The organism is Rhizobium sp. Root1203, from assembly GCF_001424945.1.
GTDB lineage: Bacteria > Pseudomonadota > Alphaproteobacteria > Rhizobiales > Rhizobiaceae > Rhizobium.
Genome location: NZ_LMCW01000025.1, coordinates 1 through 47,824, shown reverse-complemented (window position 1 = coordinate 47,824; position 47,824 = coordinate 1). Strand labels below are relative to the sequence as shown.

The 47,824-nt window shown below is 56.6% G+C and carries 44 protein-coding genes, 7 pseudogenes and 1 riboswitch; of the genes and pseudogenes, 29 read left to right on the top strand and 22 right to left on the bottom strand.

The features are described from left to right. The 7 genes from ASC97_RS22575 to ASC97_RS22545 all read right to left on the bottom strand — a co-directional run. Positions 1-512 (bottom strand): AMP-binding protein (locus tag ASC97_RS22575; protein ID WP_210171776.1); only part of this gene is annotated, 512 nt, incomplete at its 3' end. A gap of 209 nt (positions 513-721) precedes the next feature. Then, positions 722-1,684 carry a TauD/TfdA family dioxygenase gene (locus tag ASC97_RS22570; RefSeq protein ID WP_057470595.1) on the bottom strand — a complete coding sequence of 321 codons (963 nt, stop codon included), beginning with the start codon at positions 1,682-1,684 and terminating at the stop codon, positions 722-724. 100 nt (positions 1,685-1,784) lie between these two features. Beyond that, positions 1,785-3,272, bottom strand: a complete 1,488-nt coding sequence (locus ASC97_RS22565) for a peptide ligase PGM1-related protein (RefSeq protein WP_057470594.1) — start codon at positions 3,270-3,272, stop codon at positions 1,785-1,787. Beyond that, complete coding sequence (locus ASC97_RS22560) at positions 3,269-4,144, bottom strand: SDR family NAD(P)-dependent oxidoreductase (protein WP_057470593.1); 876 nt, start codon at positions 4,142-4,144, stop codon at positions 3,269-3,271. Before ASC97_RS22560 ends, ASC97_RS22565 begins: the two co-directional genes overlap by 4 nt. A gap of 52 nt (positions 4,145-4,196) precedes the next feature. Next, the gene (locus ASC97_RS22555) at positions 4,197-5,387 is read right to left on the bottom strand and encodes an SIS domain-containing protein (protein WP_057470592.1); all 1,191 of its coding nucleotides are present in this window, start codon (positions 5,385-5,387) and stop codon (positions 4,197-4,199) included. A 281-nt stretch (positions 5,388-5,668) separates the two neighbouring features. Further along, a riboswitch (TPP riboswitch) is annotated at positions 5,669-5,791 on the bottom strand. A 452-nt stretch (positions 5,792-6,243) separates the two neighbouring features. Beyond that, on the bottom strand, positions 6,244-6,846 hold the full coding sequence (locus ASC97_RS22550; protein WP_057470591.1) for a hypothetical protein: 603 nt from the start codon (positions 6,844-6,846) through the stop codon (positions 6,244-6,246). A 78-nt stretch (positions 6,847-6,924) separates the two neighbouring features. Continuing rightward, on the bottom strand, positions 6,925-9,900 hold the full coding sequence (locus tag ASC97_RS22545) for a Tn3 family transposase (RefSeq protein WP_057470590.1): 2,976 nt from the start codon (positions 9,898-9,900) through the stop codon (positions 6,925-6,927). Between the two features lie 154 nt (positions 9,901-10,054). Here ASC97_RS22545 and ASC97_RS22540 point away from each other — a divergent pair, with 154 nt between their 5' ends. Next, positions 10,055-10,648 carry a recombinase family protein gene (locus tag ASC97_RS22540; protein WP_057470589.1) on the top strand — a complete coding sequence of 198 codons (594 nt, stop codon included), beginning with the start codon at positions 10,055-10,057 and terminating at the stop codon, positions 10,646-10,648. A 105-nt stretch (positions 10,649-10,753) separates the two neighbouring features. Here ASC97_RS22540 and ASC97_RS22535 read toward each other — a convergent pair whose 3' ends face one another. Then, entirely contained in the window at positions 10,754-11,962 is a 1,209-nt protein-coding gene (locus ASC97_RS22535; protein ID WP_057470588.1) for an RHE_PE00001 family protein, read from the bottom strand. Between the two features lie 189 nt (positions 11,963-12,151). On the opposite strand from ASC97_RS22535, the gene ASC97_RS22530 reads away from it, so the two are divergent. Beyond that, a complete protein-coding gene (locus tag ASC97_RS22530) occupies positions 12,152-13,300 on the top strand; it encodes a tyrosine-type recombinase/integrase (RefSeq protein WP_057470587.1) in 1,149 nt (382 codons plus the stop codon). Positions 13,301-13,403: 103 nt separating this feature from the next. Here ASC97_RS22530 and ASC97_RS22525 read toward each other — a convergent pair whose 3' ends face one another. The 3 genes from ASC97_RS22525 to ASC97_RS22515 form a co-directional block, all read right to left on the bottom strand. Beyond that, the gene (locus ASC97_RS22525; RefSeq protein WP_057470586.1) at positions 13,404-14,525 is read right to left on the bottom strand and encodes a hypothetical protein; all 1,122 of its coding nucleotides are present in this window, start codon (positions 14,523-14,525) and stop codon (positions 13,404-13,406) included. A 62-nt stretch (positions 14,526-14,587) separates the two neighbouring features. After that, positions 14,588-16,459: a CHAT domain-containing protein gene (locus ASC97_RS22520; protein ID WP_057470585.1), complete on the bottom strand. Its 1,872-nt coding sequence runs from the start codon at positions 16,457-16,459 to the stop codon at positions 14,588-14,590. Between the two features lie 8 nt (positions 16,460-16,467). Further along, positions 16,468-16,938: a hypothetical protein gene (locus ASC97_RS22515; RefSeq protein WP_057470584.1), complete on the bottom strand. Its 471-nt coding sequence runs from the start codon at positions 16,936-16,938 to the stop codon at positions 16,468-16,470. Between the two features lie 165 nt (positions 16,939-17,103). Here ASC97_RS22515 and ASC97_RS22510 point away from each other — a divergent pair, with 165 nt between their 5' ends. Continuing rightward, on the top strand, positions 17,104-17,868 hold the full coding sequence (locus tag ASC97_RS22510) for a hypothetical protein (RefSeq protein ID WP_057470583.1): 765 nt from the start codon (positions 17,104-17,106) through the stop codon (positions 17,866-17,868). A gap of 488 nt (positions 17,869-18,356) precedes the next feature. Here the strand turns inward: ASC97_RS22510 and ASC97_RS35510 are convergent. From ASC97_RS35510 to repA, 5 genes and pseudogenes are all read right to left on the bottom strand, one after another. Beyond that, a pseudogene (locus ASC97_RS35510) lies at positions 18,357-18,620 on the bottom strand (molybdopterin cofactor-binding domain-containing protein); the annotation flags it as partial. Between the two features lie 59 nt (positions 18,621-18,679). Then, positions 18,680-19,027 (bottom strand): annotated as a pseudogene (locus tag ASC97_RS33260) ((2Fe-2S)-binding protein); the annotation flags it as partial. Positions 19,028-19,439: 412 nt separating this feature from the next. Continuing rightward, the gene (repC, locus tag ASC97_RS22495) at positions 19,440-20,654 is read right to left on the bottom strand and encodes a plasmid replication protein RepC (RefSeq protein ID WP_057470580.1); all 1,215 of its coding nucleotides are present in this window, start codon (positions 20,652-20,654) and stop codon (positions 19,440-19,442) included. A 157-nt stretch (positions 20,655-20,811) separates the two neighbouring features. Beyond that, on the bottom strand, positions 20,812-21,828 hold the full coding sequence (gene repB, locus ASC97_RS22490; protein ID WP_057470579.1) for a plasmid partitioning protein RepB: 1,017 nt from the start codon (positions 21,826-21,828) through the stop codon (positions 20,812-20,814). Then, positions 21,825-23,039 (bottom strand): plasmid partitioning protein RepA, encoded by a 1,215-nt coding sequence (gene repA / locus ASC97_RS22485; protein WP_057470578.1) that lies wholly within the window; start codon positions 23,037-23,039, stop codon positions 21,825-21,827. Before repA ends, repB begins: the two co-directional genes overlap by 4 nt. Positions 23,040-23,540: 501 nt before the next feature. Here repA and trbB point away from each other — a divergent pair. The 12 genes and pseudogenes from trbB to ASC97_RS33255 all read left to right on the top strand — a co-directional run. After that, positions 23,541-24,506 (top strand): P-type conjugative transfer ATPase TrbB, encoded by a 966-nt coding sequence (gene trbB / locus ASC97_RS22480; protein ID WP_057470577.1) that lies wholly within the window; start codon positions 23,541-23,543, stop codon positions 24,504-24,506. Next, complete coding sequence (locus ASC97_RS22475; RefSeq protein ID WP_057470576.1) at positions 24,496-24,891, top strand: TrbC/VirB2 family protein; 396 nt, start codon at positions 24,496-24,498, stop codon at positions 24,889-24,891. Before trbB ends, ASC97_RS22475 begins: the two co-directional genes overlap by 11 nt. After that, positions 24,884-25,183, top strand: a complete 300-nt coding sequence (locus tag ASC97_RS22470) for a conjugal transfer protein TrbD (protein WP_057470575.1) — start codon at positions 24,884-24,886, stop codon at positions 25,181-25,183. Before ASC97_RS22475 ends, ASC97_RS22470 begins: the two co-directional genes overlap by 8 nt. Positions 25,184-25,193: 10 nt before the next feature. Next, positions 25,194-27,629 (top strand): conjugal transfer protein TrbE, encoded by a 2,436-nt coding sequence (locus ASC97_RS22465; protein ID WP_057470574.1) that lies wholly within the window; start codon positions 25,194-25,196, stop codon positions 27,627-27,629. Then, positions 27,622-28,431, top strand: coding sequence for a P-type conjugative transfer protein TrbJ (trbJ, locus tag ASC97_RS22460; protein WP_057470573.1), 810 nt, complete (start codon positions 27,622-27,624; stop codon positions 28,429-28,431). Before ASC97_RS22465 ends, trbJ begins: the two co-directional genes overlap by 8 nt. Continuing rightward, entirely contained in the window at positions 28,428-28,631 is a 204-nt protein-coding gene (gene trbK / locus ASC97_RS22455) for an entry exclusion protein TrbK (protein ID WP_057470572.1), read from the top strand. Before trbJ ends, trbK begins: the two co-directional genes overlap by 4 nt. Continuing rightward, the gene (gene trbL / locus ASC97_RS22450) at positions 28,625-29,806 is read left to right on the top strand and encodes a P-type conjugative transfer protein TrbL (RefSeq protein WP_057470571.1); all 1,182 of its coding nucleotides are present in this window, start codon (positions 28,625-28,627) and stop codon (positions 29,804-29,806) included. Before trbK ends, trbL begins: the two co-directional genes overlap by 7 nt. Before the next feature lie 21 nt (positions 29,807-29,827). Continuing rightward, complete coding sequence (locus ASC97_RS22445) at positions 29,828-30,490, top strand: conjugal transfer protein TrbF (RefSeq protein ID WP_057470570.1); 663 nt, start codon at positions 29,828-29,830, stop codon at positions 30,488-30,490. A gap of 14 nt (positions 30,491-30,504) precedes the next feature. After that, positions 30,505-31,335, top strand: coding sequence for a P-type conjugative transfer protein TrbG (trbG, locus tag ASC97_RS22440; RefSeq protein WP_057470569.1), 831 nt, complete (start codon positions 30,505-30,507; stop codon positions 31,333-31,335). 3 nt (positions 31,336-31,338) lie between these two features. Continuing rightward, positions 31,339-31,785: a conjugal transfer protein TrbH gene (gene trbH, locus ASC97_RS22435; RefSeq protein ID WP_057470568.1), complete on the top strand. Its 447-nt coding sequence runs from the start codon at positions 31,339-31,341 to the stop codon at positions 31,783-31,785. A 15-nt stretch (positions 31,786-31,800) separates the two neighbouring features. After that, positions 31,801-33,099, top strand: a complete 1,299-nt coding sequence (trbI, locus tag ASC97_RS22430) for an IncP-type conjugal transfer protein TrbI (protein WP_057470567.1) — start codon at positions 31,801-31,803, stop codon at positions 33,097-33,099. 7 nt (positions 33,100-33,106) lie between these two features. Beyond that, positions 33,107-33,394, top strand: a pseudogene (locus ASC97_RS33255) (transposase); the annotation flags it as partial. 301 nt (positions 33,395-33,695) lie between these two features. Here the strand turns inward: ASC97_RS33255 and ASC97_RS22425 are convergent. Further along, positions 33,696-34,241, bottom strand: coding sequence for a hypothetical protein (locus ASC97_RS22425; RefSeq protein ID WP_057470566.1), 546 nt, complete (start codon positions 34,239-34,241; stop codon positions 33,696-33,698). 623 nt (positions 34,242-34,864) lie between these two features. Between ASC97_RS22425 and ASC97_RS22415 the strand changes: the two genes are divergently transcribed. Together ASC97_RS22415 and ASC97_RS22410 are read left to right on the top strand one after the other, a co-directional pair. Next, complete coding sequence (locus ASC97_RS22415) at positions 34,865-35,479, top strand: hypothetical protein (protein WP_057470564.1); 615 nt, start codon at positions 34,865-34,867, stop codon at positions 35,477-35,479. 260 nt (positions 35,480-35,739) lie between these two features. Next, positions 35,740-36,144 (top strand): hypothetical protein, encoded by a 405-nt coding sequence (locus ASC97_RS22410; protein WP_057470563.1) that lies wholly within the window; start codon positions 35,740-35,742, stop codon positions 36,142-36,144. 273 nt (positions 36,145-36,417) lie between these two features. On the opposite strand, the gene ASC97_RS22405 is transcribed toward ASC97_RS22410, so the two are convergent. Both ASC97_RS22405 and ASC97_RS22400 read right to left on the bottom strand, forming a co-directional pair. Further along, positions 36,418-37,275 (bottom strand): GNAT family N-acetyltransferase, encoded by an 858-nt coding sequence (locus tag ASC97_RS22405; RefSeq protein ID WP_057470562.1) that lies wholly within the window; start codon positions 37,273-37,275, stop codon positions 36,418-36,420. Between the two features lie 248 nt (positions 37,276-37,523). After that, the gene (locus tag ASC97_RS22400; RefSeq protein WP_057470561.1) at positions 37,524-38,264 is read right to left on the bottom strand and encodes a hypothetical protein; all 741 of its coding nucleotides are present in this window, start codon (positions 38,262-38,264) and stop codon (positions 37,524-37,526) included. 246 nt (positions 38,265-38,510) lie between these two features. On the opposite strand from ASC97_RS22400, the gene ASC97_RS22395 reads away from it, so the two are divergent. From ASC97_RS22395 to ASC97_RS36305, 9 genes and pseudogenes are all read left to right on the top strand, one after another. Beyond that, positions 38,511-38,780, top strand: coding sequence for a metalloregulator ArsR/SmtB family transcription factor (locus tag ASC97_RS22395; protein ID WP_200959525.1), 270 nt, complete (start codon positions 38,511-38,513; stop codon positions 38,778-38,780). Further along, a complete protein-coding gene (locus ASC97_RS22390) occupies positions 38,777-39,430 on the top strand; it encodes an SdpI family protein (RefSeq protein ID WP_057470560.1) in 654 nt (217 codons plus the stop codon). The genes ASC97_RS22395 and ASC97_RS22390 overlap by 4 nt, the downstream gene beginning before the upstream one ends. A 45-nt stretch (positions 39,431-39,475) precedes the next feature. After that, positions 39,476-39,619 (top strand): hypothetical protein, encoded by a 144-nt coding sequence (locus tag ASC97_RS34140; RefSeq protein ID WP_156390420.1) that lies wholly within the window; start codon positions 39,476-39,478, stop codon positions 39,617-39,619. A 145-nt stretch (positions 39,620-39,764) separates the two neighbouring features. Further along, positions 39,765-40,041 (top strand): annotated as a pseudogene (locus ASC97_RS34920) (formylglycine-generating enzyme family protein); the annotation flags it as partial. Position 40,042: 1 nt separating this feature from the next. Beyond that, positions 40,043-40,511, top strand: a 469-nt coding sequence (locus ASC97_RS34915) for a formylglycine-generating enzyme family protein (protein ID WP_274534164.1), incomplete at its 5' end; no start/stop codon positions are given. Between the two features lie 172 nt (positions 40,512-40,683). Then, on the top strand, positions 40,684-41,160 hold the full coding sequence (locus ASC97_RS22385; protein ID WP_244481544.1) for a GNAT family N-acetyltransferase: 477 nt from the start codon (positions 40,684-40,686) through the stop codon (positions 41,158-41,160). Positions 41,161-41,262: 102 nt separating this feature from the next. Further along, a complete protein-coding gene (locus ASC97_RS35505; protein WP_244481543.1) occupies positions 41,263-41,937 on the top strand; it encodes a hypothetical protein in 675 nt (224 codons plus the stop codon). Positions 41,938-42,370: 433 nt separating this feature from the next. Then, positions 42,371-42,595 (top strand): transposase, encoded by a 225-nt coding sequence (locus tag ASC97_RS35500; protein WP_244481542.1) that lies wholly within the window; start codon positions 42,371-42,373, stop codon positions 42,593-42,595. Between the two features lie 87 nt (positions 42,596-42,682). Continuing rightward, a pseudogene (locus ASC97_RS36305) lies at positions 42,683-42,901 on the top strand (IS3 family transposase); the annotation flags it as partial. Positions 42,902-43,017: 116 nt separating this feature from the next. On the opposite strand, the gene ASC97_RS33235 reads toward ASC97_RS36305, so the two are convergent. Further along, positions 43,018-44,214: an MFS transporter gene (locus tag ASC97_RS33235; RefSeq protein ID WP_244481546.1), complete on the bottom strand. Its 1,197-nt coding sequence runs from the start codon at positions 44,212-44,214 to the stop codon at positions 43,018-43,020. A 143-nt stretch (positions 44,215-44,357) separates the two neighbouring features. Here ASC97_RS33235 and ASC97_RS36300 point away from each other — a divergent pair. Next, positions 44,358-44,483: pseudogene (locus ASC97_RS36300) on the top strand (transposase); the annotation flags it as partial. A 287-nt stretch (positions 44,484-44,770) separates the two neighbouring features. Here ASC97_RS36300 and ASC97_RS36295 read toward each other — a convergent pair. Next, positions 44,771-44,827 (bottom strand): annotated as a pseudogene (locus ASC97_RS36295) (hypothetical protein); the annotation flags it as partial. A 236-nt stretch (positions 44,828-45,063) separates the two neighbouring features. Continuing rightward, positions 45,064-45,975, bottom strand: a complete 912-nt coding sequence (locus tag ASC97_RS22365; protein ID WP_057470557.1) for a LysR family transcriptional regulator — start codon at positions 45,973-45,975, stop codon at positions 45,064-45,066. Between the two features lie 116 nt (positions 45,976-46,091). Here ASC97_RS22365 and ASC97_RS22360 point away from each other — a divergent pair, with 116 nt between their 5' ends. Both ASC97_RS22360 and ASC97_RS22355 read left to right on the top strand, forming a co-directional pair. Beyond that, a complete protein-coding gene (locus ASC97_RS22360) occupies positions 46,092-46,544 on the top strand; it encodes a carboxymuconolactone decarboxylase family protein (RefSeq protein ID WP_057470556.1) in 453 nt (150 codons plus the stop codon). A 106-nt stretch (positions 46,545-46,650) separates the two neighbouring features. Further along, a complete protein-coding gene (locus ASC97_RS22355; RefSeq protein ID WP_057470555.1) occupies positions 46,651-47,679 on the top strand; it encodes an IS110 family transposase in 1,029 nt (342 codons plus the stop codon). The last annotated feature ends 145 nt before the right edge of the window (positions 47,680-47,824 follow it).

Sequence of the window (47,824 nt, the reverse complement as noted above, 5' to 3'; positions counted from 1 at the left end):
TTGCGCAAAGCGGCATGCTCGATCACGACGCCCTTGGGCCGTCCCGTCGAACCGGATGTATAGATGATATAAGCGGCATTCGCTGCTGTCAGCGGCGCCGTGCGGTCCTCGTCTGTCGGATCATCCTCGCGGCTCCCAGCCAGGTCGACCCTGTCGACTTCCAGCTTGCGGATGCCGGCGGGAAGACGGCCCGAGAGTGCGGCGGCGGTCAACACATGGCTCGGCTTGGCGTCGTCAAGCATGAAGGCGAGACGATCGGCGGGATAATCCGGATCGAGCGGCAGGTAGGCCGCTCCGCTCTTCAGGACCGCCAGAAGTGCGACGACCATCTCTATCGAACGCCCCAGGCACAGGCCAACAACGCTCTCCGGCCCCACTCCCTCATCGATCAGACGATGCGCCAGCCGATTGGCACGCCGGTTCAGATCGCCATAGCTCACCTGCGCATCGCCAAACCGCAAAGCCACAGCATCGGGCGTGCGGGCCGCCTGGGCTTCAAAGCGAGCCGGCAACAACGCCTCCGGCACAACATGGGATGTCGCGTTCCAGCCCTCAAGAACAGCATCTCGCTCGGCNGTGCGGGCCGCCTGGGCTTCAAAGCGAGCCGGCAACAACGCCTCCGGCACAACATGGGATGTCGCGTTCCAGCCCTCAAGAACAGCATCTCGCTCGGCGCTACGCGCAATATTAAGGTGATCCGCCATTGTCAGTGTCCCTCAAATTACTGTTGGGTCACGCCGGAAAAAGGCCGTCCCATGCTGACGAGGACACGCCGGGCTCCTGTAAAAGGCCTCCGACCATGAGCAAAGCGCATATTGTCGAGAAGGAGGACATCGTCTTTCAGCCAATTGAAAATTATCTTTTCCTGCTCAAAAGCATGAGTGACGTGAGCGATTACGTCGTCAGGTATGGCCTCGCCATTTCCGAAATAGGCATTCCGGGGCAATCCACGCACGCCAAATGTGTCTATCATGCTGGCGGCCATCTCAGGTCCAAGGCTGGACACGTGGAATAGTTGCGCCTGATTGAACCATAGTTCTTCGCCGTTCTCGGGATGGATCGCAGTGCCTTGGCAAACCTGTTGGGTCCTCAACCCCTCATCCGTCCATTCGAAAGCGATATCATTCTCGACGCAAAACTCCTCGACATCGCTTTTGCTGTCGGTCTGAAAAACGGTTTGCCATGGGAGGTCAACGAACTCCGAATAATTTCGGACGTACGACACTCCTCGCTCTCGGAAAACAGAGACAACTGCCGGATCGAGCCGGGCCGTAACATAGCTGACATTTGCGAGGGGAGTCTGCCCACCCGTGTCGGCCGGCGTGACACAATGAAAACCGATCCTGGTCGGCCAGTCTCGTTGGTAAGCATTCTCGTTGTGCATTGGTATTTCTTGGTTCTTCGGATACTCCGTGGCTGTGTAAACGCCATTCCCCACGTTTGTTCTTGGTGTTGAACGATACACATATGCCGATGGTGTGGACCAGAGCGACTCGAATAACGCGGCAAGCGTATTGTCGCCGTCCGCTTTGTAGCCGCGCAAAAGGACTGCTCCATGTTCTGCAATTTTTGATTCTATCTCTCTCGCATGGTCCGTGACGAAGTTCTGAAGGGTGTCAGCATTCCGAGACTTGATAATCAGCGGCGTTTCGGATTCGACGATTAATAAGGCGTTCTGCGTCATGAAAACGTTCCTTTGCTAGTGCTGATCCGCAGCGTAGTTTATGCCGCCCACACCAATGCATATGCCTTGGAGTGGCCAAAAACATGAGCCTGCAGTTGCCTCACTGCGGAAGAGGCGGGGCCAGGAGATATTGCACGTCTTTGATATGCCGCTCCGCCGTATCGTGATCCGTTGAAATCGAGGTCACGCCGATCTTCTGGTGCGTCATCGCACAGCTCAGCATGTGTACGATCACCCCGCTTCTCGTTTTGGGGTCGTATGCAAGTCGCGCCTGGTCGATGAGTTTCAAGACATCCGATCCGGACATCTCAGCGAGCAAAGGCGAGCTAATATATTCCGAAGATTGATATACGACCTCACGTCCATCCACCTCCAGCATGTCTGTTTGTGAATTGTATGAGGCACCCGTCAGGATTTTTGTCCAGAAATAGGGATGGGTGGTAGCTGCCTTTCGGGCGTTGATTTCGATTGCCCAAATTTTGAGATCGCGCTGGTTTTGCCTATTGCCCGTCACAAGGAAATCAACCGAGACAATCCCTCTCCATCCTCTTCGGGCACACTCTCGTCCGATTATTAGGGATGTTTCGCGAAGCCTTGTTCTGTAAGCGGAATCCGCGGGAAACCGGCATCCAAGATACATCGAATCACGAAGGATCTGATCATGCGTGGCGACGCAATGGACCTCGCCACTGTCGTCGATCCACATCTTCGCACTGGGCGACGCAATAATGTTCTCGGAAATCAACGTTTCGACAAGTGCACCTTGTTGGCGCATCTGTTCTTCGAATTCAGCGAGAACGATATAGGGCTTATCTACTTTGATGGCCGAACGTACCGCATCGACAGTATTGAATTGGCTTTCAGTGCGAAGGCGGGCGATTCCGTTGCCGCCCTCCTCGTGATTGAGTTTGAGGAGCAACGCCCCCGAGGACGGCAAATCACCGGCCTTAAGGTGACGGAACAAGCTGTCGGTATCGAAGAAAACACCAAAGTCCTGAGGAGTTCTTGAACCCACTTTCTTGAAGATGCTTTTCGCTTCAGCTTTGCTGTCTGCGCCGACCAGATCAGCTGGCATACCGATATGGGGTAGAGAGAATGCATTCGCTAAAGCAATCTCGTCGGGTCCGACTGTCCAAAAGTCAAATCCGGCAGTTCGCTCCCGAACCAAGTCGCGAAGTTGTTCAATTGCCTGCCGGCTATTAAGCACCGCCGCGCTTAGCGAGATGCCAGCTGGCTGGTGAACCTTCACGACATGAAGGTTCCGCAAGGCTTCGGCGGGAATATTGTGGGTGCGAAGCAACAGATCTGTATGGGCACGCAGCAGATCGTCTTGCATCGCTTCCGATAATACGAAAATAATTTGCTTTGCCGGATCGCTTAACGCGCGGATGAAATAGTAATTCCGCTCCTGAAAGAAATCCAGTCCGGTCAAATGTCTGCGGGTAAGTGGTCCCAAGGCGATGCTGGGTACATATATCAGCGTGTCCCAGGACCGAGGCAGCAATTCGATCCCCTCGTGCGCGGCGGCCGAGTTAGCCAGGAGCCCGCTTGTGGCAGAGTGATAGAACTCCTTAGTCGCGATCGTCATGCCAGCACCCTGCTTCCCACCGGATCAGCCGCGGCAGAGGGCAAGCCAAGCGCAGCAAGACGGCGATCGCGTTCGAGGTGGTATTCGATCGTTGAGTAGTAGTCGAATTCCCTTGCCTGATGATCCCCATGCCCACACGCCCACAGCACAAAGTCGGCGGCCATTTCAGGCGATATGGTCCGCATCGCACCTGAAGGGTCGATGCAATTCCAGTCACCCGATCTATATGGTGGAAGTCCCTCGGTCTTCAGCGCGAAACTCGGATCGACCACAGAGCTCGACCGCAATTCGGTTTGCATGCTTGTATCGACGATGCCGGGATGGACCCTCGCGACACGAACATAAGGACTTGTCAGAGCAAATTCTCGCGCCTGCACCATGGCAAGTCGGCTGATCGCTGCTTTGGTAGCGCTGTAGAGGCCAATTCCTGCAAAGGTTAAAGCCGGCTCTGCTCGAGCTAGTGACGAAGTCAGGTAGGTGACTTGGCTACCTTCTTCGGAAAACACGCATCTCCTCGATATTAAGCTCGTGATAAGAATCGTGCTGAAAACGTTAGTGCGAAAAATCGCTTCCAGATCGGCGAGCTGCGCGTGTTGAAGCGTACCAAGGGATAAATTGGCGGCATTCAAAACTAGGTTTACCACCCGATAATCCGGGTGCTCGTCCAACCAGCTGCCGATACGTATCTCAACATCGGCGGGTTCCCTAAGGTCGGCAACCAGTTCGTAGATCGGGAACTTTGTCTTCAGGTCGGACGTCGGCGTTTGGCCTCGGGAAATATTGAGGACGGGCATGACGTTGGAAAGTTCCTTGCACAGAAACTTTCCGACGCCGCGGCTCCCACCGGTCACGATCGAGATTAGCTGTTTCAACGTTTAATCCTCCTCGGAGGAGGCAACGCGCGCAAGCGCGTCGCCTCACGATTCAGGCGATCTCAATGCTTTGCTTGATGGTGTCGCTTAGGTCCCCGGGAATATCGACGCAACTTGGATGCTCGCTGATAGACTCTTTGCTCCACCAGGGGTTCTTCGCCGCAACCGAGATCAGGTCCCGGCCAGTGACATTCGCCATCTGGCCAAGATAAAACGCCACCTCGACCATAAAAAAATGCGTGAAGTAGAACTTTTTGAAGAAGTCATCCTGATCGATGTCGATCCGGACGAATTCGATGTTTTGATTTTGATAGAGGCTCTTGTCGGCGAAGAGGCGCTCCATCGTCGCCACTTTCTGGTGCGTGTATTCGTCGTCGTCACTATCGAGGAAGACGATCAGCGACTGCTTTTCGCTTGGTGCCGAGTAAGCGGCTACTTCGGTGTGGGAGAATTCATGCAGCAAGTTCCGATGTGTCGGGACCATAGCGATCTCGTTGAGGAACATAGTTGTCTGTTTCAGTAGCTGGACATACCACCGCGCGGTCGCGAGGAGGACGATGCGGCTGTTCTGAAGCTTTTTCGCGATGTCGAACGCGCGGCGCCGTGTCGCGTCATCGAACGTATTTTTCAGATAATCGACAGCCGCTCTCAGGTCGTTCTCATAACTCTCCGACGTGATTCCCAACTTGTAAAAGAGGTCGAGGAAAATCGAGAAGAACTGCTGGACATGGTAGAGGGGATACTCTCGGTCGGCATGCCGAAGTTTATACTGAATCATGGAGTTGCCGTCATCGACGGCCTGTTTGGCAATCTTTCCGCCGCCACTGAGTACGATGAGATTTTTGTTGCCGGTCAACTCGTTCATACGGTCGTAGAAAATACACGGCTCGACCGACCAACCGCTGTAGCAAACGATGAAGATCAGGGTATCGTCGCGCAAAAGAACGCCTTCGTCGATGAACCACTTGTAATCGTAGTCATTCACGACATCGACGTGGATTGGAATATTCTTCGTCAGAAAGAATCCTTTGACGATATCGGAAACAACTGAAGAGCAGCCCATGCCGTAAAAGACCATGCGTTTGAATTGCCCCTGCTTGATCCTCTCAGCCAGAGCATTGTTCAGGTGAGTGAGGTCGTATTCATGACCCCACAAGGTACTCTCGAAGAGTTTATCCCCAAGGAAGTCGCCCAATCTCTCAATTCGCGGCTGCATATATTGGTCTTTTACCTGAATATTCATCAGACAATCTCCTATATTTCTGATGGTACACTGGACAAGCGTCGTGACCTCGCGCGCCGACTGCGCAACGGCATCGCAACCGGTTTTAAGGACGGCAATAGCTGTTCACGCGGCATCTAAGCTGCGCGTTAGGTCGAAAGCAGTTGAAACGTTCGGTTAGATCGGCGTCGAGATGCAACTGCGAAATGCAGTGCGTTTACCCTAGACAGGCCAGCCGTAAGAGTTCGTTCGATTTGCTGCGGCGGAAGTCGAAAATTGATGCCGTCTTTTGAGGGAGTAATTCTTTTCCATAGCCACTCTTCCTACACCAGTATTAGCTGGATCAGGTTCAACGGGTTAACGCGATGCCTTAAAGGCGGTAGCGGTATCTCAGCCTCGTTTCCGGGGCGCCCCAGGTGTGATTTGAAAGCTATTGCAACCTGAAAATGTTGTCAAGCAGCAGTCGGCGGCGCGCCTTCTGTTCGGCGAGCTCGCGACAAACGAGAACCAGCAGGATATGGTCTGACCGACAATCCAAAATAAGCAATATTTTCAAGTAATTAGCGCGCCTGGTTGCATCCCCTGGTGGCAAGCGTGAGGCGCAGACTTGGTTTTGCGATTCCGTGGCCCGTAGTTGGATCTTGGGCGCCCTGAGGGCTATCGACTTACGCTTGCAACGCAGGGGTTTAGCTTTCGGCTGACCGCGACGTTGACGCAATCAATCACGTTTTATTACAGCGATCCGTGCCTAAGGCGTAAACATTCAGTCAGCACATCAAATTCGACCGGCTGCAATTTGGCGCTCTCGGATGCGCCCATCTGGGGGCAGAACAAGAGCAGCTAAAAATCCTGCGCTAAGACAGAACGGAGGAGGAACCTATTTGCCGGTACGGTGATATGCTGTTTCTGAAGGTTTTGATGGCGCTTTTTCAGGAGACGTGTTGGTCCATACGGTAGGAAACGCGCCGAAGCGGAGCTGATTCCCTTCGATCCAAACGGTATCAAAGAGGTGTGTCCCTTCCGCAGCGAAGCTGAATGGACCGCAGGTTTTTCCGGCCACCGAGAGTGCAGCGTTTTCTTCCCAGCCCTTCAACCCGCACCCTGCCTGATCAGGAGTATCTTTATTATAATGGTCGACAACGTCCTTGATGTTCGGTGTCGTAGTAATGGAACGCACGGCATATTCGATCCGTCCAAGATCGCCATCAGACTCCTCGTGGACAAGTTCTCCCTTAAAATTGACCTGCACCGTCGGTGTTTGGCACGAGTTTTTGGCGTAGATCTGCGAAGTCGCTGTCACTTCCTTGTCTTTGATCGTGATGCGCGTGATGTAGCCATGCCTGTCATTTTTCCCGATGGCGAGACAATCGGTCGTCCATTCGCCATTTAAATTCAAAGGCTTTTCCTGAGCAAAGGCGGTGGCCGGAGCAGCCAAGGCTAATAGATATGTTCCGGCGACAAGATAGCGAATCAAGGTCATCACAGTCTCTCTTGATGTTGACTTCGAACGATATAGATAAAGAAATCTCGGCCCAATTATGAAGGCCGCCCCCCCATGTTACGCGGCCCGTAGCATTCTGCCGGCAAGTCGCAATGGCCTGAAGCCTTCCGGCATCTGTTGCTCGGCATCCCAGGAATAGATGCCGGTGAGATTTATGTGTTCCCAACTGAGCGGCGAGATGTGCTTGAGAAGATCGTCGGGAACAATTCGTCCCTGCTGGCGCAGATGGGCCGTGGCGCGGCTGAGATAGACGGTGTTCCAATGCACGATCGCGCTCACGACCAGATTGAGGCCCGATGCCCGGAATGCCTGGCTATCGAAAGACCGGTCACGGATTTCGCCGCGCTCGTGGAAGAACACGGCACGCTTGAGCTTGTGCGCGGCTTCACCCTTGTTGAGACCGGCCTGACACCGGCGGCGCAGCGCCGGGCTGGAATACCATTCGATCATGAACAGGGTACGTTCGATGCGGCCAAGCTCGCGCAGCGCTTTGGCCAGGTCACTGGATTTCGATGAGGCGGACAACCTTTTGAGGATCGTCGACGGCGCAACCGTGCGCGTCGTGATCGACGCGGCCAGGCGCAAGAGATCGTCCCAATGCTCCAGAATGAGAGCGGTGTTGATGGGTGCTCCAATATGGTTGGCCAGCACCGGATAGGCATCAGCCCTCTCGAAAGTATGGAATTTCCGGTCCTTGATGTTGCGCAGCCTGGGCGCGAAGCGCTTGCCGATCAGGGAGAACAGGGCAAAGACATGATCGCTGGCGCCGCCGGTATCCGTAAACAGTTCCTCAATCTCCAAAATCGTGTCGTGGTCGAACAGGCCGTCGAGCACATAGACGGCCTCGCTCTCGGTCGGGCTGATCGGCAGAATGCTGAAGTAGCCGCATTGATCGGAAAGCCCGCTGTAGAATTTCGTCCCCGGCTCGCTGCCATAGTGCAGGTTTATGTCGCTGCGCTTGGCAGCGCGGTCGCTAGCCCGGAAGAACTGCCCGTCCGATGACGCTGTTGTCCCGTCTCCCCAGAGTTGGGAATGGGAATGGCGCGTATGAGCGTCGGTCACGCTGGCCTGCGCAGCGCGATAGGTTTCTGAGCGGGCGTGGAAGCTGCGCATCCAGCCGATTTGATGGGCGCTGATGCCTTTCGAGGCCCCTGCCATGCGTTTCGGGCCGAGATTCGTGGCATCTGCGAGCACGCCGGCCAGCATGGCGGATATGTTCTGCGGCGCGTCTCCCGTCCGGACATGAGTGAACTGATCAGCGAATCCGGTCCATTCATGCACCTCCCGGAGCAGATCAGGGACTTCGACGAGTGGGTACATTTCGCTGATTTCGGCATTGAGAGCTTCCGCCGCGGCGGGAACGTCGCTTACCCGGGGCGTCACGATCAGCGTTCCGTTCTCCATCCTCACGCCCTCGAGCTTTCCGTAGCGGACGCGCCATGCGAGCCGCTTCAGGTTGAAGTCCATCATCTGCCGGATTTCGGCCAGCCAAGCCGCACCGTCGCCCGGCACGCCGAGACCCAGTTTGTCTTCGTCCTTGAGTGCAACGAATGCTGGCTTCGGCATCAGATGTTCATCGATCGGCCGGAATGCGCGGCTGCCCTCGACCCAGACATCTCCCGAGCGCAGCCGATCACGCAATAGAGCCAGCGTCGCGATTTCATAAAGCCGCCGATCCGGCTTTTCGTCTTCGAAGATCAGTTCGCGTTCCGATTTTGCCAGATGGGAGACCGGAACGCGAACGGGTAACACGCGGCGTCCGTCCGCATAGAGCATTTTCAGGGTGGCGACGGCAGCAAGCAGCGGATCGTGCCGCCGCCGCGAGTGAAAGGTGAACGTCTGGAGAAAGGCGCCGGCATATTTGCGGACGGTCGCGTGTTGCTCGGCCGCCGTCATCAGCGCCGACACATCGTTGCTTTCCACCATGGCTTCGAGGCCGGGTTTGATCTGCAGCAGCCGATGCCAGCCAACTTGCCTATCCAACGTAGTCATAGGGTCTGCGTCGGCATCGTTGGCTGTCTGCAGAGCGACGATCGTGTCGAGGAACAGCCGCAATGCTTTGGTCGTTTCCAGGCGAGCGCCCATATGACGTTGCTTTTTGCGGTTATTGGCCTGGGAGAACAACCGGCCCATCTGCTTGATGAACATCATCACCGCATCGTTAGTGAGTTTCTGGCCGAGCTTGATGATCTGCGCCACGATCGTCGCCCGCCGGCGACTGGCATTGAAGTCGTTGGCGAGCCAAGCTGGTGTGGCATCGCCCTCCCGGACCATCTGGTCCCACCGTCCCGAAGCGATCCGGGCCTGCAAACGCGGGTCGATCCCGAGGGTGCGCAGGAATGCAATGCGCTCAGTCAATCCGACCAGGTTCAGCGCACCCGGAGCGTCCGGAGCCGACCGCAGCCAGTGAAAGCGTGTCTGGCCGATCGCCGGGTCGACCTCCAGCAGCCCATCCAGCATCTGCAGTGTTTCCGGAACAAGATCCGAGATCAGTGCCGCCTCGGCGCGACGGCGGGCAATGGCGCGGGCTGCCAAGCCCATGCGTTCGATCACGTTCGCTACCGGTAGCAGAACCCGGCGCTCTCGGAATGTGACGATGATGGTGTTCGCAATCGTCACACCCTTGTCGGTCGTTGAGGCAGTCTCAATTGCTGACAGCAGGACAGCGCGACGATCCTCCGCTGTAGGACTCCTCATTTCCAGATAGCCCAGCAAGTGAGCTACATGATTCATGCGCGTCTCTTCCCGGCGGGCGTACATATCAAATGAAGCTGGATCGGCTCCGATTTGTTCGGCAATATAGTTGAGCATCGCCTTGGGCGGCATCTCGTTTGCCATGAGCGTGCGGCCCGGATAACGCATCAGGCAGAGCTGCACCGCAAAGCCGAGCCGATTATGCTCCCGTCTGCGGACCTCGATTTCAAGCCGGTCGGCCGGTGACAGGGAATAGTGGCGGATCAGGCTATCCTCGTCGGTGGGAATATCGAAAAGCGCCGACCGGTCCTGAACTTTGAGAAGTTTCCGCTTGGCCATTTGCTACTCCCTACTTTTGCGCACCAATGACTGTGCCCTGTACGGAAAGGTCCGATTCCGTACAGGGACAAAACACTCTGTCCACAAATTACCTTGACATAATTACGAACAGTCCGAATATTTCGGACAGCCTATTCGGACGAATTGGAGCCTTATGCCGCGCACTTTCGCTTATGTCCGTGTCTCCACGACCGGACGGACCACCGAGAACCAAATTCAGGAAATCGAAGCCGCCGGCTTCCACGTCGAGCCTCGCCGTCTCGTCACCGAGACAGTTTCCGGCAGCACCGCCATTGCGCAGCGCCGCGGATTTTCCAAGCTGATGGATCGGCTGGAATCGGGGGACGTCCTGATCGTGACCAAACTCGACCGTCTCGGCCGTGACGCCATTGATGTCAGCACCACGGTCAAAACGCTGGCCGAAATGGGTGTGCGTGTCTATTGCCTCGCCCTCGGTGGCGCTGATCTCACCAGCTCGGCCGGCACGATGACCATGAATGTGCTCAACGCCGTCGCTCAGTTCGAACGGGATTTGCTGATCGAAAGGACGCAATCTGGCCTCAAGCGTGCAAAGGCAGATGGCAAAACGCTCGGCCGCCCCTCGACGCTCAGCGAAAAACAGAAGCAGGATGCCCGTGACGATCTGGAAGTGGGGATGAGTGTTTCGGCCATCGCGAGGAAATTCGCAACTTCCCGGCAGACGATCATGCGGCTACGAGGCGTAGGTTCACGCTCCGTTCGAACTTAGCGCAGGATTTTGAACTACTCTTGTCCTGACCCCAACAGGCAGGGCAAGGCGCATTCGGTTGTTTTCCACGCGGAACTGAGCCCGTCGCCGCCAGCCGATCGCTCCCTAAGTGACACCCCATGCCCGAAACCTCCCCCTCCCCGTCATCTCGCGCAGCCCGAGTTCCAAAACGATCCGCCGCGCCGCCTGCGGCGTGACCTCGAGCGTCTTGGCCACCATTTTTGCCGACACCAGCGGCTTTGCCATCACCAGTTCGACCAGCTCCGGCAATTTTGACGATGTCCTGCGTCCATCCAGCTTTCGTTCCATCATCGCTTTCGCCAACGTCAGCCGGTCATGTTCCTTCAGCCCGATCTCGGCGGTCGCCAAAAACCCGTGGGCGATGGACAGCAGCCGCGTCTCCCGGTCTCGATGGCGGCGCCGACCCACGGGAATGGTTTTCAAGCCAAGGTTGATGGCGGCAAGATGCGCGCCGCTAGTGATGCCGGCATGGCGCAGGATCGAGGCGGACAACAGCCGACCGAGCCAAGGCGCGTGCTGAAGCACGGAAAGCTCGTTCCAAGCATCGAGGGCAATCATCGCCTGCAGCACCGCCGGCAGGTCGTTTGCCTGCCGCAATACGCCGCGCCATTCGTCCAACCGCGCATCCTCGTCCCAGTCGAGATCATAGATCATCGGATCTTTGTCTTGGTCGCCGCCACGCCTGGGCCGCCTTGCGTTCTCGATCGCTGCTTCCGACCGCGCCAGCACCGCATCGATCGCGGTGTAGTCGACACCCGGGAGTTTCTCGACGTCATCGACGTCGTCCTCCTCCCCTTGCGGATCGACCATTTTGGCGAGCTCGGCGCTCGTCTCGTTCGCGGTGCGGTCAAGGCCGTCTGATGCTCCAGGCCACGCCTGGCGCAGCGTGCGAATGCCGCCGGCCGTCTCTCCCTCGTCTGCACCGGCCGACGTGATGTCCGACGTTTGTCGCAAAGTCCGGATACCCTCTGCGGATAGCGCCCAATCTGGGGATTGGCCGGCGATGCGCCGGCGGGTCCGCAGCACATCGCGGGCGATTGTCAGCTCATGGGTCGGTGTGCGAATATCGCGGACATCGTCGTGGAGGACGAGATCTTCTAGATGGACGAGCTCGCCATCGATCCAAAGCGACGCGCAGGCGTCGGTGAAGTGCGAGCGTTCGAGGAAGCCCCGGCCGACCGGCGAACGGGCGATACGCTCGTCCAGACGCGTAAGCGCGATACTGGCGCGGAATGCCGGCTCCATCAGGGTAGTCATACTGATTTTCGCGAGATCGTAAGCCATTGAAATCATGGTAAATGATTTGCTAAAGGAACGCTAGATGACAATTAGGGTTCCTTACATCGTATGATTGACACTTGGCGCAATAACCATCGATAAGTATCCCTTATCGGAGGTGATTGATTTCCGGACCCAAATCAGAGAAAACAGGGCAACGCACGGCGCGCTCGGCCGCCTAAACCGTCGATCCGGAGTTTTTCTGTGGCCAAATCCTCCCTTTCAAAGACTGCCGTCGATCGACGCGCTGACGAGCTCGACACCATTGCGAGCGTGCTACCGGTCGATCGGCGTGATGAACTGGCCGAACTGCTGACTGATCAGGACATCGAAACCCTTCGCCACCTCGTCAACGAGGGTATGGGCGAAAACACCCTGCGCGCACTCACCTCCGACCTCGCCTATCTGCAGGCTTGGTCGCTCGCCGCGACCAGCGCTTCCCTCCCTTGGCCGGCACCCGAAGCGCTGCTGCTGAAATTCGTCGCCCACCATCTCTGGCAGCCCGAACAGCGCGAAGTTGATCCTCACCACGGGATGCCAGTTGATGTCGAGCAGAGCCTGCGCGAGCAACGCTTCCTTCGATCCCCCGGGCCGCACGCGCCTGACACTGTGCGCCGGCGGCTTGCCAGCTGGTCGACGCTGACGAAATGGCGCGGCCTGACAGGTGTCTTCTCCTCCCCTTCGCTGAAGTCCGCGATCCGCCTTGCGGTGCGGGCGACGCCGCGGCCGAGGAAACGCAAAAGCGCCAAGGCGGTCACCGGCGACGTCCTGGCAAAGCTGCTTGCCACGTGCAAAACGGACAGCCTGCGCGACATCCGTGACCGGGCAATCCTGATGGTGGCTTTTGCATCGGGGGGACGGCGTCGCAGTGAGATTGCTGGTTTGCGCAAAGAGCAGCTGACGGTCGAGCCGCCGATCACCGTCGAGGGCGCCCCTCCCCTGCCCTCTCTCGCCATCCATCTGGGTCGCACCAAAACATCCGGCTCGGAACACGATGAGGTCGTCTACCTGACGGGTCGGCCGGTGGATGCGTTGAACGTATGGATGGCGGCGGCGAAAATCGAAAGCGGGAGCATTTTTCGGAAGGTCGATCGTTGGGCCAATGTTTCGAAGCGGGCGCTGGAGCCGGGTGCGGTCAATCAGATCGTCAAGCAGCGGGCGGAGATGGCCGGGTTGGAGCCGGGGGAGTTTTCCGCGCACGGGCTGCGGTCGGGTTATCTCACAGAGGCCGCCAATCGTGGCGTTCCTTTGCCAGAAGCCATGGAGCAGTCCCGCCATAGATCGGTCCAGCAGGCCTCTAGTTATTACAACAACGCAACCAGGCGAACAGGACGAGCGGCACGACTTCTTTAGTGATCGCAGCCGCCCCCAAAGCACTGCCGTAACCTACGACTTTGCGGCGGGCTCTCGCGACGACAATTTTCGATTACTTTTAGTTGCTTCGTCACCTTGACCACTAGCAAGCTTCGACACGCGACAGGACCTCGCCCAAAGCAAAGTTGCGAAGTTCAAGCTGGCGAATGACATTGAGGGAAAGCTGAAGCCATCGGTTCCATGATTTCGATGCAGACGCCCTCTGGCTCGCAGAACCCAATGCCGCGCTTCTTTCCTCGATCTGTTTTAAAGTCGCTTCTCTCATGCGACGCAGGTCCTGCAGATCGAAATCCGGATCCCTTTCGAAAGATTCAATAATGATCCGCTGGATGGCAGGTTCATCCTTCGCGGATATCTCTTTAAACATCAGATCAAGCCGGCCATCCGTCATGGCTTCATGGAGATGATCATCCAACCTGGTGAGATCTTCACTTTGCGGGCCATGTCCGTGTTGGAAGCTCCGACGCAGATATTCCAGACACTTATAAAAGGTTTGCGGTCTGCTCTCGTCACCCGAGGAAAAGAGCGCATCAAGGTCAGTAGCAACGCTTTCGATGAAATTCCGGTAGAGGACCCGCTGGTCACGGGCCGGCGAGGACGCCCGGTCACCATCGAGTGCCGTCATAGTCTCCGCGTTGAGCGGTGCAAGGTCGCGCTCAAAAACTGTCGGGGTGATAACCTGAAAGCCACCGATACGCTCGAAAGAGGCTGGCGTATATTTCAATGCAGACGTGCCCTCGAACTCTCTTGCGCCGGCATTCAGATAGGCCTCCGCCACGAAAGCCGAACAGAACGTGCCATCGTCATCGCGGAAATCCACATCGGTGCCCGATATCGCGCTACGAGCTTTCCTGACAGAGTAGCGCTGCCCATGGAAATGCACAGCCCAATCCGCAGCCGTGCGAGCGATGTCTTCGTTATGATAGCGCAACACCTGAACATTCTCGAGATCGTGGCAGAAAGACGCCTGAAAAGTTACCGCACCGACGCCATCGGCCAGCGCTTCAATGAAAGCCGGGGTCTCCGCGCAGATCAGCACATGACTGAAGTCTCCACCGCTACGCGCGGCGATGAGCTCCGCCTCGCGCAAGGCCGCCGCTGATCGGGTGTGCCGGTTCTGCGTCAGAACGACATCTCCCGGACGAAAAGCTGCAACGTTGGTCAGGTAGACGTATACGCCGTCATAGGTTTGCGATTCAGGCATGGCTGCAAGGTTCCATATTTCCTTTCGGGACAACTAGGGTTGACCCCGGCTTATGCTCATCGCTATTGCTCGCGATAGTCGAGCGCTGCCAGCGCATCGAGCGCTGCCAGCATCTGCTCATCACGGATCTTGCTGCGGCAGGGCTCATGATCGAACTTCATTTTGCGCAAGCCGACTGTGATGTGGGATCGGACTTCGCAGTAGTCCATCGGGCAGCCCGCGGTCTCCTGGTGATACTCTAGACCCCAACGCTTGTCGGCCCACATGACCGCTGACAGGCATAGCGAGAATACGGTCTTGGCGAACGATGTGTGCGCCTCAGCGGCAAATTTCCGGAGGTCTTTTGTCGAAACGACCATGACCCGTCTTTCATCCGTCAGCGCAGACATGAAGAGGTTGAAGTGGGTTTCGTTCGCTACCATGTGCTGGGTGAGGCAGCAGACGTGATCGACCCCGAGTTTCGCAGGCATTGGTTCCAAATACGATCTGAGCCGCGGCACATAGGTTTGTCCGCCCTCCTTCTCGTCGGTGCGTACATAATCGCTTGGCAACGGAATGTAGGCGACCCTGAATTCGTAGTAGGTCTGCGCCTTGTTAGCCGCCTCAACGAGTTCGGGAAGAAATCCCGCCTTTGCATCGAAGTCGACGATTGCCACTTTGATCCTGTGCTGATTCACGGCGTCGAGCGCCGCAGAAGCTATCACGGATGGCTGACTGGTGCCCTCCCCGCCTGCCTTGGCGAGCGCTTCGACGAAATCGGAACCTGTCGTCCCAGCTTGATAGAGAGTAGCGTAGCTGGCCGGCTGCTTCGTCTGAAGGGAAAACAGTTTTGCGCTTGGCGATGCTGTATAGAGAACAGGGATCCCCCAGTCGAACACTCGTGTCCGCGTCTCGAGAGACAACACTGTTCGGCCGGCCCGGATAGCCTCACCGAGCGGCTGACCGTAGAGTAGGCTGTTATAGATGGTCGCGGCGAGAATATGGGCTGTCTGATCTGGAAGTGAAAATTGTGCTGCGACCACCGCCGGCACTCCACGCAAGACGAGAGCACCAGCAACTGAGCTTCTTGCAGGACTGAATTCTGATGAAGATGTTGCCGTCTTGCAGGCGTTTAGAAAGACAAGCTTTACGCTCTTCTTTCTGCTAATGAACTTCGCGAAATCCTCTGCCATAATCCGTAGGGGTTTTTCCCCTGGAACTGCGATGGCGAGATACCCGGTACCTTCGTCTGCGTCGAAGCCGGCGTGCCCGAAGAAGTGTACAATATCATAGGCTTGGTTCTGTAACTCCATCTGTAATCGATGAATGTCTCCAGGGTTCAGAATGTGCAGCTCGAAAGAACGCACGTCCAGATGCGCCGAAAATACGTTTTCGATCGACTTCAGTTCTTCTGCCGGACTTATGTAAGGATCATCTATTGGTACACCCAAGATGATCAAAAGCCGCAGTTTGTCTTTTTTGGCCTGAATTGGTCGGGGCGGATCCAGCGAAAAAACGTTTCGCGAAATCGGATGGAATTCCTGCGACAGAAACTGTTCACCATGCGGATCGAAGACATATTCCCAGGGCCAGCCAGCGATCTCGTGATCTTCAGCAATGATCTCAAGGGGTAACGTTTCCTTACCCAGGCTTTTCATGCGACCGGTTACCTGGTCGAAAAGGATACGGGCTTGCCCGGTAATCAAAATCCCGAAGAGATGTTCGCCGAGTTTGCGAAGCGCCGCGCGATCAAAAACGCCGACATTACCTTCGACATGGCCTCTTAGCTCGGCGATAGCCGAAATGACGCTGGATAGTTCCTCGGTACGCAGGCTAAGCGTCTGTACGGCGCGGGCATGGTTCCATTCAACAAATGTCTTGATGATCTGCTCGGGTTTGCTTTTGTCTACCTTGCCAAGCAGAAAAAACCTGAGCGGCGATGCCTTGCCGACCATTGGAACGCCTAGCTGAAAAAGCCGAAGAATTTCTTGACTATGCCGTCCGCAGTCGCCTTTTTCGAGAGGTCGAACTTGACCGATGTTTCTCCGTTTTTCTTTTCGACCGACAAGCTTACCTGGGTCTGCAACACAACGACGATCGCGGCGAGGACAAGGGCTGCCGTGACTGGTTCAATGAGGAGCTTCCGATCATGCGCGAGGGCTGCCTCGACTCGCGGCGCGAGTTCGTCGATCTGTGCCCATTCTTTCAAGGCGAGCCGTGCTGCCTGCGCCTGTTCTGGACGGCCGCCAATCTCGTCGTCTCTGCGAGCGATCGCGGTGTTGCCGAGCTCAGCAGTCAGTTTGACCCAAGCGTCCGACAAAAACTTCAACTTCGCAAGTTCGGGCTCATGGGCGGCCACACCACTGACGGCTAAGTTGAGAGCTTGAAGAGCTTCTTCGTCGGACAGGCTATCAATTTTCTCGGGTAGTTGCATGGCACCCTCGCACAAACTAATTTCTTGAAATAGTGTGGCAATCTATAGTCTCTGACTTGTTGAGTTAAACTAAACGATAAGCGATTCGAACACAATCTGGTATTGCAAGGTTGACGTGGCCTTGCAGCCATTGCGCCTCAAAACCTCTCACGGGTCCCGAAAATCATGCTTGATCCCATGGTAACAACGCTGAACGCAACCGGCTTTCAACCGGCATTTCTCCCTCGGCGATTCGCGCGGGTTCCCGAGCCTATTATCCTTTCGCGCGACCACGGGGCTCGCGGCGTCGCAGCGGCGCGAACCCTCGGCGACGGGTTATCCAATGTCCTCGGCTCGTCGGCAGATCGGGCTGCCGATCTCCCGAAGGAAGATGAGGAAAGACTCTCCGACGAGGGTGGAAAGAAAACGCCGGCAAACATGGCGCTCATCGTCAGACATGCGCTTCATCTGATCGACGTTCCGTTTCGTCATGCTGAGGAATTGGTAGCGACATCCAGAGACATAACGTTTCGTTGCGCCTTCGGAGGATTTTCTGCTGCGGGGATCACGCTGCCTCACTATGATGAACGCCTTGCGATTAGCCGACGTCTAGCTCTGGATGTCCCGTCATCCAAGCTCTTCATCGACTTTGCCTTCCAGTTCCTAATGGTGAGCACATTAGAGATTCGGATGTCAGGAAAATCTAATCTTGCGGTTCGGCTGAGCGATGAAATTCGACGTCAGTTGCAGGCGACGAACAACGCGGTTTCAGATATTAGGGCCGGAGCAGGCTCAACCTCGTTGACGATCGCTGCACCGAGACCCTTCGCGATCGCTTTCAAATCTTTCCGGATCATAAGCAAAGGTACTATAGCGGTTCCAGACGCCCGCCTCCCGCTTCCCGGAAAGATTTTGGACGTTCTTCCCGAAAGGGGGTCGCTGCCGGGCTAAGCGGGCCAAAAGCTGGCCGTGTAAGCGATCGCCTATGTTTGCAGTATCAGTTGAGTTTTCCCTACCGCATTCGAGTGGACAACCCGCGGCCAGCATCACAATGGAGACGGCCTTCACCACGTTTGGCTTCTCCTCATCAACGGTGAAAGCATCCGACGTTCAATTGGCATCGTGGTCATTCACCACGGTGATTGAATGCTACATACCGTCCGCGGTGCGATTATCCGATCGGCAGGCAGCAACATCTACGAGTACACCGGTGTTTCTCCGGTTATTTCGCTGACCCTCACCTCGCAAAATTGAGCGCCATAGGAATGCATCGAGAGGGCCTCCATCTCGGCGTGCGGCGGTGCTTCGCCTTGGCATTCCTCTCGCCCTGCCTGCGCAAAATGGACTGATAGGTTTCGAACCGTTGGTGGTCTTGCCGATGACCAATTCCGCCATCTCTCAACCCGACGTCTTCGAACGACAGTCCACCAAGGGGTGAATCATTGCCAGCCAGCTTGAGAAGCTTCTTCAATGAAGACCTCTGTCGCCGCTATGACAGCTCCTCCTATCGAGGCAGTCTGCGTAGACCCTCCGGCGATGACGCCGCGCGGGAGGCTGCTGTCACCGTATTCGAATGTAACATTCTCGACGGGCAAGCCGAGGCGAGCAGCGATATCCTGAACCTGCGCTGTTGCGGTTCCCATCCCCATCTCGTGTACGGCTGTCGCGACCGTCACATAGCCATCGACCGCGAGCGTGATCCGCGCTGCGCCGTCTGGAAAGCGATGATAGGGCTAGGTCGCAGTGGCGCAGCCCATGCCGATCAGCCATTCACCATCGCGTAGCTGACCTGGCTTCTGGTTGCGGCGGTTCCAGCCGAACCTTTCAGCACGTTCCGCTCGATCTCCGATGCCATCCCGGTGGCGGAACAGAGTTGCCCTGGCGTGCAATAGCCGCACTGGAAGCCATCATGTTCAATAAACGCCTTCTGAAGCGGGTGCAAATTGCCGTCTACGGCAAGGCCTTCGACGGTGGTGATGCTCAGCCCACTGCGAGCGCGACACAGGAGTTTATGCGCTCTTCTATCGACCAAAACCGTGCAAGCGCCACGGGCTCCCTGATCGCATCCCTTTTTTGTGCCGGTGAAGCCGAGCGTGTTGCGGAGGAGGTCGGGAGCGACGTTCGTATGTCTGCAGATGTGTCAACCTCAAGGCCATTGATTGTGAAGTGCATGGCTAGACTCCTTTAGCAAGACGGATCATCAGGCAAATTCGAGCGCGACAACCAACTCACCTAAAGCCATGCCTCAAAGTTTCAAATGTAATCACGCCGCGCAGTTAACAGCGCTAACCAGGTCAAATTAGAGCGGACCGCACGCGTAAGCCGGCGTATATTGCCATACAACTCAGCTGGGGGCCATTCTAACCGAATGCTGTGATCAGCTCGTGCGAAGATCCTCCGAATCGCAACCAAAAACCGATCAGAAAAAAGATAGGACATTCAATGTGTTAGAGCGGTGGTCAGCTGACCACATAAAGCGCGACCATATCTCTTATCAGAACACGCGATTATACCTCTGGCGTCTATCCCGCACGCAACTCGCCATGACTATTTGCTTTCAGCAGCGCCATAAGCATAGGACCAAGTGAAAATTCGCCCCGCTGTGCCCGTCGGGTCAAATCTCGCAGATAGGCTCCAGCTGAATTGATATGATTGGCTCTCTCAAGGATACACGCAATGGCAGCCGCAGCGTTCTCGGCGCCCATGACCTCGCAGGCGTCCTGATAAGCCGAAGGGCTGACACCCAAGACGGAACGCACGACAACCGCGGCCGACATCAGATCCCGCCAGCCGCCAATCTCACCTGCTCGCGCATAATCGACGATTGATGGGCAAGCCTTCAACACTAGATTTAGCGAGAATGCTTTTATCGGCTCGTTCTGTCTTCCGCGGTCTCCCTCCGACTTCGCCCCCTGCTGCTCTTCAGAGCGAGGTTCAAATTCATTAAGGGATTCGGGTTTTGAATTCTGTATGTGCTGCTCACTTTGGGCAGCATTGCTGCTAGAAATTTCCGAATCTTCCTGAATAACCAATCTGTTGAGTACCTCTTCCTGCAGGAGGCGCATCTCGTCGAGAATGTCTGTGACTGCTGGCAGGGTAGGGACGCGTGGGATCTTAGCGACGAGCGCGACGTACAGGTCCTCAATACCAGGCCAGTCACCAGGAACACCTTCTTCTATCGCTGCTGTGATCATTTTTCGAACGTCACGACGGCAGATAGTGAGGTTTTCTCTCGCCGTCCTAATTGCAGCCCGATTGGCCATAACTTGTTGCGCCATTATGGCCAGTTCTTCGGAACGGGCGAGCAGAGGCGAGAGGTCGAAACCGAACGCGCGCTCAATCTCACCCGCACGATCCTTCCGTGCGAAGCGTTTCCCGTTTGCGCTGTCTCTGCGAACAATCAGGCCGGAATCGACGAGCAACGCAAGGTGTCGTCGCAGCGTTGCGCCAGCCATCCCGTGAGCCCGCAAGGCAAGCTGTACGTTGGACGGAAAGACGATCAGACTTGCGTCGTGGCGCAGCTCGCTATCTGGGTGGAAGCTCAGCAAGGCATCCAAGACGGCCAGGCTGTTGGAGTGGATTCCAAGGTGCTCCTTAGCAGCAGCCGTATCTCGAAATACTTTCCACTTGTCAGCAGTCTTGCCTTGCTTAATGCCCGCCAAAGCGTCTTGCCGTCGAACAAGGGCAATTGTAACCGGCCGAGGCCCAAAGGGCGTCGTCACACTTCCAGTTTGCATCATCTTTCACCTTTAAGATGGCAAAAGAAATCCGCTCACCAAAACGGTGCCAAAGACTCTTGACGAGGATTCGTGGAAATGCGATTCTGTGTTTCTCAGGACTACAGAAATGGGTTCCACGGCGGCAACGTTGTTGGGGCCTTTTTCTTTTCCCGGCTTACTCTCCGTTCTGTTGATTGCGGTCTCTATATTCTTGGTAGAGAGCGGGCAATTGTTCCATCACGAAGACCGCAAAATCGGGTGTGGCTTTCTTGTCGATGGTGATTTCAAGCTTGGCTTTGCTCTGCGTGACCTGTGCAAGCCGGTCGCCAGCAGGAGCCATCATAACTTCCGGAAGCTTACGGCTGGTCCGAATTGGCTTGAGACTTGTAATCACGGCTTTGAACCGCTCAGCAGAAGGCAACGATTGCACTTGCTCGGAGGCCGCGTATCGCGTGGCGTCCGACGACGACGCCTTTTCCAGCAGCTCCGCCAACTGTTGCCAGTTCGGTCGCCCGACGCCTGGAGCCGCCCCGATTGCGTCAATGAGATCCGGGGGCAGGGCGCCCACCAACAGCAGCATCTTCGAAAGATTACTTTTGTCGATCGACATCGCGGCAATCACTGTTTCGCGCGGAAACTGCTTGTTCAAAAGGAAGGCGAAGCGCGCCTTCTCGATGAATGTCAGGTCCTCTCGTTCATTGTTTTCCTGGCCCTGCGCAACAACAAGTTGCTCGTCCGTCAGATCTCTGACCACCGCCTTGAGTGGGAGGCCAAGTTCCATCACGGCACGCCAACGACGATGCCCAAATGCAATCTGATATCGGCCAGCTTTTTCAGGATGGGGCCGCACCAGAACCGGAACCTGCTGACCCTGCTCGCGGATCGAAGCAAGTAGGCCGTCTAGGTCGCCTTGCATGCGATCCTGGACGAACGACGGCTCGACATCGGAAGCCTCGAGATCGACGACCGCCTGGCCTTCGGCCAATCTACGTTCAATTTCTTCGGCACGTCCGAGACGGTCATTCTGCTCCCGGAGGGCATTGCCGATATTGGCGGTGAGCTTCGTGGCCGGATCACGTTCCTTTCTTGATACGCCAAGAAGGGGCATGGTACGGTTTTTAGCCGAACGAGTGTCGACGGCTGATGTTTCAGGAGCGTCCATCGAGACGCCGAGAATGTGCTTCCGGCTCATGTGGGTCTATCCCATGCTTTCTTGATCAGGCTCTCGATCTCGTCGTTAACGGCGTTCATCGCCTCCAAAGCGCGGTCATATGTGGCGCGCGTAAACTGGCTACGCTCTACCTCGAACAGGGTTTGGTTCGTGAGGCCGGCATCCGAAACAGCAGTGGTCTTCAGCATTGGGAAATTGAGAACGTTTTCGCCAAATATCGATCGAAGATAGCCGACCATTTGATTTTGCGGTCCATCGCTGGGCTCGAAGCGCGTAATTAGGTAGCGCATCCAGTTGAAATTGAATTTCGCCCCAGCGTTCTCGATTTCGCGGAGAAGATTAGACGTCATCGCCAGGAACTGGTTCATAGACATGACATCCAGCATTTGCGGATGGACTGTAACGAGGATCGATGTCGCAGCCGTGAGTGCGGAAAGCGTCAGATACCCGAGCTGGGGAGGGCAGTCGATCACTACAACGTCGTAATTATCTGCAACATCCTCGATAACCTGGCTGATGCGACCATAGAACAGTGTATCACCTTCCTTGCGCTTCATCAGCGCGCGAGGTGTATCGTGTTCAAATTCCATGAGTTCGAGATTGCCAGGGATCAGATGGAGATCAGGAATATAGGTTCCCCGCACAACTTGTTCGATCGGCACTTGTTCATCATCGTAGCGTATGGCGCCGTAAAGCGTTTCATTCGGTCCGACGTCGGTCTCGGGCTGGCTGCCAAAAAGAGCTGAAAGGCTGGCTTGCGGATCGAGATCGATCGCAAGAACGCGATAACCCCTCATCGCGAGATACTGTGCCAAATGGGCAGCGGTGGTGGTCTTACCAGAGCCACCTTTGAAATTCATGACAGAGATGACTTGAAGCTGCTCGCCTTCCCGCCTGTGCGGCAGATATCGGCGATTACCCCGTCCAACCTGATCCATGTGCTTGCGGATGACGTGGATATCTTCGATCGAAAGTATCCTCCGGCCACCCGGGCTCATGCTGACATTGAGATCTGGCATCTCGGTCACGATCTGCCTTAGATATGACTCCCCAACTCCGAGCAGCTTTGCAGCTTCGGAAGGGCCAAATGTTCTGATACCTTTCTCAGCAGTCGGCGGGAAAACCTTGATATGATGTGCCTGAAGCTGGGTCGACAACGCGTCGGCGTGGCGCTCCATCAAAGCGGTCAAGCCTTCAAAGACAGGCGCTGCTTTTTCGGCGGTCTTCGCCATTTCCAAACCCAATTTCTGCCAGTGGCGGTATTTTTCGCGAAACCGGTTTAGTTTCGCCATTATCACTAAGCCCCGATTCTGAAGGTTGAGCAAGGCGTTTTTAGTTAACAAAACCTTAACGCTCATCCTTCGTGGCGCCTTTCAGTCGACCCGGGCGATGCCATATCGCATTAAATCAATGGCTTGGCGTGTAGGCTCCAACTCTTCCCATTATCTGACTTACAAACATCTTTGCTCGCACATTCGCGTCCCGGAACTAATCAAACGCGCACTTTGTGCACAAAATCGAAGAATCATCCGCGACGTACCAGCTCTGCGCCCTGCATCGAGAACCAATGCACCTGACGGTGGTCATGGCGAAAGTTCCGCGATTCGGCGGTTGTTTCGACACCAACGTGACGGAATCACCAGCAAATCGCGAGGTGCAAATTTGCACGTGGACTTCGCACGGCCAACGGGGTCTGTCTCCTCCTGCACTCAAACGAGGAGACGAGCTTCCCCATGCTTCAGTCGCACTCTCGCCTTGTCCGCAAACTCCAGGACGCACTCGGCGAACACCTTTGCATTGCCCTTGAAGATCCGACGGTCGTCGAGATCATGCTTAATCCAGATGGCAAGCTTTTCATCGAGCGCCTCGGTCACGGCGTCGCGCCCGCTGGCGAAATGCAGGCGACCGCCGCCGAGACCGTCATCGGATCGGTGGCGCACGCTCTCAAGTCCGAAGCCGATGGAGAACGACCGATCATCTCTGGTGAGCTGCCGATCGGCGGCCACCGCTTCGAAGGTCTTTTGCCTCCGGTTGTCAACTCGCCAACATTTACGATCCGTCGGCGCGCTTCGCGGCTCATTCCACTCGACGACTATGTAACAGCAAAGATCATGACGGAAGCGCATGCTTCGATTATTCGCAGCGCCATCACGAACCGGCTGAACATCGTCATCGCCGGTGGCACGGGCTCCGGCAAGACGACGCTAGCGAACGCGGTCATCGCAGAGGTCGTTTCCGCCGCGCCGGAAGACCGGATGGTGATCCTTGAGGATACGTCCGAAATCCAATGCGCAGCAGAAAATGCCGTCTGCCTCCACACGAGCGACGCAGTCGACATGGCACGACTTCTCAAGAGCACGATGCGCCTGCGTCCCGACCGCATCATCGTAGGCGAGGTGCGCGACGGCGCCGCACTGACCCTCCTGAAAGCCTGGAATACAGGACACCCCGGAGGTGTCACGACGATCCATTCCAATTCCGCCATGTCGGCGCTTCGGCGCCTTGAGCAACTGACATCGGAAGCCAGCCAGCAGCCAATGCAAGCCGTAATTGGCGAGGCGGTCGATCTCGTCATCTCGATCGAGCGCGCCGGCCGGGGCCGTCGGGTGGGGGAGGTCCTCCATGTCGAGGGGTACAACGGCTCGCGCTACCAGACAGAACACTATCCGCAGATCGACGAGGACAGTCATGCAGCATAATCGCTTTCTCCGTTTGGGAATTCTCGGCGCATTGGTTTGCGCCTCGCTTGCGGAGCCGGCGCTTGCAGGTTCAGGCGGCGGAAGCCTGCCTTGGGAGGGTCCTCTCGAGCAGATCCAGCAATCGATCACCGGACCAGTCGCCGGGTACATTGCATTGGCTGCAGTCGCGATTGCCGGCGGCATGCTGATCTTCGGCGGCGAGCTCAACGATTTCGCGCGGCGATTGATGTATGTGGTGCTGGTCGCAGGGATCCTGCTCGGCGCGACAACGATCGTCGGCCTTTTCGGCTCGACCGGCGCTTCGATCGGTGGCTCGTTTGTCGCCGAGCAAACTGCGGTCCCGAATGCAAATCGGGTCGGGGGAGGGGAGGGGCGTCATGGCTGACGCCGGAGCTGGGCTTCATCGCAACCGCATTCACCGCGCTTTGTCGCGGCCGAACCTCTTGATGGGAGCGGATCGAGAGCTCGTGCTGCTGACCGGGCTCGCGGCGATCATTCTCATCTTCGTGGTGTTGACCGTCTATTCGGCCCTGTTCGGCATCGCGATCTGGATCGTGGTCGTCGGCGCGCTCCGCATGATGGCGAAATCGGACCCGATGATGCGCAAAGTCTATGCGCGACACATGCGCTATCGAGCGCATTACCTCCCGACCTCCACGCCCTGGCGCCGATACTGAGGATCTCGCGATGGTCGCTTTACGCACATTTCGATCGACTGGTCCATCATTCTCCGACCTGGTTCCTTATGCGGGCCTTGTCGACAACGGGATCCTTCTACTGAAGGACGGTAGCCTGATGGCCGGGTGGTACTTTGCCGGTCCGGATTCCGAAAGCGCGGCTGATTTCGAGCGCAACGAGCTTTCCCGTCAGATCAACTCGATCCTTTCGCGACTGGGTACTGGCTGGATGATCCAGGTCGAGGCCTTGCGAGTGCCGACGACGGCATACCCGTCTGCTGAACGCAGCTATTTTCCAGACAGCGTGACGCTGCTTATCGACGACGAACGCCGCAGGTATTTTGCGCAGGAGCGTGGGCACTTCGAAAGCCGGCACGCGCTTATGCTGACATATCGACCACCCGAACGACGCCGGTCGGGCCTGACCCGCTACATCTACTCGGATACTGAGAGCCGCTCAGCGAAGTATGCGGACACCGCTCTCGATGCGTTTCGACGCTCGGTCCGGGAGATTGAGCAGTATCTCGGCAATGTTCTCTCGGTACAGCGCATGCAGACCCGAGAGGTCCCCGAACGGGATGGTGCTCGCGTTGCGCGCTACGACGAGCTTTTCCAGTTCATTCGGTTTGCCATCACCGGCGAGAACCATCCCGTCCGCCTGCCAGAAATCCCGATGTACTTGGACTGGCTCGCAACGGCAGAGCTGGAGCATGGACTGACGCCGCGAGTCGAAGGCCGATTTCTCGGTGTGATCGCGATCGATGGGCTTCCGGCCGAGAGCTGGCCGGGAATCTTGAATAGCCTCAACCTGATGCCGCTGACTTACCGCTGGTCGTCGCGCTTCATTTTCCTCGATGCGGAGGAAGCCAAGCAGCGCCTGGAGCGGACCCGCAAGAAGTGGCAGCAGAAGGTCAGGCCGTTTTTCGACCAGCTATTCCAGACGCAGTCCCGGTCGGTCGATCAGGATGCGATGGCCATGGTCGCCGAGACCGAGGATGCGATCGCTGAAGCCTCATCTCAATTGGTGGCCTACGGCTATTATACTCCTGTTATCATTCTCTTTGACCAAAGCCGCTCGGCGCTGCAGGAGAAGACGGAAGCGGTTCGTCGCCTCATCCAGGCGGAAGGCTTCGGCGCCCGCATCGAGACGCTGAATGCGACCGATGCTTTTCTCGGTAGCCTGCCGGGCAATTGGTACTGCAACATCCGCGAACCGCTGATCAACACCCGCAATCTGGCTGACCTTGTTCCGCTGAACTCTGTCTGGTCAGGGCAGCCCGCCGCCCCATGCCCGTTTTATCCGCTCGATGCGCCGCCGCTTATGCAGGTGGCGTCCGGCTCGACTCCCTTCCGACTAAACCTGCATGTCGACGATGTCGGCCATACCTTGATTTTCGGGCCAACTGGCTCAGGCAAATCGACACTCCTCGCGCTGATCGCGGCGCAATTTTGCCGCTACGAGAAGGCGCAAGTCTTTGCCTTCGACAAAGGCAATTCGATGCTTCCCCTCACGCTTGGCGTCGGTGGTGACCACTACGAGATCGGTGGCGAGAGCGGGGAGGGGGCCAGCCTTGCCTTCTGCCCCTTGTCCGAACTTTCGACTGACGCCGATCGAGCCTGGGCCTCCGAGTGGATCGAGACCCTAGTCTCGCTTCAGGGCGTGACGATTGCGCCAGACCATCGAAACGCGATTTCGAGGCAGATTGGATTGATGGCCTCGGCCCCCGGCCGTTCTCTGTCGGATTTCGTCAGTGGCGTCCAAATGCGCGAGATCAAAGATGCCCTCCATCACTACACGGTCGACGGCCCAATGGGTCAACTCCTCGATGCGGAACAAGATGGCCTGACGCTTGGGCGCTTCCAGTGCTTCGAGATCGAGCAGCTGATGAATATGGGCGAGCGCAATCTCGTGCCCGTTCTAACCTATCTCTTCCGACGGATTGAAAAACGGCTCGATGGTTCGCCAAGCCTCATCGTTCTGGACGAGGCATGGCTGATGCTCGGCCATCCTGTGTTCCGCGACAAGATCAGGGAATGGCTCAAGGTGCTGCGCAAGGCGAACTGCGCCGTCATTCTCGCGACCCAATCTATCTCCGACGCCGAGCGCTCGGGCATCATCGACGTTTTGAAGGAATCATGCCCGACGAAGATTTGCCTTCCGAATGGCGCGGCCCGCGAGACCGGCACCCGCGAATTCTACGAGCGGATTGGCTTCAACGAGCGACAGATCGAGATCGTCGCGAACGCCATCCCGAAACGCGAATACTACGTGACGTCGCCCGACGGCCGCCGGCTTTTCGACATGTCTCTGGGTCCGGTCACTCTCTCCTTCGTCGGCGCTTCTGGCAAGGCCGATCTAGCCCGCATCAGGGCGCTCTCGTCGACCCACGGCCACGAATGGCCGGGTCAGTGGCTCATCGAAAGGGGGATCAACCGCAATGAGTGAAGCAGTCCAGTTTTTGAAGCTCAGCAAATCGTTGGTGACGGGGTTGGTCGCCGCCGGCCTTACCGCAACGCCCACGGCTTCCTACGCAGGAGGCGCGGTTACCGGCGCGACCGAGATGACGCAGATGCTCAACAATGGTGAGCTTATCCATCTCGTGGGTCAGTCGACTGAACAGATCAATAATCAGATTAGACAAATCACGCAGCTTGCCGAGCAGATCCAAAACCAGCTCAATATCTATCAGAACATGCTGCAGAATACGGCCCAGCTTCCGAACCATATCTGGGGCCAGGTCGAAGATGACCTGAACCGGCTGCGCGATATCGTCAATCAGGGTCAGGGCATCGCCTTCTCCATGGGCAACGCCGACGATCTTCTGAAGCAGCGCTTCAAAAGCTACGCGGACCTGAAGACAAGCCTGCCGAACGCCGAGAGCTTCTCGTCCACCTATCAGACGTGGTCAAACACGAACCGCGACACGATTTCCAGCACGCTCAAGGCCGCAAGCCTCACCGCCGATCAGTTCGACAGCGAAGAGGATACGATGGGCAAGCTGCGATCAATGTCGCAATCGGCGGATGGCCAGATGAAGGCGCTTCAGGTCGGCCACCAGATCGCCGCCCAGCAGGTCGCCCAGATGCAGAAGCTCCGCGGCATTGTTTCCCAGCAGACGACGATGATGGGAACTTGGTTGCAGAGCGAACAGACTGACAAGGATCTCGCACAGGCGCGTCGCGAGAAATTCTTCAATGCCGACATCCAATCCATTCCCTCTGGACAGAAAATGGAGCCTCGCTGGTGACCCGCCCCGCATTGATCGCCTCTGTTTGCATCGGGATCGCAGGAATTGCTGCGATCGCCACTGTCGTTCTGATCCGTGGAGAGAGCTTCGCTGCGCCGCAGATGAGTGAAGAACAACGAGCAACACGTGAGAAGTTCTTTGGCACGGGCAAGGCGCTCCCACCGATCGAAAAGGGTCAGGAGATGCGCCCGAGATGGTGAAACGCGGTCGCAGAAGCACCATCCTGGTTGCGGGTATCGCCTTTCTCGCGATGGCGGTGCCGGCTCTCGCCCAGCAAGGCCAAGTTCTGACGGAATTGGAAAATCAGGTCTCGACTGCCGCCAAGGGGTGGGAAACTACCGTCATGGATGCGGCTAAATCACTGTTCTGGATCCTCGCGGGCATCGAGGTCGGCATAGCTGCCGTGTGGCTCGCGATCCAGGCATCATCGCTGGACAGCTGGTTTGCCGAGCTCGTCCGCCGCATCATGTTCATCGGTTTTTTCGCTTTCGTTTTGACGCAGGGCCCAACCTTCGCCAGGGCAGTCGTCGACAGCCTGTTTCAAATCGGCGCTGGTGGCGGCTCTGCATCTCCGGCCGAAGTCTTCGACGCCGGCATTCGCGTCGCGTCGCAGATATCAGAACAGGCGAAGTTCGGCGTCTTTGAGGACAATGCCCTGGCGATCGCCGCGGTGCTTGCTATGGGTATTGTCGTCATCTGCTTCTCACTCGTTGCGGCAATCTTCGTCTCGGTCATGGTCGAGATGTATGTCGGCCTGCTGGCAGGCATGATCATGCTCGGGCTCGGAGGCTCCTCCTTCACCAAAGACTTTGCGATCCGCTATCTCGTTTATGCCTTCGGCGTAGGGATGAAGCTGATGGCCTTGGTCATGATCGCCAAGATCGGCTCAAACGTCCTGCTTGGGCTCGCGCAGGCTCCGACAGCCGAAAGCGACCAGTTTATTACCACACTCGCGATTGCTGGCATCTCCGTCGTCGTCTTCATCATCGCGATGTACGTCCCGAACATCATCCAGGGCGTCGTGCAAGGGGCTTCGGTCGCCGGCGGGATGGAGACAATTCGCCACGGTGGACAGGCGGCTTCGTTCGCGGCGGGCGGCGCTTTCCTCGGCGCTGGCGCCGTTGGAGCCGGCTTTGCCGCTGTACAATCAGCTCGAGCCGGTGGGTCCTCGGCTGCAGGATCTGTACTCAGGGGCATGGGCGCAAGTTTCAGCTCCGGTGCCATGGCTGCCGGATCCGCTGCCAAGGAGAAGGCGATCGGCTCACCCGGTGCCTATGCCGGCTCCCTTCTCGGCTTGGCCAACGCCAAGCTCGATCAGGCAAGGGGCAATCCTTCAGCTCCGCCACCTCCTCCGGAAAGACCGGACAAACCATAATTCACGGACAGGATCACACACATGGCAGGGCATCCCGCACCTGAGAACCCGTACCTTGCTGCACGGCAGGAATGGTCAGAACGCTACGGCTCCTACGTCAAAGCTGCCTCCGCCTGGAGAGCCGTTGGCATCTTGAGCTTGGGAATGGCCGTAATCGGCTTCAGCTACGCGCTCTATCTCAGCACACAGGTCAAACTCGTCCCTTACATTGTTGAGGTCGACAAGCTCGGCAACACGGTTTCCGGTGGCTTCCCGCAGCAGATCGAATACGCGGATACCAGAGTCGTCCGAGCGACGCTTGGGAACTTCGTGACCAGCTTCCGCTCGATCACACCGGATGCGGTGGTCCAGAAGCAATATATCGACCGCACCTATGCCCTGCTGCGAACAAGCGACGCCTCGACGCAAAAGGTCAATGCATGGTTTCGCGGCAATTCGCCGTTCGAAAAGGCGGTCAACGCGACCGTGGCGATCGAGGTGAACAACATCGTCGCGCTTTCGAACCAGACCTATCAGATCGACTGGACCGAGTATGAACGCGATCGAAAAGGCAAGGAGGTCGCGACCCGACGCTTCCGGGGCATCGCGACCGTGTCGATCACGTCACCACAAGACGAAGCAACAATCCGGCTCAATCCGATCGGCGTCTATGTGACCGATTTCGACTGGACCGCACAACTTTGAGGGCAGGATCTGCGATGAGGATCAAACAGAAACGCGTCACTCTTCTCTGCATGCTGGCGCTTGCCGTATCGACTGAGGTCTCATCCTCGGCCATCGCGCAAAGCCTGACGGGCAACGAGGCAAAGGGGACGAACCTGTCCGGCAAATGGCGAGGGCAGGCCGGACTGGTGACACGTGGACCGGACGGCAAGGTGATCTTTCTCTTCGGTGAGACGCAGCCGTCTGTCGTCTGCTCGCCTTTGCAGGTCTGCGACATCGAGCTGCAGGGTGGCGAAATCGTCCGCGACGTCCTCGTCGGTGATACCGTACGGTGGAAGGTCGAGCCGGCAACGTCGGGCGCCGCCGGTGGACAGGCAATCCACCTGATCGTCAAGCCATCCGAGCCGGGGCTTGTGACGTCCATGGTGGTGACGACCTCACGCCGCACGTATCATATCCAGCTGAAATCGCATCCCACGCAATACATGGCCCGGGTGGGGTTCGAATATCCCGAGGATGCCGCCACAAAGCTCTCAGATATCAATGCTCGCATCCAGTCAATGACCGGCCCGGAGGGCGGTGTCGCGCCGGAACAGCTTGCCTTCTCCTATTCTTTGAGCGGAAGTGCACCGTGGCGGCCAAAGCGGGTCTATTCCGATGGGCAGAAGACTTACATCCAGTTTCCGCGGGCGGTTTCCGGACAGGACGCGCCGGTTCTTTTCGTTGTCTCGGGTGGCCAGAACCGGATCGTCAATTATCGGATGAAGAAGGACATGATGATCGTCGACTATAATATCGACAAGGCGATCTTGATTGCCGGGGTCGGCTGGAAACAGCAGAAGATCACCATCCGGCGGGGAGGGTGATCCATGCAGCTCTTTCGCCTCATTCCGATTGTCCTGGCCCTAGGCCTAGCCGGATGCCAGACGGCAACCGACCGCCTGTCCACCAGCGCTGCACCTACTGACGTCACCGGGCCCGCCGCGGGCGCTATCGCCGGCGACATGGCAGGACGGTTCGCCGAGCAAGCCGGATCGACGACCGCTCCCATCAAACTGCACAAGGACACGTCTGAATTCTCCGTCGCACTCGAAGCCGCTTTGAAAGGGTGGGGCTTTGCCATCGTCACCGATGACAAAAGCGCAAGCTCAAAGGATGCGCCACAGCCGGTGGAGCTGGCCTACTCGATCGCTGCCGTCGACGGACAAGTGCTGGCGCGCCTTTCGACTGACACGATGGAGCTCGGCCGGGCGTATTCGGTCAGCAATGGCGTGGCGACGCCGGCAAGCCCCCTATCCCTCATGAAGCGAAACTGACAGGCGGAGACGATAATGGTCCAATCGCTGCAACTGGGAACGTCCAATCAGTCTGCTGACGAGAAAGGAATGAAGCGCCTAAATCGCATGCCCCTGTTCGTCGGCATCGGCATCCTGGTTCTGTTCTTTGCCGTTCTCGTTTACGGCCTGTCCTCACGTGGCCTGAGGTTTGGGCAGCATGACCCGAACGAAAACCAGTCCGGCACGCCGGCTTCGACCTTCGCCGATCAGCTGAAGCGGGGTGTCAAAGATGGAATTATCGGCGACCGGGAGGAACAGCAGCCGGTGTTTCAGCCAACCCCGGTCCCGCAGCAGCAGGAAGCTGCCCGCCCGGTGGAGACAGAACCGAAGGTCGAACCACGGGAGCCCCGCAGGTCCCGCATGGAATCGGATGAGGAGTGGAATGCCAGGATGCTTCGCGAACAGCGGGAACAGATCTTTCGTGAACAGCAGCGCCAACGCATGGCGCGCCTTCAGGCAAGGGGAGCTGCCCTCGACTCCCCGTTGAAAGTCGACATCGCCGACGCCTCGGCGCAAGCGCCAGGCGCCGCGTCCGCCGCACCGCGTCGATCGAACAGCGCGACGAATGGCTCGCAGGATCTATATGCCGCAGCTTTGAGAGCGGGCGCTGCGGGTCAGGTCGATCAGAATGGACAAGCGTCCAAGGAAGATTTCTTCAATGCAGATATCAAGGATCTCGGCTACCTGCCCAATCAGGTCGTGCCTCAGCAGTCACGTTACGAACTGAAACGGGGTTCGGTAATACCCGCGACACTGATATCAGGTATCAATTCCGATCTGCCGGGCCGCATCACTGCCCAGATCAGCCAGAACGTCTATGACAGCGCGACCGGGCACTACACGCTTGTGCCGCAAGGCACGAAGCTTCTTGGTCGTTACGACAGCAAGGTGTCGTTCGGCCAGAACCGCGTCCTCGTCGTCTGGACCGACATTATCTTCCCCAATGGTTCGACCCTTCAGATCGGCGGTATGGCCGGGACCGACGCGGAAGGTTATAGCGGTTTCAACGACAAGGTCGATAACCACTATGTCAGGACCTTCGGCTCGGCCGCGCTCGTCGCGCTGATTGGGACGGGGGTAGACATGTCGATGCCTGAGAGTTCAACGCTTGCCACGCAGGACTCGGCCTCAGACGCCGCGCGTCGGAATTTCGCCGAAACTTTTGGACGTGTCGCCGAGCAGACCATCTCGAAAAACCTCAATGTCCAGCCGACGATCAAGATCAGGCCAGGATACAGGTTCGATGTGCTCATAGATCAGGACATCATTTTCCCGGGCAACTACGGGGGTTAAAGTCCGACACTTCGGATTAACACCGCGACGCTTCCAATCTGGTGAAAAAGATAATCCTGGCCGCATCTCACACGCCGGTGACGCCGATGCACGCGCAACGCTCTACGCTGCGGCCAACGCGATGCTCATGTCATCGATCGCTTGGAGCAGCTTGAAAGCATGGGGTATGCGCCTCATGAAAACCAAAGGAAGGCGGTGAGCCATCGTCGCTGTTGCGCGCAAAATTGCTGTCTTGCTCCATCGCATGTGGATCGACGGCACAGAGTTCCGGTTCGGATCGGAGGCTGCAGCATGAACTAAGACAGCCAAAGATTCCGATCCTGGCCGGATCGTCCCATGCGGACGACGGGATGGATGAAGCCGATTATGTCCGCTGCGCTTCGAGCGCGTCCCTAAGCGAGGCTTTCCAGACCCTGATCCCATGCATGCGTGCAGCGGCTCTAAACGAAACGGAGCCAATAGACTGCGAAGAGAAGCGTAACTCGCGTGAACGATCAGGCCATCAAGGATCAGAAAGAAAGAGCTTGACCCAAATCCCCGATTAGAGAAGGGGACATCCCAGCGGCCAGAGGTTTGGTGATATCAATCCACACGGCCTAAGGCTGCGGATGAACTTTAAGAAGTTCCCCCACCTTTTTGCCCAGCTCACTTGAATATTGCGTTATGAACGCTCCCGCACATGCCTTTTCCCCAATCGTCAAAGCGTCAAGCGGGAGTAGCAGTAGGCGATTCTCGTAATGCGTGGAGAGCGTATCCACCCTTCCAAGGCCGAGGATATAGCGACCAGGTGCGAGGGTGTCGGACGGGCCGGCGGTCCCTGGTAGCCAATATATGGCGAACTGTGCTGGTAGTTTTCCCTTGAGGACGTCATCTATCTCGAGGTCGAGTCTGCCATAAGATATCGATTTGTAATCCTTCGCACGGAGCCGCCTACTAGGAGACGTTTCGAGCAACCGCCTTGTTCTTTCCGTAGCAATGGGATCAGCTACTGCCTCGTAGTTAGTGACGCGGCCGACGATGATGATTTCGGCCGTGGTGAAATCCGAAGGGTGCAGCGGTTTCGATACAAGACAGGCCATAGCTGGCGAGCTGGCGACGAGCACGGCCATATGGGTTACAGCGATCGTTTGAAGGTATTTCATGATCACTCCATTTCCTGAATAATCGATGCCGTCACTACCGATCACCAGCCCGACGAGGCCACTGGACTTAGTTTGCAATTGCTGCTCTCGGCCCGAAGCGGCCTTCAGGCATCACTCGCGATTTCGGCGATGGTAGTCGTGATCCAAGTCTTTCCAGACGTAGAACCCATTCCAAAGACCAAGCCAGGCCGACAACGCTCCGAAAGAGTCACCGTTTATAATCTGAGAGATTGAACTTTCTCCGTGCGAGGGGTCGACTTTCTTCGCCCAAACACCGATGAGGGCCGTCATCCACCAGCCCGCAATTATAAGCGCCGCAAAGGGCCAGACATATACGATGGCCGCAAGGCAAATAATCAATATCGATCTATAGATGTTGAGTTTCGACATTCGACTCCCATCTGAAGGGCAAAATTCGCGGCGACTTTGGGCTACTCGAAATTATCATAAGTTGCAACGATCCGTGAAATATGAACTGCCCTTGGCGCAATCCTGCCAGGGCGGCGGTCGGCCCGAAGCAGACTTCTTCCGACATTTGAATCATCGCCTTAATCAGTCGAAAACGAGCGGCGGCTATACCTGAGGATCGGCGCTGGTTGCAAGCAGGTGGAGGACGGGGCACGATGAGAGTTCGGTTTTGCTATGCGATTTTGTTGTTAGGTACGACGCTGCTTCCACGAGTTTCAGTGGGAGAGACGTGGACAATTGAAGGGCCGAACAACGCCACAATTTCTGTCGATTCGGCGTGCGTTAAGCGAAATGATCCAACCGTTCTCAGCGACACGGATCATGAAACACGTCCGGTCTGGATTGACTGCGAATTTGCAGGTAAGCGGGTGACCCTGATGATGGTTGGGCTTTCCAGGGTTCTCACAAATTACAACGACTTTTCAGCCGATAAGGCTGACAACCTATTCGACGAGATCACCGTTGGTACTGACTGGTACCCATTGAGGGAACGGTTATCGTTCTTCGGTGGATCGTCTAACAGCAGCTTTACTCCTGTCGCCAGGATACACTCGGATGGATGGATATGTCCCGACACGAAGAAGGGGTGCGGACCTCCTGAAAGAGTCGTAGATTTAAAGGTCATTGGGAGCCAGGTCGCAACCGTTGCGCTTTTGACAATAGGCGACTTTGAAAAAGGCGAGGTGAAACAAGCCGATGGAAGGACAATCGGGGTTCGTTGGCGTTTTCCCGAGCCTGTCGGAAAGATGATTGCGACTTTCAGTTTTTAAAACAAATCGCGGATTTAAATACTGCCATCGTAACCGTGTGAAAGGCTTGCGGAGATTATTACATACCGACAGGCCGCCAAAGTGAACGAACGCTATAACGCGACAATCATGCAAATCGTCATCGGTGCATTGAAGGAGCTGGAGAAGGACAACGATGTCATCCTTCTCGCACTGGCCGTCAGCTTGCGATATCAATCGCGTCTGGCAGTTCCAACTCGTGTGTCGAGAGTTGTGAAGTGTAGTAGAGCGGTGGAGGGTAGATGATCACATTTCCTACGGTCATTGCCTGTCTATTGGGAATCGTCGTCTTTATTTTGACCGCCACCTCGACGGGACGCCGCCGCAAGCGGGGCCGCATGGGTCCTCGCGCATTTCAAGCCAGAATGGCGGCACCAATCTTTCTTTCGGTACTCGGCATTCTAGCCCTGACAATCACCAAGGTGGAATTCTTAGAAGATGTCGGAGGGACGTTTATCGTGTTGCTGATCCTGTTTGCTGTCTTCTCAAGCTTCACGGTTCCATTGGTGCTTTTCTTTTGGCTCGTCATTTTCGCCGTTGCTCAATGGACGAATGTGTTCGCGCTGATCGTCATTCTCTCCATGGGAGTGGCTATCGGTCACACCACAGGCTTCTTGCTTGGAAGCCGAAGGATCGACGATGAGTGACCATCTATTTTTTTCCCATCGCTGCTGATTGCGTTCTGTATCGCAGCTTGTCATGCTTCGCTATTTTGGGAAGTTTGCGGCGATAGTGACACGGTGCCGGATATAGCATCTCGGCTATCGAAAAGAATATTCCTGGTCGTGTGAGTTTTGTGCTGTTTGCTTTTTCGCCAGCCACGCACGTTCTTGGGGATTGCTTTGACGGGAGATTGATGCCCGCAAATGGTCATCCCAAAATGAAAACCTCGTCCGCTGTCGACCCTAAGCTGACTTTGCCTAAATTCTCATGTCGGATAACATAAAGGCGTGCCCCTCTGGAGCAAACGGACCGCGCACCATGTATCCATTGTCGACATGCTGTTTTTCGTAAGGCTGCCAAGACAAGCAATCCGGCGTCAAATGCACCTCCAATTGCTGGCCGGTGAAGGCGATTGCACCGACGACTTCATCGACGGAAGGTATTTGTGGGGCGACAATATCGAGGATGACCAGAGAAGATGCATCCTCCTTGATAGCGACCACTGCGTTTATTTCTGAGAGGTGGATTAACCTGATCTCAGGCGTCAAGTGCGCTCTCAGCATGAACAGCGCCGGATGGTCACACGCCGAGGCCAGTCTCGACGTTGGTGCCCGGTTGGAAAAAGCATGATTGAGAAGTGCGAGGTCGTCGTCGCTGTCCAAAGATAGCTCACGGCCGGTCGCTGTCGAGGAGCGCGGAACAAGTGTTGAAATGAATCGGGTTTCCTCGACTTGGCGAAACCCAAAACGCCTGTATAAATCGGGTGTCCCAGTTGCAAGGATAACGAGTTCTGACCGCTGATCAGCGTAGTGCAGAGCCCGTATTATCAGGTCATTAAAAAGCCCTTTCCTACGCCATTCTGGGCGCGTGGCAACAGATTGAACGCCGAACGCAACGACCTGCTGACCTGCAAGCCAGAGCCGCCGCTCATAAAGGCTCACATTCGCAACCAGACGCTCCCCCTTCCACCAGCCGAAGGCGACAACGCTTGGATCGTGGCCAAAGCGATCAACAGCCGTAATGTCAACGTCGAAGACATCGAGGATCAGAGCGCCCAGTTCGCTCAAGCCATCTTGGGAATGGGCATAATCTGATCGAAAAAGAAGGTCATGCACACTGCTGCTCCATGCCGCCGTAGCTGTCACAACCTATAAATCAATACAATTTCGTCGATTCCCGCAATGGCCGCTTCTGGCTCAATCTTGCCGTAACGGCTTTCGGCCCTATGCGGACTTCAGTTCGACGAAACTTGAGGAGCGACTGCCATTTCTCCATGCAGCGAGTAGCTTTTCGACGGTTGCCTCAGCGCCGTCCTCGGATTGCAACGGCACACCCGTTCGAGCGGGAAGCTTCGTCGCCCCGGCTACGAAACCGGGCGCGAAAATCTCGTAGGAGGCACTTCGAGACTTTCACGACGTTGCGAAACAAGGATGTGCCTCAATGCGCCCGCAAAGACCAACAGGAGCAACCAGAGCGCGGTCGTGAGGGTCATGAAATGCGTCCCGATGCGGACGTAGAGATAATGTTGGGGAAACATAGTAATGCTCTGCGGGCTGATCAGCCTAAGTCCGCCAATCCACGCAAGTGTCACAAAAAGCGGGATGCACATGACGACGCCGATGATCGCAGATAAGGCCGCGCTCACATGGGCCATCTTCCAGCTCCTTCGCGGTGGTTCACTTCCGTTCTCGTCGGAGCCTTTCCAGAGTGAGAGGAAGGTAACGAAGGCGAAGAAGAAGATCAGCGTTATCGGCCATTGGAACGACAGGATTCCCAAGGAAAAGCCCACGGCCCAGGAATTCAGGCCTGTCATCAGAACGTCACGGGCGGCAAGCAGCCAGAAAAGCGACGCGACAACCCACCAAGAACTCAATCCAGCGCGTCTGCAGCGAGCGGATATGACGGTCAGCATTGCGGTGCCGTATATTAGGACGCTGAGCATCCGACCGTATAACCCGAAAACGAGCCCGACTGCTCCACAGGTGTCCGGCGCACAGTGGGTCGCGCGTGCGAAGGCAACCAGCAGAAATGGGAAGCCAAGGATAAATGCGACCATCGCGGCCGTGAGCATGCTGGTGTAGGTGGCAAACCGTCTGCGCGGCATGGGCGTTCTCCCTATTCCACGCAAACATAACGCGAGTGAGTTACGCTATTGAAAAAGTGAAACCTTCACATTTAGGAGAACGGTTCGGATAGTGTTCACCATGTTGATCTCGGAGATGCGACCGCATGATCTCAGCCAGCCGCTTTCCTACCGATTGTCATCTTTCCCCCAGCCGGAACCGACCCATCTATCAGCGCTCCACGAATTAGTCTTGACTCTAATTAGATTTATCTCTAATTAGAGTCAATGACGATCAATGCCATTTTCGAAGCTCTGTCCCATCCTGTCCGTCGGGAGATCCTTCGCTTGCTCCGAGCGGGGCCTTTTTCTGCAGGGGATCTGGCCAATCGTTTCGACCTAACCAAACCGACGCTATCGGTGCACTTCGCCAAGCTCCGAGAGGCCAATTTAGTCACCGTGGAGCGGCGGGGCAACAGCCTGATCTATCACCTCAACATCTCCATCCTCGAGGAGGCTCTCTCCGCCTTTCTCGCTTTCCGGGAGCCTAATTTATGAAATCCTATGTCAGCCCGCTTGTTCTGGCGCTCTTCATACTCACTCTTGTCACGACTGTAATCGGCTATCTCGTGGTTCCAGCCGGGATCTCGCTCCCCGTCCACTGGGGACCCAATGGTGAGGCCGACGGCTTTGCCCCCAGGGACATCGCGCTGGCAATGCCGATACTCGTTCTTGCCGCTGTTTGGGGTCTCTTCCTCGCGATCGCCCGTTTTGCGCCGAGCTGGCAGGTCGAGCGAAGCCGCGCTATGTCCCGCGCCGCGCTCGGAATGCTAAGCGGCATTTTCCTTTGCGTCGCTGTCGTTACCGTGCTCAGCGGGATAGGTACCAAGGTCGACATTGTCCGCGCGCTTTCGCTTGGGGTGGCGGGCTTGCTGGTCGTCCTAGGCAACGCTATGCCAAAGTCACAGCCCAACAGCTTCGCCGGCCTTCGCACCCGCACGACATTGGCAGACCCTGTCAACTGGCACGAGACCCATCGATTCACTGGGCTCCTATCTATCGTCGGCGGCATCGTGCTCGCCATCGCCGCATTTATGGCCCCGGTCAATCTGCTGATCTGGTGGATCATTGTCTGCGTGATTGTCCCCATCACTGCTGGGCACATCTACTCCTATCGCCTCGCGAAGCTCAGAGCAAGAGTCGGTTAATCCGTCCGCGGGAAAGTTCGACCGCATCACCATGACCTTGCCGTCGTGGACGCGCCCGTTGCGCACGGCGGTATGCTTCTCAAGGATCATCGCGTGGTTGGCTATGTGCGGGTCGAGCGCTTGAAGAGCCGCGGCAACTGGCTTACGCTCCATGCGCGCCTGGTCACGCGGGACGACGCTGACGGGTGATGTCACATAAACGCGGCGTCAGTGAATTGGGCATAGAGACGGTTGGGTGAAGAATCCTGCCGGGATTTTCGCGACATGGTAGTTTTTGCGAGTAAGATTTTCACGGAAGAGGGAAACGTTGGATTTAGAGACTTTTAGCCAGCATATGGTGGCCGTTGACGGCGGGACAATCGCGTTGCGCGATGACCGAACCGGGAAGTCATGGAGTGTGGCTATCTTGCCGTTTCTGATTTGCCGCTATCCGGTAACGCAGTCGCTCTACAGTCAGGTGATGAGTGGAGCGCCGTTATCAACAGCGACGGACCATCATCCGGTCGAGACTGTCTCGTGGCTTGATGCCGCTCGCTTCTGCAATCGGCTATCGGCAACGACAGGGTTGTCGGAACGCTATGTTTTTGCGGCAGATGGCAGGGATGCGATCGNGGTCTCGTGGCTTGATGCCGCTCGCTTCTGCAATCGGCTATCGGCAACGACAGGGTTGTCGGAACGCTATGTTTTTGCGGCAGATGGCAGGGATGCGATCGCTGTGGTGGCGAGTAACGGATTTCGCTTGCCCAGTGAAGCTGAATGGGAGCTCGCCTGCCGAGCCGGGACAGCGCGCGCGCGCTACGGTCCAATCGATGGCATCGCGTGGTATAGGGAGAACTCAGAAGGTAGCACTAGGCCGGTAGGAAAAAAGCGCCCCAACGATTGGGGGCTCCATGATATGTTGGGGAATGTCTGGGAGTGGTGCGAAGATGTTTATGATCCTGCCGTCTACGGTACGTATCGTATCTTTCGTGGCGGAGGATGGGCTGACGATGAGCGCGGGTGCCTCGTGACAAATCGACGACGAAGTCATCCAACTTTTTCTATAGATGACCTCGGGTTTCGCATCGCGAAATCGCGCTGATGATTTGACTTTGCTGTATCCACACCATGTTCGAGCGGCTCCCCCGGAAGTGTTTCTTTTGTCGCGAAAGTCCTACAGACCGTGTGAGAAGTCGATTATATAAACCGGATCTGCTATTTATTGGCAATTGTCGAGCCCGCCGCGAATTATGGTCCGTCTCCTCGTCACATATATGGAACAAGTTGAGCCCCCGCATGGTGCTGCTTTGTCACCGCCGGTTGCGGGTGCGCGCATCGCGAAGGAAAGTCCTGATGCTGAAGATTATCTTCAGCTCTGTCAATGCGTAGGTGCAACCCTGCAATGGGATGAGCGTCTCCGAATGCCAAGGAACGAACTTTCGACGTTCTTGCGCAGCCGTTCCACCGCGCTCTACATTTTACGGCACGACGGGCAAGCACTCGGACTGTGCGAGTTCGATGGTTTTGGTGAGAGGGAGGTAGAGCTAAAACACTTTGGCCTGATCCCCGCTGCTCAAGGCCGTCGTCTAGGACCGTATCTGTTGGATTGGTCCCTCCGAGCTATGTGGAGCGACGGACCTGACCGCATATGGCTTCACACGGACACCAATGACCATCCGAAAGCAAAATCCACCTATGAACGCATCGGGTTCAAATCCTATGCCGAAGTGTGGGAAGAATTTCCGGACTGATGACGAGTCCAGAACCGGCACCCGACAGGGATTCTCCCAGGTGGAACATCATGGTAGAATCTGACGCATCTCTCCGGAACAGACCGCTCGCAGATTTTGCTCTTGCCCGAGGCAGTGGACGACTATGTCGGGCCGGACAATCCAGTCCGTTTCGTCGAAGCTTTCGTAGACCAACTGGACTTGGCGTCGGCCGGTTTCATCCGTGTGGCGGCGAAGGTGACGGGTCGACCCGGATACAATCCGGCTGACCTTTTGAAGCTCTATATCTATGGCTATCTCAACCGGGGTGCGGTCGAGCCGGCGGCTCGACTGCTTCGGCATCTGAAGCCTGACTTCAAGACGATCGCTGATTTCCGTCGCGACAACCGCACCGCCTTCCGTCAGGTGTTTCGCGAATTCGTGCTGCTATGCCGGCAACTCGACCTTTTCGGGCGTGAGCTTCTGGCGGTCGATGGCACACGTATCAAGGCGGTGAACAACAAGGATAAGAACTTCACGCGAGGCGCGTTTTCAAAGTTCATCCGAGAGGCCGACGAGAAGCTGGTCGGCTATATGAAGCGGCTCGACGAGGGCGATGCAGACGAAGATCGATACGGCAATTGTGGTTCGGGCCGCGGCAATGGCAAACTCGCGGAGAAGATCGCCGCGATCAAAGGCAAAAGGGACCGGCACAAGGCGCTTCTGGATGAACTGGATCGCACTGGCGCCGACCAGATATCGATGACCGATCCAGACAGCAGGGCGATGGCCCGCATGACGAAAGTTGGCGTCGGTTAGCTGATCGCCGAGCAGGAGGTCAGCAACCAGGTTCTCGACATGGGGCTTCTCGCGCCAACGGTTTAGGCAGCAATGGAAACGCTTGATGTCGATGCGATAGAGGCGGTTGCAAATCGGGGGTACTTCAAGATCGAAGATATCGAGGCCTGCGAGAAGGCCGGGATCACCGCTTACGTGCCAAGCCGATTCGCGGCCCCGCTGTTCGTGAAGGTTTCTTCCCAAAGGAAGCATTCCGCTACGATCCCGAGAATGACGCCTATATTTGCTCCGATGAACAGATCCTGTCATCGCGTTACGAAAGCAAATCGCGCGACAATGTGAAGATTGACTACAGCAACCGCGATGCCTGCAAGGTCTGCACCCTGCGTCAGCGCTGCACCAACAGCTTCCGGCGTGTCTCACGGTTGGAGAACGAAGCGGTATACTTGGTCGCATGGCGGCAAGACTTGCCGCCCTACTCGAAGTTCTCGATCGGCGGCGCGAGTGCGTCGAGCATCCGTTCGGCACCATCAAACAATGGATGAACCAGGGCACCTTCCTCATGCGGCGGCTGGAGAACGTCCGGGGCGAGTTCAGCCTGACCGCGCTCGCCTATAATATCAGGCGGGGCATCACCCTTATCGGTGTTGCGGGCCTGATCGCGGCTGTCCGAGCATGAGAGGCCGTACTTCCTCGCCAAATCCACCAGTTGCAGACGAAAATCGCCTCAGAACTCTATAGCGAAGACGGTCGATGTCCGCACGCTAAAGCTCTGGAAAATCAGAACGCCAAGCTGAAGAAGCTGCTGGCCGAGCCAATGCTGGATAATGCCATTTTGAAGGATGTCGCTTCAAAAAAGAAAGGCGACGCCCGGCGGGAAGCGGGATGCTGTGGCTCATGCCTGGGGAAGCATGGTGTTAGTCAGCGTCGGGCGTGCGCAGTTTTGTCGGTTGATCGGTCGAGCATGCGGTATCGCAGCATTCGTCCCGCGAAGCTGTTCAGAAGAGCCAAGCCGCCTCTAAGTTGGAAGGCCGTGTTTTTTGTACAGACGCTTCACACCTTGGCCAATTCGTAAGCAGTCAGATCTTTTGAACGACCCGCCTACGATCGGCTCAGTTCGCCGGAAAGACGTTTCGCAATTCGGCCGATGACGATAAGCGCTGCTGTCGTCCCCGCGAGTGCGCAACCGGCAACCATGTTGCCTTGAATGCTGAATCTCTCGTTGAGAAACCCGCCAGCGAGTGCTCCCACCGCGATCGAAATCTGAAAGACACTGACGAACGCCGCTCCGCTGATTTCGTGGCGATCCTGAGCGGCCGTTAGCAACCAAACCTGCAAGCAGATGGGAATACCTCCAAACGCAATTCCCCACACGATTATACTGAATGCGGCCACTAGAGAGCTGTGAGCAAGGGTAAGCGCAAGCAATGAAAGACCTAGTAGAATTGAGTACAATAGCGCCATTTTCCGAAAATACTTTTGTACGTATTCTCCAGCTATGGTGTTTGATATAAGTCCTGCGCATCCAAAAGCAAAGAACGCCCATGGAGAAATTCCATTAGGTACTTGCAATTCCCCCATGAGAGAAGCGAGGAAAGTGTAGGCAATGAAATGGCCCGAAATTAAAAGAGAGGTTGCGACCAGCCCCTCGGCGAAATTTGGTATGCGGAGAAGCTCCCAAAGAGAAGAATAATGGAATTTGTTCTGTGGTTGCAGTTTTGGAAGCAAAAACAATTGGGCTAGTGCGATCGAAATCGCGATGGTGCCGAAAACCAAGAGAGCTGCTCGCCAACTTTGTGCCTGTATAATGACGGACGCAAGCGGCAACCCGATGACGCTGCCGGCTGAAGCTCCGCCGAACACGATCGCAATTGCTCGACCTGTTTGATGCTGTGGCACCAACCTCGCGGCGGAAGTCGCTCCGATCGACCAGAAGCCACCGATAGATATTCCAAGAACTAACCGACCTAACAAAAAAAGCGTGAGACCACCACTAAATGCGCCGACCATATCGGCAACAAACGTAAGCAGCATCATTGCCAGCAGTAGCGTCTTTCGGTCTGCTTGTGACCAACAGAAAAGAGGTGCCGCGATGGCCGCCGCGAGAGCCGGAAGCGTTACTGCAAGGCCAACTGATCCCGGGTCTACTCCATAATCCCGAGCTATGACAGGAAGAGCAGCGATCGGCGCGAGTTCACTCGATACCAGAGTAAAGGTTCCGAAGCATAGTGACCAAACTCCCCCCCATCCTCGTGACTCTTGTTGCTGCGTTGCATTTTTAAATATCTTTTTGTTCACTTCATTTACTCCGAGCGTTCGTGTCGCAATGCGATTGAGCCAATCGGCGTGGCACTCACGCCGTAACTCTCTACCGCGGGAGAGTGTTGGCGATAAAAGCACCAGGTAAACCACCCGAATCTTGCTGACCTTGACCTGATGAGGTGGACGACCTCCGCTCGGGCACCGCTGTGCCAATTCTCGGTGTTCTGCGTGAGCAGGAGCCCGGTACGAAGACGGCGAACCTTTGCCGCAAGCACGGGATTTCAGAAGCGACGTTTTGCAACTGGTAAGCCAATTGCGGCGGCACGGAAGTCTCCGTGGCGAAGTGCGTGAAAACGCTTGAGGAAGCTGCTGGCCGAGTAGACGCTTGATACCGCCTCACTTCGCAGGGTTCTTGAAGAAATGTATGGTCCGCCCCGTCCGTGCGAAGGTGCGTGACATCGGAAATGACGATTCCGGCTGCATAAATGTATCCGGCCTCTCGCAATTGGGCCTCTTTCGCAGCCCTTCGATCCAAATAGCGAAAGCAGGATCGCGCACTGTGCAACAGCAGTTTGCGCACATAGCGGTTTCCCCGCTTGCTGGTACCGAGAAGCAGTTGCTTGCCGCCGGTCGAGCGTTCTCGTGGCATAAGGCTCAGCCACGCGTCCAGATCGCGAGCCTTTTGGATTTTCGACCGGTCCCGACGACCGCCGGAAGTGCGGGTGCGCTCCAAGCCGACGCGCAACATCTTTCGATCGGCGATGGCCTTGATCTAACCTGCGTAGGCACAAACTCCGCGAAGACAGCAGCGGCAAGGAACCTCACGACGGTGTGTGGAGGAACCTGGGTTGGATCGGACGCTATCCCGCGAAGACTTATTGTTCATCAAGCTCTAGGCATGGGCCGCACAAGTGATTCACCGAAGTTCTCAATAATGAAATCGACGAATGTCCTGATTTTTGGAGCGAGCTTCCGGTCGGAGTGCCACATTACTTGCGTTGGACGAACATCCGCCTCATGGGTGTCCAGTATCCGTATAAGGCGGCCGGCTTGTAAGTCGTGGGCGACGAGAATTTCTGGCTGCATGATAAGCCCAAGCCCGCTCAACGCCGCTTGTCTGAGCGCTTCACCACTATTCGCGCTCAAAGCGATGGCGACAGGAACCGTGCTCTCCCCGTCTGGACCAGAAAGGCGCCATCGTGCCGAGGCAATGGGATTTGCAAAGCCGATGCACGCGTGGTTCTTTAGGTCGTCTGGACGAAGAGGATATCCGCGCTCCCTGAGATAGGCGGGCGAAGCACAAAGGATCGACCGGTAGGGGCCGAGAGTTCGAGAAATCATAGTTGAGTCAGCAAGCGAACCCACGCGAACGACAACATCGGCGCCGCTTTCTATTACGTCTGCGATCTTGTCACCGACAACGAGTTCAACCTGGACTTCTGGGTAGCGGGTCAGGTACGTTTTAATAATTGGTGCGAGCGCATGCGCGCCAAACGACACAGGGGTCATCACCCTAATATGTCCGCTGACGTTCGTGGAAACGAAAGCACCCAGAGCTTCGACTTCGTCCAGGTCACTCAGAATCTTGCGGCAGCGTTCGTAGGCCAGCCGTCCCAATTCCGTTAGGCTCTGGCGGCGTGTGGTGCGATTGAGAAGCCGTCCCCCCAACCAAGCCTCAACGGATCGCACGTGCTGACCAACCATTGTTGGCGAAATACGGAACTCTTGAGCAGCCGCGGTGAAGTTGCCCAGTTCGGTGACGCGCGTAAAAACAGTAATGCTCTGCAACCGGTCCAATTGCAAACTCCTACTTCGATAAATTCAAAACCCGGAGCAGTTTATCGGTGGTCTCCGTCGTTTTACAAGAGGTTGTTCCACCAGAATGGCTGGCGGAAAAATACGGGAGACCCCTAATGCTGAATAACATCGATGCGAGGGAAAAAGGGATGGCTCTTTTAAAGGCGCTTCATGGTGATGGCGCGGCTCAGGCTCTGGTCAAAGACATGGAAGGGCTTTGTCCCGAATTCGTCGATATGTCGATCGAATGGGCACTCGGGGGCATCACGGTCAGACCGGGGCTCGATCTGGTTACGCGCGAACTAGTCGTCGTTGCCTCGTGCGTTACACTGGGCCATCCGGTGACGCAACTGCGCGCTCATACCCATGCGGCATTTGCAGCAGGAGCTACTCGCCAGCAAATCATCGAGACCATTTTGCAGCTAACGTTTTACGCTGGAGGGGCGGCCGTACGGAATGGGCTCGTCGCGATCCGCGACATTCTTGGTTCTCCGTCCCCTGTTGTCCATAGCGCTGTGGAGCATGAAGGTAGCGGCGCGACCAATGACGAAGATCGCCGTAAGGACTAGGCGGCTGCGCAAGGGCTCTGTTGATGGCATGGATGCCCCCTCCCGCCGGCATCGCAATGTGCCAATGTGATGGGCGTTGAAGACATCACAGAAAGAGAGAGCATCCATGTCGGAAGTTACCATCATTGGAATTGACTTGGCAAAGCGCGCCTTCCAATTCCACGGCGCAGGCTCAAATGGGTCAGTCTTGTTTCGTAAGAAACTTTCCCGGGGTCAGGTTTTGGCTTTCGTTGCCGGGCAGCCCAGGTGCGTTGTAGCGATGGAGGCCTGCGCGACTGCCCATGGCTGGGGTCGCGAGTTCGAGAAGCTGGGGCATGAAGTGCGGCTGATCCCACCTGCGTATGTGAAGCCGTTCCTCAAGCGCCAAAAAAACGATGTGGCCGATGCGGAGGCTATCGTTGAGGCGGCGTTGCGGCCGACAATGCGCTTTGTGGCAGTGAAGACGGAAACACAGCAGGCCCGCGCTATGCTGTTTCGCACCCGGCAGATGTTTGTTGGGCAGCGCACCCAGATGATCAACGCCTTGCGTGGACACCTTGCAGAGCATGGTCTGGTTGCGGCCCGAGGTCCTGCCCATCTCAAGCGGCTCGCGGACGCGATCGCAGATTATGACTCCGTACTGCCTAAAGAGGTTCGGGAGCTCGGTCAGATGTATCTGGAGCAGATCGATGGTCTGACCGCTCGAGTTGCGGACCTTGATGAAAAGATGAAGCGCGCTGCCAAAGAAGCCGATTTGGCGCGGCGTGCGCAAACCATGCCGGGCGTAGGCCCTGTAACGGCACTTGCGATCGAGACATTTGCACCCGACCTGGCCACCTTCCGGTGTGGGCGCGATTTTGCCGCCTGGCTCGGGCTCGTGCCAAAACAGCACTCAACGGGCGGCAAGGTCCGGCTCGGGAAGACTTCGAAAATGGGGCAGCGCGACATCCGTTCCCTTCTCGTCTCCGGTGCGATGGCCGTGCTGCAGGCGGTCGAGCGTTTTGACACGCCGAATAATGGCTGGCTGAAGCGCTTGCTTGCCCGCAAGCCACGCATGGTCGCTGCGATTGCGCTGGCAAACAAAATGGCGCGTGGCCTCTGGGCCATGATGACGAAAGAAGAGGATTACCGGAACCCGGTGGCGGCGATGGCATAGCGTATCGCGCTTGCCATCGCGTCCCGGTACGTTGGGGGTGTGAGGATGCTGCGCGACAATCAGGATGAGAATGCGCGTCAATCAAGATGAGAATCTGTCAGCCCTGTTGGAACGTAGGGAGGGCGTAGCCCGACCGGAGTTCCAG

What these genes read in the sequence shown, in the direction of transcription:
- ASC97_RS22570 (WP_057470595.1), bottom strand. Translation starts at nt 1,684, where the DNA reads ATGACGCAGAACGCCTTATTAATCGTCGAATCCGAAACGCCGCTGATT.
- ASC97_RS22565 (WP_057470594.1), bottom strand. Translation starts at nt 3,272, where the DNA reads ATGACGATCGCGACTAAGGAGTTCTATCACTCTGCCACAAGCGGGCTC.
- ASC97_RS22555 (WP_057470592.1), bottom strand. Translation starts at nt 5,387, where the DNA reads ATGAATATTCAGGTAAAAGACCAATATATGCAGCCGCGAATTGAGAGA.
- ASC97_RS22550 (WP_057470591.1), bottom strand. Translation starts at nt 6,846, where the DNA reads ATGACCTTGATTCGCTATCTTGTCGCCGGAACATATCTATTAGCCTTG.
- ASC97_RS22545 (WP_057470590.1), bottom strand. Translation starts at nt 9,900, where the DNA reads ATGGCCAAGCGGAAACTTCTCAAAGTTCAGGACCGGTCGGCGCTTTTC.
- ASC97_RS22540 (WP_057470589.1), top strand. Translation starts at nt 10,055, where the DNA reads ATGCCGCGCACTTTCGCTTATGTCCGTGTCTCCACGACCGGACGGACC.
- ASC97_RS22535 (WP_057470588.1), bottom strand. Translation starts at nt 11,962, where the DNA reads ATGATTTCAATGGCTTACGATCTCGCGAAAATCAGTATGACTACCCTG.
- ASC97_RS22525 (WP_057470586.1), bottom strand. Translation starts at nt 14,525, where the DNA reads ATGCCTGAATCGCAAACCTATGACGGCGTATACGTCTACCTGACCAAC.
- ASC97_RS22520 (WP_057470585.1), bottom strand. Translation starts at nt 16,459, where the DNA reads ATGGTCGGCAAGGCATCGCCGCTCAGGTTTTTTCTGCTTGGCAAGGTA.
- ASC97_RS22515 (WP_057470584.1), bottom strand. Translation starts at nt 16,938, where the DNA reads ATGCAACTACCCGAGAAAATTGATAGCCTGTCCGACGAAGAAGCTCTT.
- ASC97_RS22510 (WP_057470583.1), top strand. Translation starts at nt 17,104, where the DNA reads ATGCTTGATCCCATGGTAACAACGCTGAACGCAACCGGCTTTCAACCG.
- repC (WP_057470580.1), bottom strand. Translation starts at nt 20,654, where the DNA reads ATGCAAACTGGAAGTGTGACGACGCCCTTTGGGCCTCGGCCGGTTACA.
- repB (WP_057470579.1), bottom strand. Translation starts at nt 21,828, where the DNA reads ATGAGCCGGAAGCACATTCTCGGCGTCTCGATGGACGCTCCTGAAACA.
- repA (WP_057470578.1), bottom strand. Translation starts at nt 23,039, where the DNA reads ATGGCGAAGACCGCCGAAAAAGCAGCGCCTGTCTTTGAAGGCTTGACC.
- trbB (WP_057470577.1), top strand. Translation starts at nt 23,541, where the DNA reads ATGCTTCAGTCGCACTCTCGCCTTGTCCGCAAACTCCAGGACGCACTC.
- ASC97_RS22475 (WP_057470576.1), top strand. Translation starts at nt 24,496, where the DNA reads ATGCAGCATAATCGCTTTCTCCGTTTGGGAATTCTCGGCGCATTGGTT.
- ASC97_RS22470 (WP_057470575.1), top strand. Translation starts at nt 24,884, where the DNA reads ATGGCTGACGCCGGAGCTGGGCTTCATCGCAACCGCATTCACCGCGCT.
- ASC97_RS22465 (WP_057470574.1), top strand. Translation starts at nt 25,194, where the DNA reads ATGGTCGCTTTACGCACATTTCGATCGACTGGTCCATCATTCTCCGAC.
- trbJ (WP_057470573.1), top strand. Translation starts at nt 27,622, where the DNA reads ATGAGTGAAGCAGTCCAGTTTTTGAAGCTCAGCAAATCGTTGGTGACG.
- trbL (WP_057470571.1), top strand. Translation starts at nt 28,625, where the DNA reads ATGGTGAAACGCGGTCGCAGAAGCACCATCCTGGTTGCGGGTATCGCC.
- ASC97_RS22445 (WP_057470570.1), top strand. Translation starts at nt 29,828, where the DNA reads ATGGCAGGGCATCCCGCACCTGAGAACCCGTACCTTGCTGCACGGCAG.
- trbG (WP_057470569.1), top strand. Translation starts at nt 30,505, where the DNA reads ATGAGGATCAAACAGAAACGCGTCACTCTTCTCTGCATGCTGGCGCTT.
- trbH (WP_057470568.1), top strand. Translation starts at nt 31,339, where the DNA reads ATGCAGCTCTTTCGCCTCATTCCGATTGTCCTGGCCCTAGGCCTAGCC.
- trbI (WP_057470567.1), top strand. Translation starts at nt 31,801, where the DNA reads ATGGTCCAATCGCTGCAACTGGGAACGTCCAATCAGTCTGCTGACGAG.
- ASC97_RS22425 (WP_057470566.1), bottom strand. Translation starts at nt 34,241, where the DNA reads ATGAAATACCTTCAAACGATCGCTGTAACCCATATGGCCGTGCTCGTC.
- ASC97_RS22415 (WP_057470564.1), top strand. Translation starts at nt 34,865, where the DNA reads ATGAGAGTTCGGTTTTGCTATGCGATTTTGTTGTTAGGTACGACGCTG.
- ASC97_RS22410 (WP_057470563.1), top strand. Translation starts at nt 35,740, where the DNA reads ATGATCACATTTCCTACGGTCATTGCCTGTCTATTGGGAATCGTCGTC.
- ASC97_RS22400 (WP_057470561.1), bottom strand. Translation starts at nt 38,264, where the DNA reads ATGCCGCGCAGACGGTTTGCCACCTACACCAGCATGCTCACGGCCGCG.
- ASC97_RS22395 (WP_200959525.1), top strand. Translation starts at nt 38,511, where the DNA reads ATGACGATCAATGCCATTTTCGAAGCTCTGTCCCATCCTGTCCGTCGG.
- ASC97_RS22390 (WP_057470560.1), top strand. Translation starts at nt 38,777, where the DNA reads ATGAAATCCTATGTCAGCCCGCTTGTTCTGGCGCTCTTCATACTCACT.
- ASC97_RS22385 (WP_244481544.1), top strand. Translation starts at nt 40,684, where the DNA reads ATGGAACAAGTTGAGCCCCCGCATGGTGCTGCTTTGTCACCGCCGGTT.
- ASC97_RS35500 (WP_244481542.1), top strand. Translation starts at nt 42,371, where the DNA reads ATGGCGGCAAGACTTGCCGCCCTACTCGAAGTTCTCGATCGGCGGCGC.
- ASC97_RS22360 (WP_057470556.1), top strand. Translation starts at nt 46,092, where the DNA reads ATGCTGAATAACATCGATGCGAGGGAAAAAGGGATGGCTCTTTTAAAG.
- ASC97_RS22355 (WP_057470555.1), top strand. Translation starts at nt 46,651, where the DNA reads ATGTCGGAAGTTACCATCATTGGAATTGACTTGGCAAAGCGCGCCTTC.